Source organism: Cognatishimia activa, from assembly GCF_017798205.1.
Lineage (GTDB): Bacteria > Pseudomonadota > Alphaproteobacteria > Rhodobacterales > Rhodobacteraceae > Cognatishimia > Cognatishimia activa_A.
In genome coordinates, this window is sequence record NZ_CP060010.1 from 2712571 (window position 1) to 2767780 (window position 55210).

Genomic DNA, 55210 nt, shown 5'->3' on the forward strand with positions numbered 1-55210 from the left:
GCGATATCAGGCCTGCATATGGGGCTTTTGGTTGGCGTCGTTTTCGCGGGGTTGCGATCCGCGATGGCCTTATGGCCCTATGTCGCCCTGCATGTTCAGGTCAAAAAATACGCAGCCGGCGGAGCTTTACTGGCCGCGGTAGCCTATTTGGCGTTGTCGGGCGCGAGTATTGCAACAGAACGGGCCTTCGTGATGGTGGCGGTCGCTTTGGTCGCTGTCATGCTCGACCGTCGTGCGATTTCAATGCGGTCAGTGGCCATTGCTGCATTGATCGTGCTGGTTTTACGCCCCGAAAGCCTCTTGTCGCCAGGATTTCATATGTCCTTTACCGCGACGACGGCCTTGGTCTGGGTCTTTGGGTTGCTTAGGTCTCAAGCTGGTTGGCCTGTGCCGGGGTGGCTCAAACCTGTCCTTGCGCTGTGTATAACGTCTTTCGTCGCCGGAGCCGCGACCACGCCTTTTGCAGGGGCCCATTTCAATGGCTATGCCGCCCATGGATTGCCCGCGAACCTGCTTGCGGTGCCGATTATGGGGGCTGTAGTGATGCCAGCGGCTGTGGTGGCTTTCTGTTTGGCGCCCTTGGGGCTTGAGGGGCTCGCCCTCACGGTCATGGGGTGGGGCTTGCAATGGATCCTTTGGGTGGCCGCGTTTTTCGCAAACTTAGACGGCGCGCGAAGGGCTGTCGTCGCGCCGCCCTCGGCCGTTTTGCCGGTGATCAGCTTGGGGGCCTTATTTGTAATGCTCTGGGCTGGGCGGCTGCGGGTGATTGGAATACTCCCATTGGCCGTTGGTGGGTGGCTGTGGATCATGGTCGAGCGACCAGATGTCTTAATCGATGAAAGTAGTGCTTTGGTCGGGGTGATGACAGAGTTTGGGCGCGCGGTGAGCAAGCCACGCGGGCAGGGTTTTGCCGCGCGGGTGTGGCTGGAAAACGATGGGGATGGGGCGGATCAGCTGGAGGCGTTTGAGCGACGCAAAGATGGGCAAAAAGACGCTGCGTTCGCGTATCTGGATGGCCATGCAATCTGGGTGAAGTCCGGGAAAGTAAAATTAGATCATAAGTTTACGTGTCGCTCTACGGATATCCTCGTTGCTTCCAAAGAGGTCGCAATCGATGTGCCCTGCCGCATCATCACCCCAAAAACAATGGCCAAAACCGGAGCTTTGGCCATCTATGTCCGAGGGGACAGTTTGGAATTCGGGTCAGTCGTAGAGACCCGCGGCAAACGCCTGTGGTCACCGCCCGCGCATGCTCAGTAGCTGCGAATGAGGCCGACCAGCTTGCCCTGAACGCGGACCTTATGATCGGGCAGAACGCGCGTTTCATAAGCCGGGTTCGCGGCCTCTAGCGCGATATTGCTACCTTGGCGTTTGTAGGTTTTCAGCGTGGCCTCTTCTTCTTCGATCAGAGCCACCACGATGTCGCCATCCTGGGCCACGGCCGAATCCTTGATGATCACCACATCGCCGTCATTGATGCCCGCATCGATCATCGAGTCGCCTTTGACCTCAAGGGCGAAATGCTTGCCGTTGGACGAGAGCATCGAGCCCGGCACCGCCACGTGATCATGCACATGGCTGATCGCTTCAATCGGCACACCAGCCGCGATTTTGCCCATGATCGGCAGTTCCATCGCCGCAAGACCTTGAGGCATTTCAGGCATCTTTGGTTCCGGCTTGCCGCCGTCAATCACCTGAGGCGTGAAGCCGGCGGGGGCCATATCATCGGGAAATTTCACAATCTCAATCGCACGGGCGCGGTGGGCGAGGCGACGGATGAAGCCGCGTTCTTCCAGGGCCGTAATCAGACGGTGGATGCCCGATTTAGACCGCAGATCCAGCGCGTCTTTCATTTCGTCAAAGCTCGGCGGCACGCCATCGCGTTGCAGCCGTTTGTGGATGAACTCCAGCAAGTCTCGTTGTTTCTTGGTCAGCATCTGCTCGCCTCCGAAAACCCTAAAGATTTGCGTTTGTTCTATCTGTGTTCACGTTTTGTGTCAACTGTTTTGGATTTGTTCCGGTTTTAGACGGTCAAATCGGGATATAATGCAGAGTGTCTCCGGCCTTGCGCGCTGGGTCTTTGACAGGACGGATCGCCAGGGCGTTGGCGTCTGAAAGCACCGTCAAAAGCGCGCTGTCCTGGCGGTCAAAGACGGTCAATGCGCCATTTTCAATACGTGCCCGCATGTAGTGCTCGCGGATCCCATTGGCCGAGATATCATGCGCAAGAGGGGCCGTCAGCGTGGGCTGAGCGGCCGCGCCAAGCCCAAGCATCGCGCGGATCACAGGGGCGACAAAGACCGTGCCACAGACCATAGCGGACACGGGGTTCCCAGGCAGACCGATCATCATAGACCCCGAGGCCAAGCGCCCCGCCATCAGGGGCTTTCCGGGCCGCATGGCGATTTTGTAGAAGCTGCGCTCCATACCCAGATCGCCCGCGACTTTGCCCACGAGGTCATGGTCTCCGACAGAGGCCCCGCCGATTGTGATGACCAGATCTACGTCGTCACAATGGGAAAAGGCCGCGCGCAGGCTCGCCTCGGTGTCACGCGCAATCGGCAAAAGCCGCGCTTCGCAGCCCATGTCACGCAGCATGGCCTGAAGGCCGAAGGAATTGGAGGCGATGATTTGATCTGGGCCGGGGGTGTCTCCGGGCATGACCAGCTCGTCTCCGGTGGACATGATCGCGACGCGCGGGCGGCGGGTCACAGAGACCTCGGCGATATTCATCGCGGCCATCAAAGCGATGTCTGTGGGGTGCAAAAGGCGTGGCGCGTCAATGGTTTGACCGTCCTTAAAGTCGCTACCTTTGGCGCGCACATAGGGCGCTTGATCGAGGTCTTCCCCAAGAGTGATGATGTCCCTGTCGCGCGTCACATCCTCTTGGATGACAATGCGATCCGCGCCTTCGGGCACAGGCGCACCGGTAAAGATCCGCACGGCTTGGCCGGTTTCAACCTTGCCATAAAAACCATGGCCCGCCGCAGATTCCCCGATCACATGGAATGTCGCGCCCTCAGATACCTCGGCGTTCTTTACCGCATATCCGTCCATAGCCGAGGATGAAAACGGTGGCTGATCCCGTCGCGCAGCCACAGGCGCCGCCAGCACGCGGCCATTGGCCTGCGCCAAAGGCACAGTCTCGGCCTCAAGCGGCTTGGCCAGCGCGAAGAGATGCGCGAGCGCCTCGGGGACCGTGATCATTCGGCTTGATAGCGGCCGGATTTGCCGCCGTCCTTGAGGATCACGCGAATGCCGCCGATCTCCATTGCCTTGTCGACCGCTTTGACCATGTCATAGACGGTGAGCGCTGCGACGTTGACGGCGGTCAGCGCCTCCATCTCGACACCGGTCTGGCCGGTGGTCTTGACGGTTGCCTCGATGCGCACGCCGGGCAGGGCCTCATCCAGTTTCAGATCAACGGACACTTTGGTGATGGGCAGGGGATGACACAGCGGGATCAACGTGGCGCATTGCTTGGCGCCCATGATACCGGCGAGCTGCGCGACGGCCAACACATCGCCCTTCTTGGCGCGACCTTCTGAAATGATATCAAAGCTTTGACGGGCCATTTTGACATGTCCCTCAGCCGTCGCGATGCGCGAGGTGACGTCTTTTTCGCTGACGTCGACCATATGGGCCTCGCCCTTGGCGTCAAAATGGCTGAGCTTTGGATCAGACATGGGTCAGGCTCCGGCGGGGGCTGGGTTGGCGAGCAGTTTTTGGGTTGCGGCCGTCACATCGTCCTGACGCATGAGGCTCTCACCGATCAGGAAGGTGCGGGCGTTGACCTTGGACATCTCCGCGAGGTCTTCGGGGGTGAACAAACCGCTTTCGCAGACCACCAGCCGATCCTTCGGAACACGTGGGGCTAGGGTGCGCGTGGTATCAAGCGTGGTCTCAAATGTCTTGAGGTTGCGGTTGTTGATACCCAACAGCGGGGATTTCAGCGCCATCGCGCGGTCGAGTTCCTCGCCATCGTGGACTTCGATCAGAACATCCATCTTCCATTCAAAGGCGGCGGCCTCAAGCTCTGCGGCCTGTGCATCGCTGACCGAGGCCATGATGATCAGGATACAATCGGCCCCCAAGGCGCGCGCCTCGGCAACCTGATAGGTGTCATACATGAAATCCTTGCGCAACGCGGGCAGGTCGGTGGCGTCGCGCGCCATGGTCAAGAACTCTTTCGCACCCTGAAAGGACGGCGTGTCGGTCAGGACAGACAGGCAGGTCGCGCCGCCCGCCTCATAGGCTTCGGCGATGTCCTCAGGATCAAAATCCGCGCGGATCAAGCCTTTGGACGGGCTGGCCTTTTTGACCTCGGCAATCAGGCCGTAGCCTTGGCGGGATGCTTTAAACAGAGCGCGCTCAAATCCGCGCACGGGGCTTGCGGCACGCGCAGATTCCTCGACATCGGCCAGAGATTTCGCCTTTTTGTCGGCGGCGACCTCTTCGAGCTTATAGGCCTTGATTTTATCCAGAACAGTGTCGGTCATGCGTGCGTCCAGTTGATCTCTTGTTCACCTTGGTTCCTAAGCCAGTCGTTGATCCGTGAAAAGGGCTTTGAGCCAAAGAACCCACGGCGGGCGGACAAAGGAGAGGGGTGGGCGGTCTCTATCATCAGATGATCGCCCGGGTGAATGTGTTTTGCGAGGGCCTGCGCCTGTTTGCCCCAAAGGACAAAGGCGGTTGGTTTTGGGGAAACTTCGGAGAGGACTTCATGGGCCAGTTGCTGCCAGCCGAGGTCTTTGTGGCCGTTAGCCTCGCCTGCGGGGACGGAGAGTACTGTGTTCAGCAAAAGCACGCCTTGCGCGGCCCAGGGGCGCAGGTCTCCGGTTTGCGGGGCCTGGCCGAGGTCGTCGACCATCTCTTTGTAGATATTGTTGAGGCTACGGGGCAGGGGGTGGACGTCGGGTTCAACCGAGAACGACAGCCCATGCGCGTGGCCGGGCGTCGGGTATGGGTCTTGACCAAGGATCACCACGCGCACTGCATCCGGTGCGCAAGCCTCAAGAGCCGCGAAACGCTGACGTGCGGGCGGCAGGATATCGCGAGGATCCGCCGCGATCTTCGCGTCAATAGATTGAAAACGCTCAGAAAAGAACGGCAGATGCGCCCACGTCTTGGGGATCGAAGAGGAACCGGAGGGCCCGACTGAGACGCCCATCAGGCGGCCTCGGATGTGATCCGCGCTAGGGCTTCAACCTTGGACTTCGCAGCACCGCTGTCGATGCTTTCTCGCGCCTTGGCGACGCCTTCTTTCAGATCACTGACCGCATCAGCCACCAGCAAAGCAGAGGCCGCATTCAGAAGAACCGCATCCCGATACGCGCTCGCCTCACCCGCCAAAAGCGCGCGGAAGGCGGTGGCGTTTTCTTCGGGCGTGCCGCCGACGATGGAGTCAAAGGGATGCACCGGCAGGCCCGCTTCTTCGGGGTGGAGTTCGAAGTCCTTCACCGAGCCGTCCGCCTCAAGGGCTGAAACCCAGCTTGTGCCTGTGATGGTCAGCTCATCCGTGCCGTCTGAGCCATGCACAAGCCAGGCTTTCTCACTGCCCAAACGACCCAGAGTTTCTGCCATTGGGCGGATCAGATCCTTGATGAAAGCTCCTGTCAATTGGCGTTTCGCGCCCGCGGGATTGGTCAGAGGGCCGAGGATATTAAAGATTGTTCGCGTGCCCAACTCTGTCCGCGTTGGCATCACATGCGCAATCGCCGGATGATGCATCGGGGCCATCATAAAACCGATACCGGCCTCATTCAGCGCCTTCTCAACAACCTCAGGGCCGACCATCACATTGATGCCCATCTGGCCCTGCAAATCAGAAGTCCCTGATTTCGAGGTCAAATTCCGGTTGCCATGTTTCGCAACAGGAACGCCAGCACCCGCAACAACAAAGGCTGTTGCGGTTGATATATTTAGCGTGTGTTTGCCGTCTCCGCCCGTGCCAACGATGTCCATCGCGCCAGCAGGAGCTTTCACAGCCTTGCATTTCGCACGCATAACCGCAGCCGCGGCGGCGTATTCGTCCACCGTTTCTCCACGCGTGCGCAGCGCCATCAGAAGGCCGCCAATCTGGCTGGGTGTGGCTTCACCGTTGAACAGAACTTCAAACGCAGTTTCCGCCTGCTCTTGGGTCAAAGGCCCATTTGCGGCGGCGTTGATCAGAGGTTTTAGCGCGTCGCTCATGCCGGCACCTTCATCATGTCGAGGAAATTCTTCAACAGCGCGTGGCCGTGTTCCGAGGCAATGGATTCCGGGTGGAATTGCACGCCTTGAATTGGCAGCTCGCGATGCTGCAGACCCATGATCGTGCCGTCCTCAAGTTCCGCTGTGATTTCAAGGCTGTCGGGCAGGGTTTCCCGTTCAACGACCAGCGAATGGTACCGCGTCGCGTCAAAGGGCGTGGGCAGCCCTGCAAACACACCTTTGCCCGTGTGATGCATCTTACCCATCTTGCCATGCACGATCTCGTGACAGCGCACGACATTTCCGCCAAAGGCCTGACCGATGGACTGATGGCCCAGACACACGCCCATCAATGGCGTACCGGTTTCTGCCGCAGCCTCAACCAAAGACAGGCAGATGCCGGCTTCGTTCGGCGTGCAAGGCCCAGGGGACAAGAGAATCCCCGCAGGATTCATCGCCATCGCTTCTTGCGTATTGATCGCATCGTTCCGCCATACTTGTACGTCGGCGCCAAGTTCGCCCAAATAGTGTACAAGATTGTAGGTAAAACTGTCGTAGTTATCGATCAAAAGCAGCATGATACGGCCCGGTTACAAAGTTTCTTAAGATCGGGGTAGGAAGATCCCGCCCGGTCGCGGTATACATGGTCAGGCTTGACCTCTAGGGTCAAGGGGCGGGGCAGCTGCTTATCCAAAAAAAGGGCCCAGGGGCCAAAAAACAGAGGCACAAAGGACGTAAGCGCATGATACGCGGGATTTTGGTCGGATTTCTGGGTGGCGGGGCCCTTGGTCTTGTCTTTGCGGGCGTGGTTTCGCTCGTGTCGCCTTTGCCTGCGCGGATTGAACTGGAAAGCGAGGCCACGCAGGCTGTGTCCGAGCCCCTTGCCAGCGTGCAACCGGGTCTTGCCACGCCCTCAGAGGCGGATGCGCCTCTTGCAACCGATACAGTTGCGGCAGCACCTGCTCAGTCGGATGGCGAAGGTGTGCCGGAAGCAGACCGTGCCTCAGCGCCCCGACCAACGCCTTCGGATGTTGTTGTCGTGGATGGCGATCCGATCGTAGACGAGGCCTCTGCGGTTGCTGTGACTGCCCTGGAACCCGTCTTCCCGACACCGCAAGCCAATGCCATTCAAACGCCCGAAGCCGAGAGCGATACACCAGAAATCACGTTGAGGCCGGTGCAGCGCCCTCAGGTCGCAACCACGGAGACGGCGACCCTGGCCGCCCCCTCAGTTTCTGAATCGCCGAGTGCGCCGACCACGATCAACGTTCCCATCGAGACCACGCGTGCAGATCCCACGCCCACAGATCTTGGCGTTCCTGCGTCACGAGGCTCTGAACAAGAGGACGTTCAGACGTCCCTTTTGCAACCTGCCACAGATCTCGACGAAGCCTTTCCGCAGCTGACGTCGACCCGTTTGCCCACTGTTGGGTCATCGCAGGTTGCGGCGGACGCGGCGGGGGTAGGCGACTCAAGCCCGCTCGTGCAATTCGCTGCAAAGTTTGAACGTATCAACTCGCGGCCAATCCTGTCGGTCGTTCTGATTGACGAAGGCAAAAGCGATCTGGATCTGAGCATCCTGCGCGAGTTTCCGTTTCCTCTGAGCATTGCTGTGAACCCGGCGGCCTCTAATGCGGTGGAACGCGCGCGCATGTTCCGCTCTATGGGGCTTGAGGTGCTTGCGGTTTTGGATCTGCCAGAGGGTGCAAAGCCCGAAGATGTCGAGGTCAATCTTGCCACGGGTCTGGTGAATCTGCCGGAGAGTGTTGCCATTCTTGAGGGCGCAGCGACTGGTCTGCAGGAAAGCCGTGAAGTTTCAGATCAGGTGATTTCCTTTGTCAGAGCTTCCGGCCATGGCTTGGTGATGCGGCCCAAGGGGCTTAATACGGCTCAGAAGATGGCTGCGCGCGATGGGGTGCCGTCAGTGACGGTCTTTCGCGATATCGACAGCAAGGGGCAGACCGAGGTCGTGATGCGCCGCTTCCTCGATCAGGCGGCGTTTAAGGCGCGCCAAGAAGATGGTGTCTTGATGTTGGGCCACTTGCGCCAGGATACGCTGGCGGCGCTGGCGGTTTGGACCTTGGCGGATCGGGCTTCGACGGTTGCTTTGGCACCGGCGTCGACCCTGTTGCGCGCGCAGACCGAAGGATAAGGCGGAAACTTTGAAAGTTTCCGTCGTCGATTTCTTTAAAAGAAATCGAGTCTATGCGTTGCCTGAACCGTCAAACCGTCCAGCATCCGCGGCTGCCCGCCGGATCGCGTTGGATTTGTGAACGGTTTCCATAAACTCGGCTTCTGGATCGCTGTCATAGACCACGCCGCCACCGGCCTGAATATAGAGCTTTTGGTCTTTCACAATCGCAGTCCGCAGCGCGATACACATGTCCATATCGCCGCCTGCACTGAAATAGCCAACGCCACCGCCATAGATGCCACGTTTTTCCGGTTCTAGCTCGTCGATGATCTCCATCGCGCGCACCTTCGGGGCGCCTGACACGGTGCCCGCTGGCATGCCCGCGAAGAACGCGCTTAGCGCATCTTGGTCTTCATGCAGCTCACCAACCACGTTCGAGACAATATGCATAACGTGAGAATAGCGCTCGATGATGAATTCTTCGGTCGGCTTTACCGTGCCGATCTTGGCCACGCGCCCGACGTCGTTGCGGCCCAGATCAAGCAGCATCAGGTGTTCGGCCAGCTCTTTCTTATCCGCCAAAAGGTCCGCCTCATTGGCGCGATCTTCTTCGGGCGTCGCACCGCGAGGGCGGGTGCCAGCAATCGGGCGAATGGTCACCTCATTGCCAAAGACCCGCACAAGGATCTCGGGGCTCGCTCCGACGACCTGATAGGGGCCGAAGTTGAAATAGAACATGAAGGGGCTGGGGTTCGTGCGGCGCAGACTGCGATACAGGGAAAACGGCGCCTGCGGGAAATCATGCGTCCAGCGTTGTGCGGGCACGACCTGAAAGATATCGCCCGCTTTGATATAGTCCTTGGCCTTCTCGACCGCGGCCATATAGCCCTCTTTGGTGAAGTTGCTGACCGGCTCGCCGACAGTCGCCTCAGAGCCCAGATCACGGCTGGCCTGAGGCATGGCGCGTTCCAGATCGCGCATGGCGTCCATCACGCGTTCTGCAGCCTGCGCATAGGCCGCTTTCGCGGTGACGCCTTCAGAGACCCACGCCGGAGACACCACGGTGACCTCGCCCTTCACGCCATCCAGAACAGCCACCACAGAGGGGCGCATCATGCAGGCGTCGGGCAAGCCAAGTGGGTCAGGATTGATATTGGGCAGATGCTCGACCAGACGGATCATGTCATAGCCCAGATAGCCAAAAAGGCCAGCAGAGGCCTGTGGCAGATCATCCGGTAGGTCGATTTTGCTCTCGGCAATCAGATCGCGCAGATTGGCCAGCGGGTCGCCCGCCTGATCCTCAAAGGCCTCGCCGTCAAAGCGCGCCTGACGGTTCAGGCGGCTTGTGGTGCCGTGACATTTCCAGATCAGATCCGGCTTCATGCCAATGATGGAATAGCGCCCGCGGACCTCTCCGCCGGTGACAGATTCCAGCATGAACGCATCTTTCTGCGCGCCGGTCAGTTTCAACATCAGCGACACAGGCGTGTCCAGATCTGCCGCCAGACGCGCATAGACGATCTGGTTTTGACCCGCCTCATAGCCTTTGGCGAAGTCGTCGAAAGTCGTGATCAGTGCCAAGAGGTGGCCCTTACCTTATTGCAATTGGCTGTGAACAGCGTTCACCGCGTTTTGGTCGATTTGAACATCCGCATTCAGACGGATTTGCGTGCTGTAGGCGTTCAGGATTTCCTGCGCGAACGTCTGATTAACTTGCGCCGTCAGAATGCCGCGCAGGCTGTCTGCCTCGCCCTCTGCCAGATCGGCAGGGTTGATGGCGTCGAGTTCCACTACAGCGACGCTCTGGCCACCCGCGACGGTCGCAACGCCGCCGAGGTCCATGCCAAAGACGGTTTCAACCAGCGTTGCGGGTACGTCTGGAATGAAATCGCCACGGGCGATATCGGTTTCCTGCAGCACAGTCACGCCAAGAGAGATGATGTCGGCACCCGCGGCCATCTGAGACACATAATCGGTTGCCAAGGACTGCAGCGCATCGCCAACGGCCTGCGCGCGCCATGCGGCTTCAACATCGGCTTGCGCGTCTACAAATGGGGTCGGAGAGGCCTCGGTTTCACCATCCAGACGGATCGCAAAGATGCCGCCGTCTGCAAGGTTTTCAATCGCCGGAAAGTCGCTTTCGGTGACTTGGGTCGCCTGTGCGCGGAATTCCTCGTAACCTGCGATACCGTCCGAAAGGCCTGCGTGCCAGTTGATCGTGGAAACCTGCATTTCGGTTTCCGTCGCCAGTTCTTCGATAGTCGCGCCACCAGCGAGAAGGTCGTCGATGTCGTTGATTTGCGCGTCGATCACACGGCGGGCGCGGTCGCCTGCCAGCTCTGCGCGCAGCTCGGCTTGTGCGTCCTCAAAAGAGGTAGATCGCGCGTTCAGGATACCGTTGATGCGGTAGATGGCTGGGCCAAGATCCGTGTCCACAGGACCAACGGTTTGACCAGACGCCGCGCCGAAAACAACATCGCCTGCAGCGCCAAGGCTTTCTTGGGTGACATCGCCCAGATCCACATCCGCGAGGCTTAGCCCACGGGCCTCAACGGTGGCCTCAAAGCTCTCGGTGCCTGCCGCGATGGCGTCGATGGCCGCTTGGGCTTCCTCGGTGGATCCCATGACCAGACGCTCGACCAAGCGGCGTTCAGGCTGGTTATACTCAGCAGACCGTTCGTCATAGAGCGCGCGCACGGCGGTTTCATCGACTTCGACCGTGTCGAGGATCATGTCAGGCGTCAGCCAGGCATAGGTGATGTCGCGGGTGGCGGGACGCAGGAATTGATCTGTGTTGGCGTCGTAATAGGCCTGCAGGGCGGCCTCATCCGGTGCGGCAACGGGCTCTGGCAGATTGGCTTCGGTCAGAACGGCCATGGTGAAATCGCGGGTTTCACCGAGATAGCTGAGGATGGTGTCGGCATAGGTTGCCGGCATCTGCACGCCTGCCGTCACTGCGGTTTGCAGAAGGGTCGTTGCTGCCCCTTCGCGCAGGCTCTGTTCGAATTCACCTTCGTTAAGACCGGCACTGTCGAGCGTGAAGGCATAAGCTTCACGGTCAAAGTTTCCGTCCAGACCCTGAAAGGCCGGGATGCTGAGCAATTCGTCCCGCACATTTTCGTCGCCAATCGACAGGCCCAAACGTTCTGCTTCTGCATCCAGAGCACGTTGCGTCACAAGGCGGCCCAGCACCTGCTGGTTCAGACCAAAAAGCTGCGCCTGCTGAAAGGTGATCTGCTGGCCGGTTTGCTGGGACAGGTTGGTGAGCTCCTGCTGGACAGCGCGCGAATAGGTGGTCACGGCGATCGGCTTGCCGTCCACGGTACCGACGTTGTTGATCGTGCCGCCGAGGTTGGTGATGCCAAAGCCGCCAAGGCTGAGGATCAAAAGCCCCATCAGAACCCAGACAAGCTTGTTTGAGATCGAAGATTTCTGAGACATGCGGCCCCCTTATTGGCGCGGTTTTTCTATGCTTCGCAGATGTCTACGACGCCCTTCGGGCAGGGGCAAGGGGGCAGGGCGGTTTCGGTGCTAAAGCCTGTGCTATCCGGCCGAAAGCGTGCTCATGCGGTCAAACAAGACTTTGATATCGGGACGCGCCACATTGGCGAAGGCGATGCGCATTTGCTGCCCGCCCGAAGGATCGCTGTCTGGCATGAACATCGTGCCGGGCAGGGCGAGGACGTGGATATCTTTGACCATCTTCTGCGCAAGCTGGTCTGATCGCATGTCAAACGGGTGTTTCACATAGGCGAAATAGGCGCCGACACCCATGAGTTCCCATCCTGCGTTTGCGATCTTGGGGAAATAATCTTCGATGGCGGCGCGGCGGTCGAGAATTTCAAGCCGTTCGCCCGCGACCCAATCGCCAAGATTTTGCATGCCCCAAAGGGCTGCGTGCTGGCCCAATTGGTTGGGGCAGATCGCGACCGTGTCGAGGAATTTCTCGGCCTCTGCCAAGAGCGCCTCTGAACTCAGCATCGCGCCAACACGGTGGCCTGTCAGGCGGTAGGCTTTGGAAAAGGAATAGAGCTGGATCAGCGTTTGATCCCAGTCGGGATCTTGGAACAGCTCATGCGGCGCTCCGGTGCGGGAATCAAAGTCTCGGTAGGTCTCATCCACGATCAGTTTCAGCCCATGGGCCTTCGCGAGTTCAAAGAAGGCGCGCACCAGTTCGGGTGGGTATTCCACACCGCCGGGATTGTTGGGTGTGACCAAAGCAATGGCGCGGGTTTTGTCCGTGATCAGCGCTTTCGCGTGCTCTGGGTCTGGTAAAAGCGCGCCGTCGGTCGCGAGGGGAACGCTATTGATGCCCAACATATCCAACCACATTTTATGGTTGAAATACCATGGGGTTGGCAGGATCACCTCATCTGCTTCAGAGCAGATCGCCGTGATCGCGGCGGCAAAGGCCTGGTTGCAGCCGGAGGTGATGGCGGCTTGCGTGTCGCGGATCGTTCCTTGGTAAGCAGCGCTCCATTGCGTGGCGACTTCGTGGCGCAGCTCAGGCAGGCCCAGAACAGGGCCATAGAGATGTGCGTCTGGCACGTTTATTGCTGTTTCCGCGAGGAACTCTCGAAGCGGCAATGGCGGCGGATCGACCGGGGCCGCTTGGCTGACGTTGAGGAGCGGGCGCTCTTCGCTAAAGGTAACGCCTTCCAGCCAGCGGCGCGCCTCCATAACGGGCGGGGCGAAGGTGGCTTTGGTGCGTGTAATGAGCCCGCTCATCGCTGATCAATCCGCGCCGCGGTAGGGCTGGACGTATTGCAGCGCCATATCCCAGGGGAAGAAGATCCATGTGTCTTGCGAGACGCCTGTGATGAAGGTGTCGACCTGCGGCTCGCCCTGTGGTTTGGCGTAAACGGTCGCGAAATGCGCCTTGGGGTAAGTTTCGCGCACCAGTTCCAGTGTTTTGCCGGAGTCCACCAGGTCGTCGATGATCAGAATGCCTTCGCCATCGCCCATGAGATCAGCATCAGGCGCTTTCAGCACCTCAGCCTCGCGGCGCTGATCAGCTTTGCCGCCGCCCGAATGGTAGGATTTCACAGAGATCGTATCGACCACGCGCACGTCGAGTTCGCGTGCCACGATCATCGCAGGGGCCATGCCGCCACGGGTGATCGCCACAATCGCGCGCCAGGCGCCGTCATCCGGGCCTTTGCCATCCAAACGCCAGGCCAAAGCGCGAGAATCGCGGTGGATCTGGTCCCAGCTGATGTGAAAGCCTTTTTCGTGTGGCAGACGATCGTTCATGTGAAGCCTCTTAGATATCCCCTTGGGCCATGTGGCCGTTTGATCTGTGTTAGCGGCTTGGCTCGGAAATTACAATTTGCCCGTTTGGTTAATTTTAGCGGCTATCTGTCCAGCAAGAGCCTGACGCCCAAAGCGCCCATCACACCGGCTGCAACCCGGTCCATGACCGTCTTGGCGCGCAAGTAGCTGTCGCGTGCGGCGGGGGTTGAGAGGAGGAGGGCGAAGCCTGCATAGCAAATGATCTCGACGATCAGGTGGTTTAGGACCACGAAGGCTTTGTCAGCCAGCGTGATGTCTTGGGGAAAGATCACCAGCAGGACCGCTGAGGCAAAAAGCACGGATTTGGGATTTGCGAGGTTCACTGACAGCCCAGATAGGAAGGATTTACCTTGCCTGGCCGCCACGCCCTCTGGGTTCAAGGGCTTGCGGGCATTGCGCCAGGTTTGCACCGCGATCCAGATCAAATAGAGCGCACCTGCGATTTTTAGGGTCAGGTAGGCCCATGGAAAGAGGGTGAAGATCCCATCGAGACCCAAAAGCGCCAGTGCTGTCCATGTGGCCGCCATGACGGCTAGGCCAAGCCCGACAGTGAATCCCTGACGAAACCCGCCAGAGAGGCTCGCCCGGATCGACATGAGCATGGCAGGGCCGGGGCTGAGGATGGCGGCCAAAAGCGTGGCGTTAAAGGCGATGATATGGGTGAATTCCATAGGTGCTCCGAAACAACGCGATTTCTTTGAAAGAAATCGATATCGGAAACTTTAAAAGTTTCCGTTTAAAAGAAAAGGCCCGAGAGGGGTCTCTCGGGCCTGAAAATTTCGGACGTGGTGGCGCTTACTTACGGCCAGTCACCGCGTCGATGTCTGGCGCGTCGACAGCCTTCATACCAACCACGTGATAGCCTGCATCCACATGCAGGTTCTCGCCGGTGACGCCAGAGCCCAGATCGCTCAGCAGATAGAGCGCGGAATTGCCCACATCTTCAATCGTCACATTGCGACGCAGCGGCGAGTTCAGCTCGTTCCATTTCAGAATATAGCGGAAGTCGCCAATGCCAGACGCGGCCAGTGTTTTGATCGGACCCGCAGAGATCGCATTGACGCGAATTCCGTCTTTGCCCAGGTCCTCGGCCAGATATTTCACCGAGGCCTCAAGCGCTGCTTTCGCAACACCCATGACGTTATAATGCGGCATCACCTGCTCTGCACCGTAGTAAGTCAGGGTCAGGGCAGAGCCACCATCCGTCATCAGCTTCTCTGCGCGCTGCATCACGGAGGTAAAGCTGTAGCAGCTGATATCCATGGTCATCAGGAAGTTGTCGCGGCTTGTGTCGACATAACGCCCGCGCAACTCGTTCTTGTCGGAAAAGCCGATGGCGTGGACCAGAAAGTCAATCTTACCCCATTTCGCTTCGATCTCGGAGAAAGCCGCATCCACAGAAGCGGGGTCGGACACATCACAATCAATCAGCGTGTCGACATTCAGTTGCTCGGCCAAAGGCGCCACGCGTTTCTTGAACGCTTCGCCCATATAAGAGAACGCCATCTCGGCGCCTGCATCTGCCAGAGCTTTGGCAATACCCCAGGCAATGGATTTGTCATTGGCCAGGCCCATGATCAAACCGCGCTTGCCTGCCATCAGATTATTTGACATTCGGACTACTCCGTCCCTAATTCGCTTTTATATGATCCTTTAGGCGATCAGCCAGCCTGCTTCAAGGGCAGGGAGTTGCACATGCGCCGTAAAACCCGACGCTAGGTCAAGGAGCCACCGAAATGAGTGACCGCACAGGTATTTTTGCCGGAGACAACCCGTTTGATCTGGCGCGCCAATGGCTGTCTGAGGCCGAAGCAAGCGAGGTGAATGATCCCAATGCCATCGCCCTGTCGACGGTTGATGCAAGCGGTATGCCCAACGCGCGTATGGTTTTGCTGAAAGACATCGAAGACGCGGCCTTTGTGTTTTATACCAACTACGGGTCAGCAAAGGCGCAAGAGCTGGACAGCGCCGAGAAGGCCGCCTTCGTGATGCATTGGAAATCCCTGCGTCGGCAAATCCGCGTACGTGGATATGTCACCAAGGAATCCGGGCCACAGGCGGATGACTATTTCGCGTCCCGTTCTCTCAAAAGTCGGATCGGAGCCTGGGCCAGCAAACAATCTCAGCCGCTGGGTTCGCGGGCCGAGCTGCTCGCGGAATCCGCGAAATTGTCCTTGAAATTAGGGACAAACCCCAAGCGCCCCGAATTCTGGGGCGGTTATCGCATCACACCGATTGAAATTGAATTCTGGGCGGATGGCGCGTTTCGATTGCATGATCGCTTCCGTTGGACTCGGGAAGATCCAGACTCTCCTTGGAGCGTTGCCCGGTTGAACCCGTAATTTATGCGCTTGTGGAAATTCTTTCCACGATTGCTTAAATCATACTTGATAGGTCTGACATTTAGCGTCATTGTATCACCGGCTCATGGGGGTGAGCTTGGAAAAACTATAGGGCTGATGTCATGCAAGATTCTGCCGCCCGTCGCGTTACGGGGCAGGTAAAATGGTTCGATCCGGTAAAAGGATTCGGATTCGTCGTCGCGGATGAGGGCGGGCCGGATATTCTCTTGCACGCAAACGTTCTCCGAAATTTCGGGCAAAGTTCGATTGCTGAATCCGCCACTGTAGAGTTGGTTTTGCAAGAAACCGCGCGCGGTGTGCAGGCGACAGAGATCGTATCGATCACACCCCCAGCAGCTGCGCCTGCCAATACTTTGGCAGATTTCGAAGAGCTGTCTGATGAAGACATTGAAAAACACCCTTTGACACCCGCGCGAGTCAAATGGTTCGACAAAAGCAAGGGCTTTGGATTTGCCAATATCTTTGGCAATTCCGACGACGTCTTTGTGCATGTCGAAGTGCTGCGCCGCTCCGGTCTAAGCGAATTGCAACCGGGCGAAGCGCTTGCCATCCGTGTGATGGATGGTCAGCGCGGCAAAATGGCCATGCAGATCTGCGCATGGGAAGCGGTTCTGAAATAGGCCATGCCTGTTCGCCGGATCTCTCTTTTTGGCGGCTTTGTTCTCTCAATGGGGCTTTTTAGCGCGGTTTCGGCCGCAACCGATTGTCGTGTCGACACGGTCCAATTGCGCGGAGACTGGGGCGAGGTTCGCTTTAACGTCGAAGTGGCGGACGACGCGATCGAGCGCCAGCGGGGATTGATGCATCGCCTCGAGATGCCCATGAGTGCGGGCATGCTCTTTGTGTATCACCAGACGCGGGTTGTGTCTTTCTGGATGAAGAACACGCTGATCCCTCTTGATATGATCTTTCTGGACGAGACAGGCCGCGTGGTCAAAATCCACGAACGGGCGATTCCGCGCGATCTGAGCTCGATCTCAAGCGATGTGCCTTCGCGCTATGTTTTGGAAATCAATGGAGGCCTGGCGCGCGCAATCGGAATTACGGTTGGCTCAGAGCTGCGCCATCCTTCGGTTCTGCAGCATCTTGCGGTTTGGCCCTGTCGCGATAGCGAATGAAAATCAAAGCCGCACAAAAAAATCGTACTGAAATGCAGTTTTTCGCTTTTCATTCCCGAGAGCTACATTTAAAGACCACTCCACGGTCCGGGGCGTAGCGCAGTCTGGTAGCGCACCTGTTTTGGGTACAGGGGGTCGTGAGTTCGAATCTCGCCGCCCCGACCATTTCTCTCTCAGAGACAACGTTAAAAGCGCGGTTAATTTAACCGCGATTTTGACCTGTTTCGGGGGGCTGCTTTTTGGGCAAGCGCTCCTCAACGTATGAGATTTCCGTTCGCGCAAGGGTTGAATCTCGCGGTCTCGAAGAAATATCGCACATCTTGTGTTAATCACACGTTAACCCCTAGATATTGTGTTTTTTGTGCGTTGCTTTGGGGATATCTGCAATTTTTGTTATTTTTTAAGGGCTTCGGCGATGCGCTTGAATTGTGAGTTATCCACAGCCTGTCTTTACCCCGCAACAGAATCTAGCACACCGCCCAGAATCGGAATTTGGTCAACACAATTTTTGGCGTTTTTAATCAAATAAAAGCGTTGACCCCATAGGGCTCCATACGCCAGATTGTGTGGGCGGATAAGGCGGACACTAGATATTGTGCACTCGGGGCCGCGGTAGACATAACATGATCAAGACTGGGCAGAAGCCCGGCATCGCTCGGCTAAGGCTTTGAGCGGACAGGGACGTTGTGACTTCGAGAAGACCCCGACACATATAGGTTTGCATCCGCTTTTGAGATTGGGCAGCAGGATCGGGACTAAGGGGCGACGATGCAAATTCAAAGACGGTTCACCACAGCAGGACAAGACGCATATGCGGATCTGGAGTTTTTAACCACCACATCCGAGATCCGAAATCCGGACGGATCCATCGTCTTCAAACTGGATGATGTCGAAGTGCCAACCAGCTGGAGCCAAGTGGCCTCCGACGTGATTGCGCAGAAATACTTCCGCAAAGCGGGTGTGCCGTCGAAGCTTAAAAAGGTCAAAGAAAAGGACGTTCCAGAATTTCTGTGGCGCTCTGTTCCGGCAGAGGGTGCCGAAATGGGCGGCGAGACGTCCTCTAAGCAGGTATTCGACCGTCTGGCAGGCGCCTGGGCCTATTGGGGTTGGAAGGGTGGCTATTTCACCACCGAAGAAGACGCACGCGCCTATTTTGATGAGATGCGCCACATGCTGGCGACACAGCGCGCTGCGCCGAACTCTCCGCAGTGGTTTAACACCGGTCTGCATTGGGCCTATGGCATCGACGGTCCTGCACAGGGTCACCACTATGTGGACTACAAGACGGGCAAGCTGACCAAGTCCAAGTCCTCCTACGAGCATCCACAGCCGCATGCGTGTTTTATCCAGTCTGTGTCTGACGATCTGGTAAATGACGGCGGCATCATGGACCTCTGGGTCCGCGAAGCGCGTCTGTTCAAATATGGCTCCGGCACCGGCACCAACTTCTCTGGCCTGCGTGGCGAGGGTGAGGCACTGTCCGGGGGTGGTAAGTCCTCGGGCCTGATGGGCTTCCTGAAGATCGGTGACCGTGCAGCGGGCGCGATCAAATCGGGTGGTACGACCCGTCGCGCGGCCAAGATGGTGATCTGTGATGCGGACCACCCGGATGTTGAGGAATTCATCAACTGGAAAGTCAAAGAGGAACAGAAAGTCGCGTCCATCGTGGCCGGTTCCAAAATGCACGAAGCCAAGCTGAATGACATTTTCGCCGCGATCCGTGGCTGGGACGGCAGCACCGAGGATGCGGTTGATCCAAAGAAAAACGATCAACTGAAATCCGCGATCCGTGGCGCGAAAAAAGTTGCGATCCCAGAGACTTATGTCAAGCGCGTGCTGGATTATGCCAAGCAGGGCTATGAGAGCATTGAGTTCCCGACCTATAACACCGACTGGGACTCTGAGGCCTATGCATCTGTCTCGGGCCAGAACTCCAACAACTCGATCCGCGTCACCGACAGCTTCCTGAAAGCTGTGCGCGAAGACAAAGACTGGGAACTGATCCGCCGCACCGACGGCACGGTCGCGAAAACGATCAAAGCACGCGATCTTTGGGAGCAAGTCGGCCACGCCGCATGGGCCTGTGCTGACCCGGGCATCCAGTTCCACGACACGGTAAACGCGTGGCACACCTGCCCAGAAGACGGAGAGATCCGAGGCTCAAACCCTTGTTCTGAATATATGTTCCTGGATGACACGGCCTGTAACCTGGCGTCCATGAACCTGCTGACCTTCCTTAAGGACGGCAAATTCCAGTCTGATGACTATGTGCATGCGACCCGCCTTTGGACCGTGACGCTGGAAATCTCAGTGATGATGGCGCAGTTCCCATCCAAAGAGATCGCGCAACGGTCTTATGACTTCCGCACCTTGGGTCTGGGCTATGCAAACATCGGCGGCCTCTTGATGAACATGGGCTATGGCTATGACAGCGAGGAAGGCCGGGCCCTTGGCGCTGCGCTGACCGCGGTGATGACCGGCGTGTCCTATGCGACCTCGGCGGAAATGGCGAAAGAACTGGGGCCATTCCCGGGCCACGCCAAAAACGCAGACCACATGCTGCGCGTTATCCGCAACCACCGCAATGCGGCCTATGGCGCGACCGACGGGTATGAGGCGCTGGAAGTGAAACCGGTTGCTCTGGATCTGGCGAACATCCCTGATGACACGCTGGGCCAACTGGCGATGGACAGCTGGGATCAGGCGCTGGCGCTGGGTGAGAAACACGGCTACCGCAACGCGCAGGTCTCTGTGATCGCGCCCACCGGCACCATTGGTCTGGTGATGGATTGCGACACCACCGGCATCGAACCTGACTTCGCGCTGGTGAAGTTCAAGAAACTTGCCGGCGGTGGCTATTTCAAGATCATCAACCGCTCTGTGCCGAACGCGCTGGCGAAGCTGGGCTATAAGTCCTCCGAGATCGAAGAGATCATCGCCTATGCGGTCGGTCACGGATCCCTTGGCAATGCGCCAGCGATCAACCCAACCACTCTGGCGGGCCATGGGTTTGGCGCAGAGGAGCTGGCGAAAATCGAAGGCTCGCTCGCGACCGCCTTTGATATTCGCTTTGTTTTCAACCACTTCACCCTTGGTGAGGAGTTCGTCACCAAGACGCTCGGGGTGCCTGCTGAAAAGCTGATGGACCCAGAATTCAACCTGCTGCGCCACCTTGGTTTCAGCAAAGCCGAGATCGACGCGGTCAACGACCACGTGTGCGGCACCATGACTTTGGAAGGCGCGCCGTTCCTCAAGGAAGAGCATCTGCACATCTTTGACTGCGCGAACCCATGCGGCAAGAAGGGCAAACGCTATTTGTCTGTGGACAGCCACATCACCATGATGGCGGCGGCGCAAAGCTTCATTTCCGGCGCGATCTCTAAGACGATCAACATGCCGAATGACGCCACCATCGAGGATTGCCAGAAGGCTTATGAGCTGTCTTGGTCCTTGGGTGTCAAAGCCAACGCGCTTTATCGTGACGGCTCTAAACTCTCGCAACCTCTGGCAGCCGCGCTGATTGAGGATGACGAAGAGGCCGAAGAGATCCTCGAATCCGGCACGCCACAGCAAAAAGCCGCAGTGATCGCTGAGAAGATCGTTGAAAAGGTCGTCATCAAAGAAGTCATGGCCAAGAGCCGCGAGAAGATGCCAGAACGCCGTAAGGGCTATACCCAAAAGGCGGTTGTTGGTGGACACAAGGTCTATCTGCGGACCGGCGAATACTCCGACGGCTCTTTGGGCGAGATCTTTATCGACATGCACAAAGAGGGCGCGGGCTTCCGAGCGATGATGAACAACTTCGCCATCGCGGTCTCTGTCGGCCTGCAATACGGTGTGCCTCTGGAAGAGTTCGTCGATGCCTTCACCTTCACCAAGTTTGAGCCGGCTGGCATGGTGCAGGGCAATGACTCCATCAAGAACGCGACCTCCATTCTGGACTATATCTTCCGCGAATTGGCCGTATCTTATCTGGACCGTACCGATCTGGCGCATGTGAAACCGCAAGGCCCAGCCTTTGACGATCTGGGTCGCGGCGAAGAGGAAGGTGTCAGCAATATCAAAGAGATGAGCGGCGAAGCTGCGAACCGCTCTTTGGAAGTGCTGAAGCAGATTTCCTCAACCGGTTACCTACGCAAGCGTATGCCACAAGAGCTTTTGGTTCTGAATGGCGGTACGGAAGCGCTGGATGCCAGCGCCGCGCTGGAAACCCTCGTGCCAGAGGTTGGCGAAGCAACCACCACCGTTGCAGCGGCCACCCCAACGATGAGCGCGCGGGACAAGGCCAAGATGCAAGGCTATGAGGGCGATCCCTGTGGCGACTGCGGCAACTACACGCTCGTGCGCAACGGCACCTGCATGAAATGCAATACCTGCGGCGCGACCTCAGGCTGTAGCTAAGACTACCTCGGGGGACGGGCTTTCGGGCCCATCCGACACCCTCGGCGGGGGGTATATCCCGCCACGATTTCTGGAGTGGATGCGTTCATTCCGAAGCGACGCTCAGGCCGCAGGCAGAAAATCAGAGCGGTACAAAGAGTGAGTCTGAGTGGCGAAACTTTTAAGGGGGGCTAAGGCCCCCCATTTTCTTTTCTATTGCGGGGGCAGGTGGATCTTGAACGCGCTGCGCAGCTCTGCATCCAACTCCGGCGAAAACGCCGCCTTAGAGGGCTTCGCAAGGATCTCTTCCTTCCGCTCAATCGCCTTTTTGTTCAGATCTGGCTTGCCGATTTCTGCCCATTCTTTGGGTGAGGTGCGATCGCCAAGCGACGGATAAACATAGTCTTTTTCCATCCGGCTGAGCGTTTCATCCGTGCCCAGATAATGACCAGGGCCGCCCAAACAGACCTCTGCCATTTGATCGAGCCCGAGCGTCGCGTCATCCACCTCGATCCCGCGCAAGACGCGCTGCGCATGGCCGATCATGTCATCGCCAAGGATCAGGCTTTCATGGCAGAAACCCAGCAAGGATGCATGCATGCCGACCGATTCATAGACCATGTTCAGCCCCGCAATGCCCGCAAGGACGTTAGAGCACATCTGCTCCCAGCCTGCCTGCATGTCCGGCAGTTTCGCATCAGTCATACCCGCCGCAGCGCCACCGGGCAGGCCGTAGAAATTATGCATCTGCGCACAACCGGCGGTCAAAAGCGCCTGTTCACCAGATCCACCTGTCATCGCGCCCGTGCGCAGGTCCAGACCAAAGGGCCAGGTGCCGAAAATCGCTGGATAGCCGGGTTTGATGGCGTTCACATAGACGAGACCGGCAAGACATTCCGCGACGGCCTGAACGATGGCACCGGCGACGGTGGAGGGCGCTGTCGCACCCGCCATGCCCGCGGACAAAAGCAGCACGGGCATGCCGCCTTCGATGCATTTCTCCATGACCTGACAGGCCTCAGTGGCGAATTTCATCGGCGGCACGACAAAGCAATTGGAGTTGCTCATAAAGGGTTTGGCGCGCCATGCCTCTTCGCCGCCCGCGATCATGTGCAACATCTTGAGCGCGTCATCGACAAAATCGGGTTCGGTAAAGGACGTGCCGATGTGTTTGGTCGTGCCAGAACAAGACGCGTAGATCGTGTTCAGATCCATCTCGCGGTTGTCAGGGATATCACGACAGACCATAGGGCGTTGAAGGAAATGGATATTTTCCAGTGTGTCGACGATTTTCGCCGCATCATGCAGGTCTTGGACGGTGGAGTCGCGATAGTTGCGGCCCTCGACATCCACCATATTCACCGCAGCGCCTGCGGTGCCGAAATGCACGCGATTGCCCGAGAGTTTCAGGTCGTTCTCGCCATCACGGCTGTAAAGCGTGATCTCGCGGCAGGCGGTTTCAAGCGCCTTTTCAACCACGTGACGCGGAAAGCGGATGCGGCCATCGTCGCCCGCAATACAGCCGACTGAGGTCAAATAGGCGACGCCGCTTTCGGGCGCATCGCACAGGCCGATTTCCTCCAAAGCGCGCAGGGCGGCTTCGTGGATGCGCTCGACGTCCTGATCAGAGAGCGGTTTGTAAAAGCCGCCCTCCATACCCGGACGTACGGGGCGCAAAGATTTGTCTAAAGGCGCGGCCCGGCTGGCGCGGCGCGCAGCACGGCCTCCAGAGCGGCGAGGTGAGATATCGTTCATGAGGTGTCCCTGTAATTGAATGGCTTAAGTCTGGCTCATTCAAAGGGTAGGGCGACCTCGCGCAGCACGACCGCGGCGCCCACCAATGGTGCGCACGACGATATTGATTTTCCACTGACGGTTTTTCATGTGCTCCTCCTCAGGCATGAAAAACGCCAAAATCGGACCCGATCTTGGCCGAAAGCGACATGGGGTCATCTTGGGCGTCGTTTTACGACAAATCAAGGAAAACTGTTTAAACGCGGGCCTTTGCAAAAGCCAAAAGCCGCACGATGGCGTCTTCGAGCCGGTCATCATCGACCGTCAAAGCAATGCGCAGATGCCCCGCAGCCGCTTGGCCAAAGCTTTCCCCCGGCATAACGGCGATCAGCTCTTCGTCGAGCAATCCGCTGGCGAAGTCCTTGCCAGACATACCGGTCGCGCGAATATCCAGCATCACATACATCGCGCCCTGAGCAGGCACCAATTGCGCAACATTCTGGTTTTCAACAAGGTTTTGCACGATCCCGCGGCGGCGCAGGAAGGGTTCGGCCACGGCTTTTTCGACGCTATCGCCTTGGTTCAACGCAAATTGCGCGGCGTCCTGAACATAGCCAGTCACCCCATAGGTCGTATTGGTCACCAATTCCGTCAGTTCAGAAATCACCGCCTCAGGTGCCACAATCCAGCCGATGCGGCTGCCGGTCATGGCGTGGGATTTGGACAGAGAGTTCACCACAATCGTGCGCTCTTCCATGCCGGGCAGGCTGCGCGGGCTGATATGGTCGCCGTCCCAGACTTGTGTTTCGTAGACTTCGTCCGAAATCAGCCAGAGGTCAAAATCCTGACAGGCTTTGGCGATGGCCGCGAGGGTCTCGGGGCTGTAGACCGCGCCGGTTGGGTTGTTGGGTGAGTTAATCAACAACGACGTCGCGCCCTGAGCCTTGGCCGCGATATCCTCGTAGGTGGGCTGAAACCCATTCTCTGCGCGCGCTGGAACGGCCACAGGCTCGGCCCCGACAGCGCGCAAAGTGCGGGGGTAGGTGGCGTAGTAAGGGTCAATATGCAGCGCGCGGTCTCCGGGGTTTACGGCTGCAAAATGCGATGCAAACAAGCCCGATTGACCGCCGGGTACGATCAAAACGTTCTTTGACGTAGTGGGAACGCCGGTACGCGCCTCGACACGCTTCGCCACAGTTTCGCGCAACGCAGGTGTGCCGGGGATCGCGGCATAGCCGGTATGCCCGCCCAAAGCCGCCTCATGCATCGCCTCAAGGATCTCGCGCGACGTCCCGATGTCATGCTCGCCAATCGTCAGCATGGTCACTGGCTCTCCGGCCGCAATCATATCGCGTGCCTTCTCAAAGATCTCCCAGCCGTTGGAGCCACCACCGTTCAGAGTCGTAATGCGATTGGAAAGTTTCATCTGAGCCCAGCCTTCTTCGGAATCAAACCTCTCGCCATGGGATCGAAATTTAACGAAAGGTCAACACATGGCGTGCTCAGTCCGGAGAATCCCCCATCAGATAACGCGGACCTGTGCCTTTGCGGCGGATGCCGTCGGCAGGGTTGTAAAGCGCGCAGGCCTTCATAGAGAGGCAGCCACACCCAATGCAGCCATCCAGCTTGTCACGCAGGGCTTCCATCTGGGCGATGCGTTGATCCAGATCGCGGCGAAACCGTTTCGAAATCCGCGCCCAATCGGCCTTTGAGGGCGTGCGCCCCTCGGGCAGGCCGCGCAAGACCTCTCGGATCTGCGCAATCGTGAATCCAAGGTTCTGGGCAATCATCACAAAGGACAAACGTCGAATATCCGAGCGATCAAACCTGCGCTGGCCCGCATCCGTGCGAAAGGGATGCACCAGCCCTTCCTCCTCGTAGTAGCGAATAGCCGAAGTCGCGAGCCCCGTGCGCTCGCCAATCTGACCAATTGTAAGTCCACGGTTTTTCATCTTGCTGTAAATACTCAAAAAATTTCCTATTGCCTTAAAGTTTACTTGAGGAATTAGAGTGATTTCAACGATGATTCAGACAGAAAGGACATTTGATGAAACTCGAACACGTCAACATCACGGTCAGCGACGCGAAGGCCTCGGCTGCAACCCTGATGGATATCTTTGACTGGCATATTCGTTGGGAAGGTGCCTCGATGGACGAAGGATACACAGTTCATGTTGGTGATCGCGAAAGTTATCTGGCTTTGTACAGCCCGGCAAAAGCGCTTGGACAGGCAAGCGAAAAATACACGGTCGAAGGCTCTATCAACCACGTTGGGGTGGTGGTGAATGATTTGAAGGCAGTGGAGGCCAAAGTTCTTGCCGCTGGGTTCAAACCCCATTCCCACTATGACTATGAACCGGGCGAGCGGTTCTATTTCAACGGACCCGACGGTGTTGAATATGAGGTCGTAAGCTACGCCTGACACGGAAACGCGGGCGCGCATAACCGGTCTCTTGCGCGCCCAAGTTGGTCACGCCCCGAATTACCCCTCAAGGCTTGACCCATTACGCGCGGCTGCTATGGTCGCGCGTATGAAGACCCAAAGCATCATCATTATTTGCTGCATTACCTGCTAACAGTGTTGGCGGGCCGTTCTTCTATTTCAAACCATTGATAAAGTTGATAAGCCCGCCACGCGAAAGACGTGTGTGAGGACACTATGACCGAGATCAAGCTCTATAACTCTAAGACCCGCAAGAAAGAGGTCTTTGAGCCGATTATTCAGGATCGGGTGAGCATCTATGTCTGTGGGCCCACCGTCTATGACCGCGCTCATCTGGGCAATGCGCGTCCCGTGGTGGTGTTTGATATTCTGAACCGCCTGATGAACCACGTCTATGGCGACGAAAACGTCACCTATGTGCGCAATTTCACGGACGTGGACGATAAGATCAACGCGACGGCCTTGTCCCGCAAAGAGGCGGGCGCTGAAGGCACGTTGGAAGAGCTGATCGCCGAGCGCACAGAGGAAACCATTGGCTGGTATCTGGGCGATATGGCAGCCCTTGGGGCGCTCGAGCCCGATCACATGCCGCGCGCGACGCAATATATCGCGCAGATGATCGAGATGATCGAGAAACTGATCGCGGATGGCTATGCCTATGCCAAGGACGGGCATGCTCTGTTTCGGGTGCGGGAGTTTGAAAATTACGGCAAGCTCTCGGGCCGCTCGGTGGATGATATGATCGCAGGCGCGCGCGTGGAAGTCGCGCCGTATAAAGAAGACCCGATGGATTTCGTTTTGTGGAAGCCGTCTAGCGATGATCTGCCGGGCTGGGACAGCCCGTGGGGGCGGGGACGTCCGGGCTGGCATATCGAATGTTCGGCGATGTCCTATGAAATTCTGGGCGACAGTTTTGATATTCACGGCGGCGGCAATGACCTGCAGTTCCCGCATCATGAAAACGAGGTCGCCCAAAGCTGCTGCGCCCATCCCGAAGGCGAATTCGCGCGGGTCTGGATGCACAATGAAATGCTGCAGGTCGAAGGCAAAAAGATGTCCAAGTCCTTGGGCAACTTCTTTACCGTGCGCGATCTGCTGGAACAGGGCGTGCCGGGGGAGGTTATCCGGTTTGTCTTCCTGAGCACGCATTATCGCAAGCCGATGGATTGGACGGCGAAGAAGGCCGAAGAAGCTGCGAATACCCTGCGCAAGTGGCGTGGGCTGACCGCAGGCATCGAGCCTGCCGCCAGCCCGTCCCCAGCGGTTTTGGCCGCTGTTGCGGATGATTTGAACACGGCGGGTGCTTTGGCTGAGATGCACAAGCTGGCGAATGCTGGGGACGCGGCGGGATTGCTGGCCTCGGGGCTGATGCTGGGTCTGTTGGGGGACAATCTGGGCGATTGGGCACAGGGGCCCGACGTGGATCTATCGGCTTTTGAAACGCAGCTGTTTGAGGCACGGGTGCAGGCGATGGAGAGTAAAGATTTCTCGGAAGTGGACCGCTTGAAATCTGCATTCGTGGACGCGGGTCTTGAGGTGCGCATGAGTAAAACAGGTGTTGAACTTGTCCCAGGTGCGGGTTTTGACGCAAAGAAACTGGAGGCCCTGCTATGAACAGTAAAAAACAGCAGGTTCGCGCCCGGCCCGAGGGCAGGGGGCATTTCGCCCCCGCCCTGGGGGGCGGGTCGGGGGCGAACCGGGCCGCAAGCGACCCGGGGTGTAGTGGCTCGGAGGTTGTGTTATGACCAAAGAACGTCTCTACCTCTACGACACCACGCTTAGGGATGGTCAGCAAACCCAGGGCGTGCAGTTCTCGACCGACGAGAAAAAGCAGATCGCTTTGGCGCTTGATGAGCTGGGTGTGGACTTTATCGAAGGCGGCTGGCCGGGCGCAAACCCGACCGACAGCGCTTTTTTTGACGAACGGCCCGAGACGCGGGCGACCTTCACAGCCTTTGGCATGACCAAACGGGCGGGGATCTCGGCCGAAAACGACGACGTCTTGGCCGCCGTGTTGAATGCAGGCACGCCGTCGGTCTGTTTGGTCGGCAAAAGCCATGATTTTCACGTCGAAAAGGCCCTTGGGATCACATTGGCGGAAAACACAGAAAACATCGCGAAATCCATGGCGCATATCGTGGCGCAGGGGCGCGAAGCAATGTTTGACGCAGAGCATTTCTTTGACGGCTATAAATCCAACCCGGACTACGCAATCGAGGCCGTGAAAGCCGCCTATGAGGCCGGCGCGCGTTGGGTTGTGCTCTGCGACACAAATGGCGGCGCAATGCCTGCCGAAGTGCATGCGGCGACCAAGGCGGTGATCGAAGCGGGCATCCCGGGAACCCATCTGGGCATCCATACGCATAATGACTGCGAACAGGCGATCGCGAATTCTCTTGCAGCCATCGACGCGGGCGCGCGGCAGGTGCAAGGCACGCTGAATGGCCTTGGTGAACGCTGTGGCAACGCCAATCTGACCACGCTCATCCCTGTGCTGATGCTGAAAGAGCCCTATGCCTCGCTTTATGACACGCAGGTCACCAAGGAAGGCCTGAAAGGACTGACGCGGGTCAGCCGGATGCTGGATGACATCCTGAACCGCATCCCAGAAAAACAAGCGGCTTTTGTGGGGGCCTCGGCCTTTGCCCATAAGGCAGGTCTGCACGCCTCAGCCATTCTCAAAGACCCCACGACCTATGAACATGTCGACCCGCAATCGGTCGGCAACGAGCGCATCATCCCGATGTCCAATCAGGCCGGTCAGTCCAATCTGATCAAGCGATTGGCGGACGCTGGGATCTCGGTTGAAAAAGGCGATCCGGCTTTGGCGCGGATCCTCAATCGCATCAAAGAAAAAGAAGCGCAGGGCTATAGTTTTGACACTGCGCAGGCGAGCTTTGAGCTGCTGGCGCGCGAAAAACTTGGCAGCCTGCCGACATTCTTTGAGGTCAAACGCTACAAGGTCACGGTCGAGCGCCGCAAAAACAAATATAATCAGATGGTCAGCCTGTCTGAGGCGGTTGTGGTCGTGAAAATCGGCGGCGAAAAGAAGCTCTCTGTCAGTGAATCCATGGACGAGGGCGGCTCGGATCGGGGGCCGGTCAACGCGCTGTCCAAGGCTTTGGGCAAGGATCTTGGCCCTTATCAGGCCGTGATTGATGATCTGAAACTCGTGGACTTTAAGGTGCGCATCACACAAGGCGGCACAGAGGCCGTCACGCGCGTCATCATTGACAGCGAAGACAGCAACGGTCGGCGTTGGTCTACGGTTGGCGTGTCCCCAAACATAGTGGATGCCTCCTTTGAAGCGCTCTTGGATGCGATCAACTGGAAGCTTGTCCACGACGGCGCGACGGCGGTGTGAGTGATCTGACGGCGGATATTAACGCCTGCGCCGGTCTGGTGCAGCGGGGCGATGCGGATCGCTTTATGGCGATCATGGCCGCGCCTGTGACCGCGCGGGCCAAGTTGTTTCCGCTCTTTGCCTTCAACATCGAAGTCAGCCGCGCGCCTTGGGTGACGCAGGAAAGCATGATTGCCGAGATGCGCCTGCAATGGTGGCGCGATGCGTTGGAAGAAATCCGAGAGGGCGGGCAGGCGCGGCGGCATGAGGTGGTGACCCCCTTGGCGGCGGTTTTGACGCCTGAGATGGCCGACAGTCTGGACGCTTTGGTCGAGGCGCGACGGTGGGATATCTATAAAGATCCGTTTGAGGACGAGGCAGCGTTTCGCGCATATCTGGATAAGACCACGGGCAATCTGCTTTTGGCGGGATGTCAGATGCTTGGCGACGCTGATGAGTCTGCCGTGCGTGACATCGCCTTTGCCCATGCTCTGGTGCGCTGGTTTCAAGCCATTCCTGAATTGGAGAACCAAGGACGGCGTCCCTTGGTGGATGGGCGTGTAGAAGCAGTACAGGCACTGGCGCAAGAGGCTTTGGCGCGTCGACGGGCTGCAGATGCGTCGAAAAACAGCAAAACAGCGCGGGCGGCGCTCTATTGCACGTGGCAGGACGCGGCACTGCTTAAGCAAGTGACCCAAGATCCGATGCTCGTGGCCGATGGTGCGCTTGGGCTTAGTGAATTTCGTAGGAAATCCAGCCTCTTGGTGGTGTCGACCTTCAACCGCCTATGACGCTCGGCGATCCAGATCCGCGAGGGTCTTGCCCGGTTCATCTACAAAAAGCCCCGGCAGAATGCGCACGGTCTCGATCTGATCGACCCGAAAGGTACCAAAGTCGCTGAGGTCTTCGACCCATGCGGTGAGGCTCCAGACGCGGCCCCAATAATCCAGTTTCAAAGGCCTAAGATCATGCGCTGCGCCAGACACCGTGGCGATGGCAATCCGTTGTTTGGCCCGGATCGCGCCGCGCAAATTGGTGAGGTGCTGGAAGGCATAGGCTGATTCCGCAAAGGGGTAGGCCGCGAAATTCATCGCCTTGGGCGCGGCGCGATGGTCCTCTGGCAGAACCGCATCAATCTTTTCGGCCAAAGAGATAGCTGCCGTGCGCAAAGCCTCATCCGATGACTGACCCGCAGCGGCCAATGTGACCAAGAGCACATCCAGTTCTTCTTCCGTCAGGTTCAACGGGGGCAGGGTGATCGCCGCCCGCGCGGAGTAGCCCCGACCGCGTTCGCCCTCGACCGGAATGCCGCTGGCTGCGAGCATGTCCATATCGCGATACATCGTGCGCAAAGACACCCCAAACCGCTCTGCCAAATCCTCGGCGCGGTGCAGCTCTCCGTCCTTGAGAATCTCTATCAGCGAATAGAGCCGTTCGGTCCGTTTCATTGGCGATTCCTGCTACGTCTTTCGAACACATACTGACAAAAACCTGTCAATTGACAACCTATTGACAAAACCCATCGCAATTTTCCGCCAAAACCCATGAAAATTGGTGTTTTCGGGCTTTTAACCTTCGAGAACACTGCCTAACTATTGGCCCAGAAAGTTGAAACGAGGCACCAAGGCCTCTTCACAGGAGAAATACAATGTCCCTAGGTCCATGGCAGGTTCTGCTCATCGCCGTCGTCGTTCTGGTTCTTTTTGGCCGCGGCAAAATCTCGTCCTTGATGGGCGAAGTCGGCAAAGGCATCACCTCCTTCCGTCGCGGTGTCAAAGAGGGCACAGAAGAGCTGAACGCGGAACTCGAAGACGCCAAAGACGTGACCCCAGAGTCTGAAAAGACCAAAGACGACGCCTAACTTTGGCGCGAAAAGGAGCGCCGGATGTTTGACTTCGGAATGGGCGAACTGCTGATTATCGGCCTTGTTGCGCTGATTGTGGTTGGCCCAAAGGATCTTCCAGTTCTGTTTCGCCGGGTGGGGAATTTCGTCGGCAAGGCTCGCGCTATGGGGCGCGAGTTTAGCTCGGCGATGAACCAGGCAGCCGATAACAGCGGTATGGGAGACATCACCAATACGCTGAAAGCGGCCGCAAACCCTGTGAAGGGCGCGGCGGATGCTTTGGCGGAACATGCCAAGGCGGCGGCGAATTTCGACCCCGAAAGCGAGACCGGCAAACTGGCCGCCAAACGCGCCGAGGATGCGAAAAAGATCCACGACGCGACGGCCAAACGTCAGGCGGAAAACCGGGCGAAAGCCGCAGCCGAAGCCGCCGAGAAAGCACAGGCCGAGGCCAAAGCAGCCCAAGAGGCGCTTGAAGCGGTTCAGGCCAAGCAGGCCCAAGAGGCCGCAAAGACCGATAAGGACGCATAGATGACTGCGACAGACGACATGGAGGACAGCTCCGCCCCGTTGATCGAGCATCTGGCCGAACTTCGGACGCGTCTGATCCGCTCGGTGATTGCCTTTGTGGTGGGCTTCATCATTTGCTTTATCTTTGGCAAATACCTGCTGGATTTCCTGCTGATCCCGATTGAGCAGACCATGCGGAACTTGGGCGACCCGAACCCGGTGATGCAGTATACCGCGCCGCAGGAATACTTCTTTACGCTTGTTCGCGTGGCGATGGTTGCGGGGCTGGGATTGTCTTTCCCAGTTATTGCACATCAGCTCTGGCGTTTTGTGGCACCTGGCCTTTATCGCAATGAAAAATCAGCGTTTTTGCCGTTTTTGATTGCCTCACCTGTGTTGTTCATTTCCGGCGCAGCCTTTGCCCATTTCATCGTAACGCCCTTGGCGATGCAGTTCTTCTTGGGCTTTGCTGACGCGTCTTCTCTGGTCTCTGCCTTATTCGTCGAAGGCGCGCCGATCGATGCGCCCATCAAAGACGACGGCATCGCGATTGTCTTCCAGGGTAAAGTCAATGAGACGCTGGATATCACGTTGAAACTGATCGTGGCCTTTGGCCTCTGCTTCCAGTTGCCGGTATTGCTGACCCTTATGGGGCAGGCAGGACTGGTGTCGGCAGAAGGCCTTGGCAACGTGCGGAAATACGCGGTTGTCGGCATTCTGGCGCTGGCCGCCGTGGTGACGCCGCCGGATGTGATCTCTCAGGTGATCCTCTTTGTGGTGGTCTATGGCCTTTATGAAGTGTCGATCATCCTCGTCAGCCGCGTTGAAAAACGCCGCGAAGCCAAGCTGCGCGAAGAAGGCTATTATGACGATGAAGAAGAAGCCGACATCGAGCTCGACGCAGAAAATGACAAATGATCCTTTAGAACGGATTGCAGCGGCGCTGGAGAGGATCTCTCCGGCGCCGCTTGCGTCTCCGGATTTTGACGCGGCGGACGCCTTTGTCTGGCATGTGGATCCAGAACGGCTGGAGCCTGTGGCCGATGTGTCTCGGGTAGATCTTTCGCTGTTGGTTGGTATCAACCGCTCGCGTGATACCTTGCTGGAAAATACCCTGCGCTTTGCCAAAGGCTTCCCGGCCAACAACGCGCTTTTGTGGGGCGCGCGGGGGATGGGGAAATCCTCGCTGGTGAAGGCGGTGCATGCCGAGGTGAATGCGCAAGGCCATGCGCTGAAAATCGTGGAACTGCAACGCGAAGACCTGCCCAGCGTGGCGCGTCTGTTGCAACATCTGCGCGGTTCAAAGGCACGGTTCCTGCTGTTTTGCGATGACCTGTCGTTTTCCCACGATGACCAGCACTACAAGAGCCTTAAGGCGGTTCTGGACGGTGGTATAGAAGGGCGGCCTGATAATGTGGTGTTCTATGCGACGTCGAACCGGCGTCACCTCATGCCACGCGATATGATCGAGAACGAACGTGGCTCTGCGATCAACCCATCCGAGGCGGTTGAGGAAAAGGTCTCACTGTCAGATCGCTTTGGCCTGTGGTTGGGCTTCCATCCGTGTGATCAAGACGAATTCCTCGCGATGATCAAAGGCTATGTGGACGCCTATGGAGTCGTGATCGATGACGATACCTTAAGGGCTGAAGCTATTGAGTGGCAGGCCACACGTGGTGGACGTTCAGGCCGTGTCGCTTGGCAGTATTTCACGGATCTGGCGGGCCGAAAGGGTGTTCAGATCTAGGACGCTTGGGGATTGCGATGTTCGAAGGATTTCGTGAAATCAAAGCCGACGTTGGCAACGCCATCATTCATGCCCGAGTAGGAGGCGATGGTGCCCCGGTGCTGTTGCTGCACGGTTATCCGCAAACCCATGTGATGTGGCATCCCATCGCTGAGAGTTTGGCCGAGACCTACCAAGTCGTTGCCGCTGATCTGCGCGGATATGGGGACTCCGTTGCTAAAGACGGAGATTTTTCATTCCGGGCGATGGCTCTGGACATGGTCAAACTGATGGCCAGCCTTGGACATTCCAGCTTCCACGTCGTCTCCCACGATCGCGGCGCGCGTACCGCACATCGGATGGCTTTGGATCATCCCGAGGTCGTCAAATCAATCGTACTTTTGGATATCATCCCGACGCTCGATGTTTGGCGAACGATGGATGACTGGCTTGCAAAGCGCTATTATCATTGGACATTTCTCGCGCAACCCGGAGGCATGCCCGAGCGCCTTATCAACAGTGATCCGGTCATGTTTATGCGGTCTGCGCTGATCGGACTATCGGGGTCTGATGTGTTCACCGCAGAGGCAATGGCGGAATACGAGCGGGCCGCGGGCAATCCCAGCGTGATCGCGGCTTGGTGTGGCGACTACGCGTCTGGGGCAAGTGTTGATCTAGAGCATGATCGCGCGAGCCTCGGTGAGACCCGAGACATGCCCTGCCTTATCCTCTGGGGCAGCAAAGGCGCAGTCGACCATCATTTGAACCCGGTTGAGGCTTGGACATCATGGTTTCCGCACGCAACCGGGCAGGTAATAGACGCGGGCCACTTCCTTGTCGAAGAGCGCCCCAATGAAGTTTTAAAGGCCGTTCAAGACCATCTGAGAACTTTGGCGTGATCGGGCCCATGGCTAGGCCCGATTTCAACTGAGCTATTCCAGGAACGGCATCGGGTCGACGATGTCGAACCCTTTTCGCACTTCGAAATGCACGAAGTTCTTCTCGCTCGGAACCTTCGCAATGCTTTGATTGCGCGACACTTTTGCGCCTTTAGACACCGAAACATCAGCGACGTTGTAGTAGACCGTCATCACATTATCTGCATGGCGGATAACCACGATAGTCACGTCATCTGCATCGGTCGTGATCGCAGCAACGCTGCCGCTGGCGGCGGCTTTCACCGGGCTGCCGGCGTCCGCCGAAATGTCGATCCCATTGTTCTTGCCCTTTTTAAAGGTTCGAATGATGCGCCCATCGACCGGATAGCTCATCTGGGCTGAACTGGTCGTGGTTTGCTGAAGCTTAGGCGCTGCCGGTTTGCTGACTTGCTGGGACGAGGTGTCCTTTGGTAGCGGCTTGGACGCGCTTGGAGGTGTCGGCGTGCTTGATCCCTGACCGGGTTGCGACACCGTCTCATCGCGCGGCTGAGGGCGTGTGCTGGTTGCTGGCGCGCCGGGCTGGGCCGGTGGGATCAAAAGGATCTGACGCTCTCGGATGGTGAAGTCATTGCTAAGGCCGTTCCATTCGGACAGCGCACGCACCGAGACATTGTAGAGCCGCGCTATCGAAAACGCGGTCTCGCCGCGTTTTACCGTGTGGCGGATCGGTTCATAGCCGATTTGCACGTCAGAGGGGCGTGTCGGGGTCGGCGCGGCCTCAAGTTCTTCGGTCTGGATACCGGCGTTGTTGATCGCATTGCCCGCAAGCGAAGAGATATCGACGTTCGAGGGCGGGAGCACCTGTCCGGTGCCTCCGGTCTGCGAAGAAGGCTCGGCCACACGATCCGGCAGCAAAAGAACCTCACCCGGGCGCAGGCGGTCGTGTGTGGCCAGCGAGTTGTGATCGGCCAGTTCTTCGGCCGGAATGCCCACACGGTTGGCCACATCGCGCACTGTGTCGCCGCGGCGGGCCACAGCCACCTGATAGTTCGGATAGGAGATGATGCCGCGGTTGTCTGTATCCGGGCGATCTGCCGTGACACCAAGCGCCGCCGACGTGGTATCAAGACCAGATCCCAAGCTGCCGCGCAGGTCGAAATCCAGACCGTCCTCACAGCCCGCCAAAAGCGCCGTCACAGAGACAGCCATCAAAATCGAAGAAACTCGCCGTCTTGCCACAGCCATCTCGAAATCCTCATGAAAGTTCCGATTGCCATCTGGGCACCGGATTATGTTTTGCCACCTTGTACCACGTCTACTGTGGTTAGAGCAGGGCTACAGGGGGAAAAATCAGGGGATTTCGGCGATTTTATGCTTAATTGTCACGCGCTACGCCTTCCAAGAGCGGCACAAAGCGCACGGGGCGCAGCTCTTGGTAGTCAAATCCCGTCTCAGAACGTGTGACTTTGATCATGCTTTGCACGGTATCCGACTGCCCGACAGGCAGCACCATAATGCCGCCGACCTTCAGTTGTCCTAGAAGCGGGCCTGGGGTGTCCTCTGCGGCGGCGGTGACGATGATACGATCAAACGGGGCCTGATCGGGCAGGCCAAAGCTGCCGTCTGCCGTGAAAGCAGTGATATTGCCCAGATCCATAGATTCAAAGATCGACTTGGCCTCGGCCACAAGGCGGCGGTGACGATCCACCGTATAGACGCGTCGCGCAAGCTGGCTGAGGATCGCAGCCTGATAGCCAGAGCCCGTGCCGACTTCGAGAACCTTATCGCGCGGGCTCACGTCGAGCGCTTGTGTCATCAGGCCCACGACTGAAGGCTGGCTGATGGTTTGACCGCAGGCAATCGGCAGCGGCATGTCCTCATAGGCGCGGTCTGTGAAGATTCCCTTCACGAAAGGACCCCGGTCGATGGTTTCCATCGCGGTTAGAACACGCGCATCCGTGACGCCCTTGCTGCGCAGGGCGAACATAAACCGCATCTTTTGTTCAGCGAGGTCGTCCTGACTCATTCGATCCCCCGGAAGGTGTCGAGCATATCATGCGCGGTGTAATCCGCGCGCATCGGGGTGACGGAAATGTAACCTTCTAGGTTCACAGCCACATCCGTTTCCGGATGCGAGGGCGCGCGTTGATCGCCACCGGTGACCCAGAGGTATTTGCGTCGGTTGGGGCGTTCTTGCAGCTCGACGCCGAAGTTTGTGCCCGCGCGACGACCCTGTGGCACGACTTTGGTGCCCTTGACCGAAACGGCGGGAACTGGCGGGAAGTTTACGTTGAAGAAAAGCTTGTAAGGGTTTGAAGACTCAGCATTTGTTGCAAGGATCTTGCGGATGATGTCCGCCCCATGCTGGGCCGAAGCCTCAAAGGGATTGTCCAGAAACGCATTGTCTGGTCCGTAGAACTGAGACAAACCAATCGCGGGGATACCCTGCAAAGCACCTTCTAGTGCCGCGCCCAATGTGCCTGAATAGGCCGCGTTCTCACCCGAGTTATTGCCCTTGTTCACGCCAGACAAGATCAGATCCGGCGCGCCGTCTTTCATGACCTCATAGATCCCCGCAAGGACGCAATCGGCGGGGCTGCCTTCAACGGCAAAGCGGCGTTCGCCAAATTGCGTGATCATGGTGGGATGGGCGTAGCTGATGCAATGGGCGACGCCGGATTGCTCAAAGGCTGGCGCGACGGTCCAGACCTCTCCGTCGGGGCCTGCGAGCTCTTTGGCGATGTCTTCCATCACCGACAGACCCTCGGCCTGAATCCCGTCGTCATTGGTGATGAGAATGCGCATGCTCCGCCCCATGTCTTAGATGTTAACCCTGTCTAGAACGCAGGGCGCATGCGGGCAACCACCCTTGGCGGTGACGCGGCGATTTAGAGCAAACCTGCCGCAGTCAAAAGTCGCGTTGCCTCATCCCTCGGCGCAGTCAGAGCGCCGCGATCTTCGCCGGGGTAGAACCGCGCCCGAGTGCTGGTTGGCATGGGGTTCGGCGTCAGGATCGAGACTTTGGTATCCGTGCTTGTGCATTCCGCCTGCCAGCTTTTGACAAGGGCGATCTGAGCGGCCTTGGTTGCGCCGTAGGCGCCAAAGAACTTTTCGCCGGCGCTTACGTCATCAAAAAACACGGCCTGTGAGCCCGCGCCCAAAAGCGGCGAGATATAGGGGATCAACGTGCCCATTGCGGTCACATTGGTCGCAACGGATTTCGCCCAGTCTTTCTGGTCCATATGGCTGGCAGGCGCCAGCGGGGCCGCGTGCACCGCCGTATGGATCCACAGATCCAGCTTGCCCCAACGGTCATGGATCGAGCGACACAACTGCGCCATAGCGTCAGCTTCGTTCACATCCATAGGCGCGAGCGTCGCCGCGCCGCCTTTGGCTTTGATCGCGTCGTCCAGATCTTCAAGACCGCCCACGGTGCGCCCGACCGCAACCACGTGATATGCTGGCGAAAGAGCCTCGGCGCAAGCGAAACCAAGGCCGCGGGATGCGCCGGTGATGAGAGCAATTTTATCGTTCATCGGATCTGTGTCTTTTCTAATGATATAAAGGCCTTAAGAGGCCATTGTTGCCGCGTTCCAAGACGCGCCCTGCGCGGGCATATCCTTGATCTTGGCACTCACCCGGCCGCTTTGTTCCAGCTGGTTCAGATAGTCCTCGCCAACGCCGGTGACATAGTTGCCGTCAAAGCAAGAGCAATCGAAGGTTTCAATGTCCTTGTTGCCCTCATGGGCCGCCCAGATCAGGTCTTCGAGCTTTTGATAGATCAAACCATCTGCACCGATCTCTGCACAGATTTCCTCAGTGGTTTTGTCATGGGCGATCAGCTCGTGGCGGGTTGGCATGTCGATGCCATAGACATTCGGGAATTTCACCGGAGGTGAGGCAGAAGCCACATAGACTTTCTTCGCGCCTGCTTCGCGACACATTTCCACGATTTTGTGCAAGGTGTTCCCACGCACGATGGAGTCATCGATCAGAAGAACATTGTGGCCCTCAAATTCCAGAGGTACTGCATTGAGTTTGCGGCGCACGGATTTCTTACGCTCTGCCTGACCGGGCATGATGAACGTCCGGCCCACATAGCGGTTTTTCACCAGACCTTCGCGGTATGGGATGCCCATAGATTTCGCGACCTCAAGCGCCACCGGACGGGCGCTGTCAGGCACTGGAATGATGCGGTCGATGTCAAAACCGGCTTCTTTGATCTGTTCCGCCAGCGTTTGACCCATCCGCATCTGGGTTTTGTACACGGAAATGCCGTCCAACAAGGAATCTGGCCGCGCGAGATAAACATATTCAAAGATGCAGGGCGTCAGATTGCCCTCGGCACACTGAGACGTATGCATCTTGCCATCCAGATCGACCAGAATGGCTTCACCTGCCGCCACGTCGCGGATTTTCTCAAAGCCGTTGATGCCAAAGGCCACGTCCTCAGACGCAAAGCAGAATTCTTCGACGCCATTGGCGTTCACACGCTTGCCGACCGACAGGGGCCGAATGCCGCGCGGATCGCGGAAGGCCATGAGGCCCACGCCTGCAATCATGGTGATGACGGAATAAGCGCCCTGAACGCGCTCCATCGTCATGCGCACGCCTGCAAAGATGTTGCGGACAGGATCGGAATTGCCGTTCACCTTGATGCAGTCAAAGATCTTATCCGCCAGAACGTTCAGCAGGATCTCGGAATCCGAGGTTGTCCGCAGATGGCGGCTGTATTTCGCGGTGACTTTCTCACCTTGTTCGGCCGTATTGGTGATATTGCCATTGTGAACCAAATAGATCCCGTAAGGCGCGTTCACAAAGAAAGGCTGGGCCTCAGAGGCACTCAGAGAGCCCGCCGTCGGATAGCGAACATGGCCAATACCAACGCGGCCCGTCAGGACCTCGGCATCGCCTGCGCCAAAGACGTCTTTCACCAGACCATTGGCTTTGCGTTCGCGAAAGAATTCTCCGTTATAGGTCACCATGCCCGAGGCATCTTGACCGCGATGCTGCAACATCAGCAGACCGTCATAGATCTCGGCGAAGACGTCATCGCTTTGGTTGGAAATGCCAAGAATGCCGCACATGAGCAGTCTCCGTTCAGAGTCGGGACGCGAGGTGATGAACCAAGCGCGCGTGTTTGGGGAGCGGATGGACGGAGTCTGTCAGGGGCCGAATGCACGCGTCTTTAGAAGGGCGGGGCAGGTGGCAGGACAAGCTGGGCTCCGAATCCAAGGGGTTCTTGCGCATCCTATAGTTGCTTCGGTCGAGTATGTCACGAAAGTAACAATGGACAATTTGTCTATGGGTGTAAAAACTTTGGCCACAGATCAGAAAGCGAGAGGCGTGACATGACGCAAGCCAAGATCCGTCAGCTTACGGCAGAAGAGCTGCCAGAGATGCGCGCGCTGAATGCGCTCTTTGCGCGCTGCTTTGATGATCCTGCGAGTTATGCGGAAAAGAAGCCCGATGATGCCTATCTGCGCGCGCTTTTGGCAAAGCCCCATGTTCTGGTGATGACCGCGCATATGAATGGGGTGCTTTGTGGTGGCTTGGTGGCCTATGAGCTTGAGAAATTCGAGCAGTCGCGCAGCGAGATCTATATTTACGATCTGGCAGTGGATGCAGGGTTTCGCCGCCAGGGCGTCGCCTCGGCTTTGATCGCAAAGATCAGTGACGTTGCTGTGGCGCGCGGAGCATGGGTGAGCTTTGTGCAGGCAGACTATGAGGACGCCCCAGCACTCGCGCTCTATGAAAAACTCGGCATACGCGAAGAGGTTCTGCACTTTGATATCCCGCCGATGGGCAAGCCGGCGGGACAGGGGTCTTAGACCGAAGGTTTAGTTACAGGAGCCAACCAGCTGCTCGTATTGGGTGGTGATCCAGCCCAGAGCCTGCTGAGGGTCACGGTCTTCGATCTGCTGTGTCATGCGGCTAAAGACTTGCGCCGAGCGGCTTTGGTCCACCATGTCGATGCTTTGGTTGACCATGACGGTCTCGTAGACAAAGAAGGCGATCGCGACCAAAAGGATGCCGCGCAGGACGCCGAAAATGAACCCAAGCGCCTGATCTATGCCGCCAAGGGCTGATTGCTGCACCATCGAGGCAAAAAGCGGCGTGAAGAGTGACACAACCACAAGCGCCACCGCGAAAACGGCGGCGAAGGCAGCGATCACGGCCAGTTCGCAACTGTCAGCAAGGTAATCGCCCAGAACCGGGATCTCTTTGACCAGAGGCTCCACCTGCGGAGCAAAGACAAAGGCGAGCACTGCGGCGAGAACCCAGCCCAAAATCGCCATGCCCTCGCGCACGAACCCGCGCGAATAGGCCAAAAGGGCCGAGAGGATGATGACGCCTGCGACAACGCCGTCGATAATTGTAAAGCCGTCCATTCTGCTTCCTGGTCTACCTGCTTCTTGAGGCGGTTACCCGGCCCCGAATATATCCCCAACGAATTGCGCCAGATCACTGAATTGATTTTGGGCCATGCCCTCAACCTTTGCAGCTTTCCCACCAACTGGCGCTATTGCAGATGTGAAACCAAGTTTTGACGCTTCTTTCAACCTATTTTCGGTCTGGGATACCGGACGCAGGGCTCCGGACAGTGAAATTTCGCCGAAAACGGCGGTTTTTGCCGGAATCGCACTGTCTTCGCGCGCAGAAATCAGGGCCGCGGCCACGGCGAGGTCGGCAGCAGGCTCGCTGATTTTCATCCCACCGGCGACGTTAAGGTAAACATCAAGGCCCGTGAAAGGGATGCCGCAGCGCGCTTCGAGCACGGCGAGGATCATCGCAAGGCGGCTGCTGTCCCAGCCGACAACGGCGCGTCTGGGCTGGGCATGAGGGCTGGGGGCAACGAGCGCTTGCAGCTCGACCAGCACGGGGCGGGTGCCTTCGATGCCCGCGAAAACGACAGATCCCGGCGCGGGTTCGCCGCGTTCGGCCAGAAAGAGCGCTGAGGGGTTAGTGACCTGGCTAAGGCCACGGCCGGTCATTTCAAAGACGCCGATTTCGTCGGCAGCCCCGAAACGGTTTTTGACGGCACGCAGCACGCGGAACTGATGGCCGCGCTCGCCTTCGAAGTAAAGCACGGTGTCGACCATGTGCTCGACGACGCGGGGGCCTGCGATTTGGCCCTCTTTGGTCACATGGCCCACGATCACAATCGCCATGTTTTTGCGTTTGGCAAATGACGTGAGTTCATGGGCTGCGGCGCGGACCTGACTGACGGACCCGGGGGCGGACCCGACGGTGTCGCTCCACATGGTTTGGATTGAGTCGATGATGGCGAGCTGGGGCTTTTCCTGATCAAGCGTCGTGAGGATATCGCGCAGGTTGGTCTCGGCGGCGAGTTGAACAGGCGCGTCTGTCAGTTGCAAACGTTGCGCGCGCATGCGGACTTGGGCTGAGGCCTCTTCGCCGGAAACATATATGGTTTTCAAACCTTTGCGGGCGAATTCTGCAGCGGCTTGAAGGAGAAGCGTGGATTTGCCGATCCCGGGGTCTCCGCCCACAAGGATGGCTGAGGCGGGCACAAGACCGCCACCCAACACACGGTCTAGCTCGTTGACGCCGGAAAGCGTGCGAGGTGGGGGCGTCTCTTCATGTCGCAGGTCAGTCAGCGTAATCGACTTGCCTTTGGAACTGCCAAGCGTCGCGCTTGACGGGCCGGATGAGATCGGCGTGTCCTCGACGATGGTGTTCCATTCGCCGCAGCCATCGCATTTGCCGGACCATTTGGTGAAAACTGACCCGCAGGCGGTGCAGGAGAAGGTGGTTTTGCTCTTTGCCATGTTCTCGTTTTACCCCAATTTTGAGTTTGGTCAATTGGGGAAACGTCGGGATGTCTCCGGCGGGGATATTTTGGGCGAGAGAAAGGTTAGGCGGTCAGCACGGCAGTGGCTGCGGCATAGAGCAGGACGAGTGCGTCGTACCAGCGCAGTCCGGCAAGGCGCACGACGCGGGCTGCAAAGAAAAGCGTGAGGATCACGCAGGCGGCGTTTGTGAGCAGGAGGAGCGGGCTGGCGGTGTCTCCGCCACGGGTGACGAAGATATGCGCGCTGACGGCGCAGCAGGCGAAGATCAGCGAAAGGGTCGAGAGACGCCCGGCTTGCTCGCTTTGCCTTCCGCGCGGGTAAGCGGCGAGGGCGACGATCAGGGGGAAGAATGTGATGAGCAGGTCTGTGGACATGGGCGCTTTGTTCAGGGTTTTGCGCGCGCTGTCAAATGGCTGATGGCGAGGGACGCGAGGACGCAGGCGGTGAAGAGGTAGAGGCCCCAGGCGGTTTCCACGGTGGCGAGGCCGACGCCTTTGACGACGGTAATATAGAGCGCGATCAGGAAGATATCGGCCATAGCGAGTTTGCCGAGGAAAGTGAGGGCGGGCAGGGTCTTACGATCCAGAAGGTCGAAATGGATCAGGGCGAGGCCGAGGGTTTTGGCGATGGGAGCGAAGAGTGCGAAGAGGAGTACGATGAGCGCCAGCACGACGTCGGCTTGAAAAAGGCTCGCGAGGCCCGAGATGATGGAAATTTCCGAGAGGCCGAAGATCGGGAGGAGGCCTGCGCGCATCAGTGGGGCGAACCAGCTGATGGGGAAGAGGATGAGGAGGGAGAGGTTGAGGAGCCGGAGCATGCGTTATCGCACCGCTTCAATCGGCCCCTCCGCGGACCCTGTGATGAACTGTTCCAAATAGGGATCACCGCTGGCATCCATATCCGCAACTGGTCCGGTCCATTGGATGACCCCATCGTGCAGCATCGCGACCTTGTCGGCAATCGCGCGCACGGATGTCATGTCATGCGTAATCGTCATGGCCGTCGCGCCCATTTCGACAACGATTTCCCGGATCAGATCGTTGATGACGCCGGACATGATTGGATCTAGCCCCGTGGTCGGCTCGTCAAAGAAGATGATCTCGGGCTCCGCCGCAATCGCGCGCGCCAGACCGACTCGTTTTTGCATGCCGCCTGAGAGCTCTGACGGAAAGAGATCGGCCACATCAGGGGTCAGGCCTACGCGGCGGAGTTTTTCAATCGCGATCTCGCGCGCCTCTGCTTTGGGGCGCTTGAGCGCGCCTCGCAGAAGACGGAAGGCGACGTTTTGCCAGACGGTCAGGCTGTCAAAGAGGGCACCGCCCTGAAACAGCATGCCAAAGCGCGCCAGAAAGGCGTCGCGGTCAGCACCAATGCCTGCGTGGGTGACGTCTTCGCCGTCGACGATCACCTTGCCCTGATCCGGGGTCACAAGGCCTAGGATGCTTTTGATGGTGATGGACTTCCCGGTGCCCGAGCCTCCGATGATCACCATGCTTTCGCCTTTGGGGACATGCAGATCAACGCCCCGCAGGACGTGTTTGGGACCAAAGGATTTATGGACGTTATCAAGCGTGATCATTGGCTGAAAAACACCGATGTGAGAATGAAGTTGGCGGCGAGGATCAAAACGGCAGCGGCTTGGACCGAGGACTTGGTGGCCTCGCCCACGCCCTGCGCGCCGCGGCCCGAGTTCATACCGAAGTAGCAGCCCATCGTGGCCGCGATGCCTCCGAAGGCGCAGCCCTTGATGAGCGAGCTGATTATGTCTGATATTTCAAGGAAGTTGACGGTGTTCTTAATGTAGCTTGCAGGGTTGAAACCAAGCTGGCCGGTGCCGACGACGAAACCGCCATAGATGCCGATGATGTCTCCGATGCCCACAAGGATCGGCACGACGATGAAAGCGGCCAGAACCCGTGGTGCCGTCAGGTATTTCATCGGATGGGTCGAGAGCGTCACCAAAGCGTCGATCTGTTCTGTGACCTTCATGGTGGCAATTTCAGCGGCAATCGAGCTGGTCACGCGAGCGGCGATCATGAGGCCCACAAGAACAGGGCCAAGTTCGCGCACCATGCCGATGGCGACGATCTGCGGCACCACTGCTTCGGCCGAGAAGCGCGCGCCGCCGGCGTAGATCTGGAGCGCCAAAGCGCCTCCTGTAAAGAAGGCGGTGAGGCCGACGACAGGCAAGGACAGCCAGCCGATCTGCAAGAGCGCGGTCAGGAACTCGCGGAAATAGAAGGGTGGGCGGAAAATATGGCTGATGCCTTGGGCGGCAAAGATGGCGACCTGTCCGATGGTGGCCAAAACCGCCATCGTCAATTGCCCCAGATAGCGCAGTGGCGCGAGGAGGATCATGAAGAATACCGCCGTTGATAGCGTGCACCTAAGGACGTCAAGATCTCATACCCGATAGTGCCAGCCGCATCGGCGAGGTGGTCGACCGTTTGGTCCTCGGTGAGAATGTCCAACTCGCGCGGGTCTTCGCCCAGATGGGTGATGTCGACGCCGATCATGTCCATCGAAATGCGTCCCACGATGGGGCAGGCGGTAGAGCCGTGAAAGAGGTTCATCTTGGGCCCCATGGCGCGGATCAGACCGTCAGCATAGCCCGCCGCAACCGTTGCAATGCGGCTGTCGCGTTCGGCGATCCAGGTGTTGCCATAGCCAACGCTCTCGTTTTGCGCCACATCGCGCACCTGAATGACGGGGATCGAGACATGGGCGACCGGTTCCGCCTTTTCAAATGGCAAGCCGCCGTAAAGCCCCACGCCCGGGCGCGTCATGTCGAAGTGATAGTCTTTGCCCAAGAGGATGCCGCCTGTGGCCGAAAGGCTCTTAGGTGTGCTCATGCCCTCGGTCATGGCCAGAAAGCTCTCCAACTGATGGGCGTTCATTGGGTGATCCGGTTCATCCGCGCAGGCCAGATGAGACATGACCAATGTCGGGTTCTGAGGTTCCGCCAACTCGCGCAGCGCGGCCCATTCTCCGGGCTCCATGCCAAGGCGGTTCATACCGGTATCAAGCTGAATGCCGAACGGATGGTCAGGCAGGGCTTCGACATGGCGCAGCATCTGGTCGATGGAGTTCAGCATCGGCGTCAGATGCAGATCGCTGATCATGTCGGTGTCGCCCGCCATATGGCCCGAAAAGATATTGATCACAGGCCCGGGGCCAAGCGCTTGGCGTAAGGACGCGGCTTCCTCTGTCGCGGCCACAAAGAAGGTGCGCGCGCCCGCATTTGCGAGGCTGCGCGCCACGCGATCCGCGCCCAGGCCATATCCGTCTGCCTTCACAACGGCGGCAGTTTCGCAGCCTGTCATGGCGTCCAAAGCGCGCCAGTTGTTGGTCAGCGCCGTGAGGTCGATGGTAAGCGTTGCTGTGGCCATATCGTGGGTCTACTCGGGCTTTGTGTCATTCTTGTTGAGGACCATAGGGCCCCTCAGGACTTCCTGCCAGAGTCCATGGTCTCCGACAACAAATTTTAGACGGAAAGCTGATCAATCGCGAGGTCAATCGCGTGTTTGGCCTGTTCCGTGCGGATCGCGGTTTCCAAAGAGGTTGGCAGTTCATAGGCCGCGTCGTCCTCTAGGTCTTTTTCGTCAAATAGCTGTTCTATATCAGGGCAGTAGGTGGCGCGGATGTTTTCGTTAAATTTGGCATGATGGGCCATGATCTCGCGCCGCAGTGCTAGCGACAGGCAGTCACCCGACCGGATCGCGCCCTGAGGTTTAATGGCAATGATTTTACGGATGATATCGCGGGTATTGATATCAGTACCCGCGCGGCGCATGTCGCCCAGCTGTTCAGAAACCTCTCGGCTGAGCGTGGCATTGCTGGACGGCAGGTCATAGCCCTCGGCCAATTCGCGTGACAGGCCGAGAATATGGGCGAAATCCTGTTGCACGTCGCCATTTGGGAAATTTCGCCGCTCAAAGGGGCGGACGATAATGTTTTCCTGCCCAAACACCTGAGAGAACTGGCGTAGAACGCGGCCATAGTAGAGGTCGATCTGTTCGCGGGCGAAATCCTCGGGATCGCCTTGATAGCGGCCGTTTTTAACGCGCTGTTTGTACATCGCCTCGGCATATTTGTCCTGCCGACGGATGTAGGCGATGACCTTGGTCTGGCGTTTGATCCGGCGCGGGAAATGGGTGTCAAACCATGGCGCGAGCCCACGGCGAAAGAACATTTCGGACGAGATCACATGGGTGACATCCGGCGCAGCTTTGATTTCAGCCACCATAGCCTTGGCAACCTTCTTGCCGCCGTTCTGATTGATCGCCTGCAAGACCGAATTATGCGCGATATTGGTGCGGCCTGCCGAGACATAGTTCACGCCCTCGGCCGCCAGTGCGTCGGCTTTGTTCTTCAGAAAGCCCTGAATAGAGGTGGTCCCGGTCTTTTGCGACCCAATATGCAGGATCAGCCGGGGTTTCTCCATTAGAACTGCTGGTCCTGTTGCCACTGTTTGACGAGGTTGCCAAAGCGGGTGAATTTGGACTCAAAGCTCAGATCCACCGTGCCAATCGGGCCGTGACGCTGCTTGCCGATGATGACTTCTGCGCGACCGTGCAGGCGTTCCATTTCCTCTTGCCACATGGACATTTTCTCGAGGTCATGTTCGCCGGGGCGCTCGCGTTCTTTGTAGTATTCTTCGCGGAACACGAACATCACCACGTCGGCGTCCTGTTCGATCGAACCGGATTCCCGCAGGTCTGAAAGCTGCGGTCGTTTGTCGTCGCGGCTTTCCACGGTACGAGACAACTGGGAGAGGGCGATCACCGGGATATTCAGTTCCTTGGCAATCGCTTTCATCCCCATCGAGATCTCACCGATCTCTTGCACCCGGTTTTCTGCCGTGCCGCGGCAGAGCTGCAGATAGTCGATGATCAAGAGATCCAGACCATGGGTCCGTTTCAGTCGGCGCGCGCGGGCGGCAAGCTGGGCAATCGGCAGCGCGGGTGTGTCGTCGATGAACAGGGGGCAGGCTTCCAGCGCCTTTGCGGCATCAACAAAGCGACGGAATTCCTGTTCGGTCATGTCGCCTTTACGGATTTGCTCGGAAGGAACTTCGGCGGCTTCAGACAGGATCCGTGCGGCCAGCTGTTCGGAACTCATTTCCAGCGAGTAAAACCCAACGACGCCACCTTCGATTGTTCCTTCGGTGCCATCTGGGCGGATGCCTTTCTTATAGGCCTTCGCAACGTTAAAGGCGATGTTGGTCGCCAGTGAGGTTTTCCCCATCGACGGACGACCCGCGAGGATCAGAAGGTCCGAGGGATGCAGCCCCCCGAGTTTCTTGTCCAGATCGATCAACCCAGTGCTGACGCCGGCAAGGCCGCCATCGCGCTGATAAGCGGCGTTGGCGGTGTTGACGGCCTCGGTGACCGCTTTGAGGAAAGAGACAAAGCCGCTGTCGGTTTTGCCTTGCTCGGACAGTTTATAGAGCGCTTGCTCCGCCTGAACGATCTGCTCTTTGGGCTCTTCAGTCACGTCCATCTTGGTCGCGCGGGTGGAGATCGACTGACCGAGCCCAATCAGCTCGCGCCGGATCGCCATGTCGTAGATCATCTGCGCATAATCTTTGGCTGCATAGGCCGAGATCGCAGCGCCTGCGAGGCGGGCGAGGTAGGCAGGGCCGCCGAGTTCCTTGAGCCCTTCGTCATCCTCAAGAAAGGCCTTCAGCGTTACCGGAGAGGCGAGGTTGTTCTTGGCAATCCGTGCGGCGGCGACCTCATAGATGCGGGAATGGACCGGATCATAGAAGTGGCTCGCGTCAATCACCGAGGCCACACGGTCGAAAATATCGTTGTTCGTCAGGATCGCACCGAGAAGCTGTTGTTCAGCCTCGATCGAATGCGGCATAGGATCGCCGTCTTGAGCCTCAGGGACACCCGGATTTATCGTCGTTAGCTCGTTCATGCTGCTCCCCCGGTCATTCGCGGGTCTTGTTTTTATCCGCGTGCCCCTGAGCAGAGGTGATAGCGGTTTTGGGTGGCTCGTCCTATCAGGAAATCTCTGTTGATAAGAGGCCCTGAAGGATGTGGGTAAATTTCAGCGATTGCGCCGCCGGTCAGGGTTGCGCCTAGATATAGTGGCACACCCTGCGGGATCTGCCAAATATATCTTTGTTTGGGCCTGTCGAATCGGCGATTCCCTGTGAGTCGTCCACAGGCCATCCACAGGCGTTGCTGAAATTAGTCGCGCTTGTTGGCCTCTTGCCAGGCGCGTGGGTCGTTGAGGAATTTCTCGACCTCGGCCAGCGTTTCTTCTGGGAAGGTGCCCTGCGCGCGGGCCTCAGCCAGCACGTCCCACCAAGTGCACAGATAGTGCAGTTCCACGCCATGATCGCCGAGGGTTTTCACGGTCTCGGGGAAGATGTCGTAGTAGAAAATCACCGCTGTGTGGCCGCAGGACGCGCCAGTTTCGCGGATTGCGTCCACGAAAGACAGTTTGGAGCCGCCGTCGGTGGTGAGGTCTTCGACCAGAAGGACTTTATCATCCTCGGTCATGACGCCTTCGATGCGGGCGTTGCGGCCATAGCCTTTGGGTTTCTTGCGCACATAGGTCATGGGCAGGGCGAGGCGCTCTGCCACAAAGGCCGAAAATGGGATGCCAGCGGTTTCGCCACCTGCGATATTGGTGAAGGCCTCAAAACCTGCGTTGCGCATGACGGTGACGGACATGAAATCCATCAATGTGCTGCGGATGCGCGGGTAAGAGATGAGCTTGCGGCAGTCGATATAGCTTGGGGACGGCAGGCCGGATGCGAGGATATAGGGCTCGTCGGTGTTGAAATTCACGGCCTTGATCTCAAGCAGCATGCGCGCGGTGAGGCGGGCGATTTCCTTTTGATCGGGGAAGCTGGTTGGGATCATGGTGTTCTGTCCTTTAGCGAAGCGTTAGTGGCAGGCGCCGGGAGCCTCCGGCGGGGATATTTAGGGCAAGAGAAAGTCAGGCGACGTCCCAGTAAACTGGGAAGCCCGGGTCAAAGACGGTGACGGGGCCGTCGCCGCCGTGGATCTTGTCGGGGAATTGAGTGGCGCTGTCTGACTTGGTCAGGGTGAGTGTGTCGCTGTTGACGGGCAGGCCGTAGAAGGCGGGGCCGTTCAGCGAGGCAAAGCCTTCGAGCTTGTCGAGTGCGCCGTCTTCTTCAAACACATGGGCGAGGAGCGCCATGGTGTTGGTCGCTGTGAAACAACCCGCGCAGCCGCAGCCGGTTTCTTTGGCGGCATCCACGTGGGGGGCTGAATCTGTGCCAAGGAAGAAGCGTTTGTCGCCGGAGGTGGCGGCGGCGCGCAGGGCGATGCGGTGCTCTTCGCGTTTGGCGACGGGCAGGCAGTAGTAATGCGGCTTGATCCCGCCCACGAGGATGTGGTTACGGTTGATGATCAGATGGTGCGTGGTGATCGTCGCGCCGAGGTTCTTGTCGTTGGATTTGACATAGTCGGCTGCCGTGGAGGTGGTGATATGTTCCATCACAACCTTGAGGTCGGGGTTTTCGCGACGAATTGGATCTAGCACTTCGTCGATGAAGACGGCTTCGCGGTCAAAGATATCGACGTGGTTGTGCGTGACTTCGCCATGGGTACAAAGCGGTAGGCCGATCTCGGCCATTTTTGCGAGCACAGGTTTGACTTTGTCAAAGTTCGTGACGCCTGAGGCCGAGTTGGTGGTCGCGCCTGCGGGATAGAGTTTAACCGCTTTGACAAGGCCGGATGCATGGGCGGCGGCGACGTCCTCGGGATCTGTGTTTTCGGTCAGATAGAGCGTCATCAGAGGCTCAAAGGACATATCCTCGGGCAGGGCGGCCAGAATGCGGTCGCGGTAGGCGGCGGCCTGGTCTCCGCGCACCACGGGCGGCACGAGGTTGGGCATGATGATCGCGCGGGCGAAATGGCGGGCGGTTTCAGGAAGAACAGCTTCCAGCATTGCGCCGTCGCGCAGGTGCAGGTGCCAGTCGTCTGGGCGGGCAATCGTCAGGCTTTGGGTCATGCCTTGGCAATTACACAAAAGGCGCCCGAGCGGAAAGAGGGTTTGGCGAGAAAAGCGCGCCTAAATTGGCGGCGCGCTTTCTTGGGTCAGAAAATGCCCTGACAGACGATCATGATTGCGCCGGAAATCACCACATAGCCCCCATCGATCAGGATCGCAGCGTTCGATTTTTGTGAGAACGCATCCTGCGCCATAACCATGCCCGCAGCGGCGAGGATGGCGACGATGGCAGTCGTGAGCGCTTCGATCTGGGCGGTCGTGCCGATCACCAGAGCCAAGAGGAAAAGGCCGATGACTTGTAGCCCCATGGCCATCCACGGCATTTGCTCGGGCGGCTCGGGCGAGATGCGTGAGCCGATGGCCCAGGTCTTGCCGAACATGAAAGGGCTAAAGGTCGCCCAGCCTGCGAAAAAGGCGGCGATGGTTCCGACGAGGATGGCCGTCCAGTTGAGAGCTTCGGTTTCCATGATGCTCTCCTATGCCGCCATATCGTCCAGAGCAGCGAGGATCGCGCCCCAGCCCGCTTGGTGATTGTCGCGCTTTTCTTCGTCATAGAAGGTCTGGTGTGTCAGGGTCACGCGTGTGCCTTCGGCGACAGGCTCAAAGTCCAGCGTGACTTCGCTTTCGGCAGGGGACCAGGCGCTTTCCCATGAAAAGATGATCTGAGAATGCGGGTCGATCTTTTTGTAAACGCCGCCATGAGGCATGTCGTCGGTGGCGTCTCGCATGATCAGGTCAAAGCGCCCCCCTTCGCGGGCATCAACCTTGGCAGAGGGCAGGGACATATCTGGCCCTGGCAACATGAATTTCTTGAGCATTTCCGGATCAAGCCAGGCGTTAAAAAGTTTCTCGGCAGGGGCTTTGATCACCCGATCAATGGACAGGCTTAGGTCCGTGCGTATCTCAGTCGTCGTCATTGGCAGTCTCCTCGTTAAATATATCCTCAAGCGCCTCTAACCTGAGGGCCCAGATGGATCGCAACTCGGCAAACCAAAGGTCGATCTGGCGCAGGGGCGCCATGTTCAGCTCGATAATATGTTCTCGCCATTCGGTGCGGCGCGTCACAAGGCCCGCGCGTTCCAGCACTTTGATGTGCTTGGAGACCGCGTTGAGGCTCATGTCGAAGTGCTTGGCCAAGGCGGTCACGCGTCCGGCCCCATTCTGAGCGAGCAGCGTCAGGATGGCGCGACGGGTGGGGTCGCTTGCGGCTTTCAGAACCTCTGAGAGCTGGGGATCGTCCTTTCGTTCAACCATATGGGTGAATAACATTGCGAAAGGCGTCAGTCAACCGTTAGGTGGAATGATGTTTGATACGTATATGGAGAGGGGGAAATATGAGGGATTACAGGATGATCGGAGAGATTTGGGCGAGCTTTATGCGGTTGCCGATGTGGGTGAAGCTCTGGATGGTGCTTTGGCTGGTGCCGGTGAATTTGGTGTCTTTGGGGTTCTGGGGGCAGGTGGAGCCGGTGTCTGGCATCACTGTCGCGCTTTTGGCCAATCTGGGCATGGCGTTTAATCTGCCTATCATGATGCGCGACAGGGGCATGGGCAAAGCGATGGCCTTGCCGCATTTGGTGTTCTGGACGCCTTTGGTGATTTTGATTGGTGTTGGGCTTGCGTCAGACGGAGGCGCTTCGGGCTATCGCAGCTATCTCGCGGTTCTTTTGATGACGAACCTTGTTTCTCTGGGTTTTGACTACAAAGACGCATGGGCCTGGTGGCGCGGAGATCGCGGCATCGCATAAAAAAACCCGGCGCGAGGGCCGGGTTCTTCGTATTCTATTTAAAGCCGTTTACTTCGGCAGAGGGCCAACCATCATGGTCATCTGACGGCCTTCCATCTTGGGCATGTTTTCGACTTTGCCCAATTCCTTGATGTCCTCGGCCACGCGTTCCAGCAGTTCACGACCAAGGTTCTGGTGGGCCATCTCGCGGCCACGGAAACGAAGCGTCACTTTGACTTTGTCGCCTTTTTCCAGGAACTTCACCACGTTGCGCATTTTGACGTCATAGTCATGCGTGTCGGTGTTCGGGCGGAATTTAACTTCTTTGACCTGAATGACGGTCTGCTTTTTCCGCGCCTCGGATTCACGCTTTTGCTGTTCGTATTTGAACTTACCATAGTCCATGATCTTGCAGACCGGCGGATTGGCGTTGGGCGAGATTTCAACGAGGTCGAGCTCGGCGTCAGCGGCCATTTGCATGGCTTTGGCAGGGTGGACCACCCCAACATTGTCACCATCTGCGCCAATCAGGCGGATTTCAGGGGCTCGGATTGCGTCGTTGACTCTTGGGCCAGTGTCGCGCTGTGGAGGCGCATTGTGTGGTCTGCGGGCTATGGTTTTGATCCTTCAATGGTTAACCGATTTGAGGCCGTAAGCTATATGCGCAGGCAGGGTGTTTCAAGCGCCTAAATCGCAGTTGATGCGGTAAATTTCCAGAGTTTCCCCCTATTTCTTTGGCCCCAATGCGCGTCTTTTGAGAGCAATCCAAGCGCTGCTTGCGCGCGGTGCGAAATAGGAAAGGATGTCTTATGAAATATATTGTTGGAATTGGGGTCGCGGCTTTGGTCGTTGTTGCGGGCTATCTTGCTCTTTCTACGCAGGAAGAGGCAGAGGAAACCATTACCATGCCAGTGACCACAACGGTTGAAGAAGCAGAGCCGGTGGTGACCGAAGAGGTTCAAGAGGTCGTAGAGACCGTGACCGAGCAAGCACAAAGCGCTGTTGAAACCGTTCAAGAGCAAGTGGAAACCGTGGTTGAGCAAGCCACGCAAGCCGCCAATGAAGCGGCAGAATCTGCGGAAGGCGCGGTAGAAAATGCTGTCGGCAATGTGGTGAATAGCCTTTCCGGCAACTGACCCGAGGTGCCTCAAACGAAAAAGGCCGCCCAGATTGAGGCGGCCTTTTTTGTAACGATCATAATCGCTTAGTCGAGGAAGGCTTTTTCCACAACGTAATGCGCTGGCTTAGAATTCGCGCCTTCTTCAAGGCCATAGGTGTTCTCAAACAGATCCTTGAGTTCCAAGTTGAACGCGAGGTTGCCGCAGATCATGGCGCGGTCGGTTTCTGGGTTCAGAGGTTCTACACCCAGATCCGCGAAGGCTTCACCCGATTTCATCAGGTCGGTGATGCGGCCCATTTTGGCGCTCTCTTCGCGGGTGGTGGTTGGGTAGTATTTGATTTTCTTCCAGAAACCCTCGCCAATCACTTCGTTCAGAAGCTCGTCGTCTTTGAGGCTTTCGATCAGTTCGCGGCCATAGGTCAGCTCGCCTGCTTCGCGGCAGGTATGCGTGATGATGACTTCGTCGAATTTCTCGTATGTTTCAGGCTCGCGCAGCAGGGATGCGAAAGGCGCGAAGCCTGTGCCGGTGGCAAAGAACCAGATGCGTTTGCCCGGGATCAGCGCGTCATGCACGAGGGTGCCCACAGGCTTTGGACGCAGGATGATGTCATCGCCCGGCTGAATATGCTGCAGCTTGCTGGTCAGAGGACCGTCCTGAACCTTGATCGAATAGAACTCCATCTCTTCGCCCCAGCTTGGGGAGGCGATGGAATAGGCGCGCAACAGTGGTTTCTGCTTGCCGGTCTCAGGATGCGGGTCGCCCATGAGGCCGATCATCACGAACTCACCAGAGCGAAAGCGCAGGCTGGCCGGGCGCTCGACCTTGAAGGAAAACAGACGGTCGGTCCAATGTTTCACCTCAAGCACTTTCTGTGCGTCGGGCAGAACAGGTTTCTTTGGGGCCTCGGTGGCGGTGTCTTGGGTCACTGCGGTTTGCTCGTTCATCATAAAATAAGGGCGGTCTCGTCGCCCTTCCTCTATCAGGTCTGTGCGGTATGTGCAGCGGGAAAAGCGTCATAGCTGCTATGCAGAACGCTCGTCCCGCTACGTTATCAGTCAGCGGCTTTGGCGCGCAGACGGTTTTGGTAGTCGTGCTCTTGCCAATTGGCGCGGAAGAGCCACTGGTCTTCGGGCTGGCGTTGGGCGAGCTCGTTGGAAATTTCGACTTCGTCAAAGCCTGAACGACGGGCCATGGCATATTGATCTGCGATCACATGGCCACGGGCGCGTAGGCGGCCCTGAAAGCCCTTCAGGCGCAGCTGGCGTGCGATGGTAAAGCCACGGCCATCTGCGGCGGCGGGGAAATCCACGCGGATCACATCGGCGTTCAGATGTGCGTCCAGATCGGACAGTTCAGCGTCCGAAGGCACGTCCAAAGCTGCCACGGAATTGGCTGCCTCGCCCAAAGCCACGAAGGCCACGTTCAGGTCATCGGCCGCAAAGCCTTTGTCAGTAATTACAACACTCATGCGTCTACTCCTGTGCGCACCATGGAGCCGTCTTGGCCAACATGGATGCCGCATTCGGTTTTAGCTTGCCCGCGCCAACGGCCCGAACGGGGATCTTCGCCTTCTTTGACTGGGCTTGTGCAGGGCGCACAGCCAATAGACGGATATCCCCGCGCAATCATCGGGTGTTTGGGCAGGCGGTTTTCTTCCATATAGGCGCGCACGTCCTCAGGCGCCCAGTGAGCCAGCGGATTGACTTTGATCCGACCGGTAAATTCTTCGACCTCAAAGAACTCCAGCGCGGCGCGGGTGCCGGCCTGAAAGCGTTTGCGGCCTGTGATCCAGCCATCATAGTCGCGCAACGCCTTCTGCAGCGGGCGCGTTTTGCGCAGCGCGCAACAGGCGTCCGTGTCGCGCTGATGCAGCGTGCGATAGGGGTCCTCGGCTGCCAGCGTCTTGTCACTTGCGGTGATGATCTTAAGGTTCGTCAGATGCAGACGCTCGGCCAGTTCCTGTTGATAAACAAGCGTTTCGGTGAAGAGAAACTGCGTGTCCACAAAGAGCACAGGCACATTGCGATCCACCATGGCCACAAGGTGCAAAAGCGCGACGCTTTCTGCCCCAAACGAGCTGACCATCGCTACATCGCCAGCCACCTTGTCGCGCAACGCCGCCTCAAGCACCGCGGTTGCGGAATGGTGCTTGTAGCGCGCATTCAGCGCGTCGACCTTTTCCTGCAAAGGATCAGGCCCAGCCGCCGCGCCGAAACGCAGCGGGGTGATGTCGGAAGTCTGGTCCATTCTTACGCCGCAGCTTGCGCCTCTGGATAGATATACGGTTTGAACACCGCCAGACCGAGGCGACGATAGGTTTGAAGGAAGGTCTCTTCCGGACCTTCGCGCAGCTCAAGATAGGCCATCACGATGCGCTCGACCGCAGGTACGATCTCGTCATAGGCAAAGCCCGGGCCCACGCGGCCACCGACTTCAGCGGTGTTTGTGGCATCTCCACCCAGCGTGATCTGGTAGTTCTCCACGCCCGCGCGGTCCAGACCAAGGATGCCGATGTGGCCCACGTGGTGGTGACCACAGGCGTTGATGCAGCCCGAGATCTTGATTTGCAGGTGACCGATGTCATGCTCGAG

Annotated in this window: 59 protein-coding genes and 1 tRNA gene (2 of these 60 running past the window's edge); 19 read left to right on the forward strand and 41 right to left on the reverse strand. The window is 57.9% G+C overall.

The genetic code is table 11. The annotated features are described in order from the left end of the window. A protein-coding gene (locus tag HZ995_RS13330) for a ComEC/Rec2 family competence protein (protein WP_245168671.1) crosses the window boundary here: on the forward strand, nt 1–1260 show its 3' portion. 783 nt of this gene lie to the left of the window's left edge; only the last 1260 of its 2043 coding nucleotides appear in the window; its start codon lies off the left edge, out of view; it ends in the stop codon at nt 1258–1260. Here the strand turns inward: HZ995_RS13330 and lexA are convergent. The 7 genes from lexA to HZ995_RS13365 form a co-directional block, all read right to left on the reverse strand. Further along, nucleotides 1254–1937, reverse strand: a complete 684-nt coding sequence (lexA, locus tag HZ995_RS13335; RefSeq protein ID WP_209356158.1) for a transcriptional repressor LexA — start codon at nt 1935–1937, stop codon at nt 1254–1256. The genes HZ995_RS13330 and lexA overlap by 7 nt on opposite strands. A gap of 94 nt (nt 1938–2031) precedes the next feature. Then, nucleotides 2032–3207 (reverse strand): molybdopterin molybdotransferase MoeA, encoded by a 1176-nt coding sequence (locus HZ995_RS13340; protein WP_209356159.1) that lies wholly within the window; start codon nt 3205–3207, stop codon nt 2032–2034. After that, entirely contained in the window at nt 3204–3686 is a 483-nt protein-coding gene (gene moaC / locus HZ995_RS13345; RefSeq protein ID WP_209356160.1) for a cyclic pyranopterin monophosphate synthase MoaC, read from the reverse strand. Before moaC ends, HZ995_RS13340 begins: the two co-directional genes overlap by 4 nt. Before the next feature lie 3 nt (nt 3687–3689). Next, nucleotides 3690–4499 carry an indole-3-glycerol phosphate synthase TrpC gene (gene trpC, locus HZ995_RS13350; RefSeq protein ID WP_209356161.1) on the reverse strand — a complete coding sequence of 270 codons (810 nt, stop codon included), beginning with the start codon at nt 4497–4499 and terminating at the stop codon, nt 3690–3692. Then, entirely contained in the window at nt 4496–5170 is a 675-nt protein-coding gene (locus tag HZ995_RS13355) for a uracil-DNA glycosylase (protein ID WP_209356162.1), read from the reverse strand. The genes trpC and HZ995_RS13355 overlap by 4 nt, the downstream gene beginning before the upstream one ends. Beyond that, the gene (gene trpD / locus HZ995_RS13360; protein WP_209356163.1) at nt 5170–6192 is read right to left on the reverse strand and encodes an anthranilate phosphoribosyltransferase; all 1023 of its coding nucleotides are present in this window, start codon (nt 6190–6192) and stop codon (nt 5170–5172) included. Before trpD ends, HZ995_RS13355 begins: the two co-directional genes overlap by 1 nt. Then, nucleotides 6189–6770 carry an anthranilate synthase component II gene (locus HZ995_RS13365; RefSeq protein WP_209356164.1) on the reverse strand — a complete coding sequence of 194 codons (582 nt, stop codon included), beginning with the start codon at nt 6768–6770 and terminating at the stop codon, nt 6189–6191. Before HZ995_RS13365 ends, trpD begins: the two co-directional genes overlap by 4 nt. Nucleotides 6771–6934: 164 nt before the next feature. Here HZ995_RS13365 and HZ995_RS13370 point away from each other — a divergent pair, with 164 nt between their 5' ends. Beyond that, on the forward strand, nt 6935–8344 hold the full coding sequence (locus HZ995_RS13370; protein WP_209356165.1) for a polysaccharide deacteylase family 2 protein: 1410 nt from the start codon (nt 6935–6937) through the stop codon (nt 8342–8344). A 51-nt stretch (nt 8345–8395) separates the two neighbouring features. Here HZ995_RS13370 and trpE read toward each other — a convergent pair whose 3' ends face one another. The 6 genes from trpE to fabI form a co-directional block, all read right to left on the reverse strand. Beyond that, the gene (trpE, locus tag HZ995_RS13375) at nt 8396–9907 is read right to left on the reverse strand and encodes an anthranilate synthase component I (protein ID WP_209356166.1); all 1512 of its coding nucleotides are present in this window, start codon (nt 9905–9907) and stop codon (nt 8396–8398) included. 15 nt (nt 9908–9922) lie between these two features. Then, a complete protein-coding gene (locus tag HZ995_RS13380) occupies nt 9923–11767 on the reverse strand; it encodes a peptidylprolyl isomerase (RefSeq protein WP_245168672.1) in 1845 nt (614 codons plus the stop codon). Nucleotides 11768–11869: 102 nt separating this feature from the next. Beyond that, nucleotides 11870–13054 (reverse strand): aminotransferase, encoded by a 1185-nt coding sequence (locus HZ995_RS13385; protein WP_209356167.1) that lies wholly within the window; start codon nt 13052–13054, stop codon nt 11870–11872. A gap of 6 nt (nt 13055–13060) precedes the next feature. Next, complete coding sequence (gene gpt / locus HZ995_RS13390) at nt 13061–13579, reverse strand: xanthine phosphoribosyltransferase (protein WP_209356168.1); 519 nt, start codon at nt 13577–13579, stop codon at nt 13061–13063. Nucleotides 13580–13680: 101 nt separating this feature from the next. Continuing rightward, entirely contained in the window at nt 13681–14289 is a 609-nt protein-coding gene (locus tag HZ995_RS13395) for a LysE family translocator (protein WP_209356169.1), read from the reverse strand. 124 nt (nt 14290–14413) lie between these two features. Beyond that, nucleotides 14414–15232 (reverse strand): enoyl-ACP reductase FabI, encoded by an 819-nt coding sequence (gene fabI, locus HZ995_RS13400; protein ID WP_209356170.1) that lies wholly within the window; start codon nt 15230–15232, stop codon nt 14414–14416. 122 nt (nt 15233–15354) lie between these two features. Between fabI and pdxH the strand changes: the two genes are divergently transcribed. The 5 genes from pdxH to HZ995_RS13425 all read left to right on the forward strand — a co-directional run bounded on the left by pdxH (nt 15355) and on the right by HZ995_RS13425 (nt 21500). After that, a complete protein-coding gene (gene pdxH / locus HZ995_RS13405; RefSeq protein ID WP_209356171.1) occupies nt 15355–15960 on the forward strand; it encodes a pyridoxamine 5'-phosphate oxidase in 606 nt (201 codons plus the stop codon). Between the two features lie 122 nt (nt 15961–16082). Further along, nucleotides 16083–16601, forward strand: coding sequence for a cold-shock protein (locus HZ995_RS13410; RefSeq protein ID WP_209356172.1), 519 nt, complete (start codon nt 16083–16085; stop codon nt 16599–16601). Nucleotides 16602–16604: 3 nt separating this feature from the next. Further along, entirely contained in the window at nt 16605–17099 is a 495-nt protein-coding gene (locus HZ995_RS13415) for a DUF192 domain-containing protein (RefSeq protein WP_209356173.1), read from the forward strand. An 88-nt stretch (nt 17100–17187) separates the two neighbouring features. Further along, a tRNA-Pro gene (locus HZ995_RS13420) sits at nt 17188–17264 on the forward strand. Between the two features lie 603 nt (nt 17265–17867). Continuing rightward, nucleotides 17868–21500, forward strand: a complete 3633-nt coding sequence (locus tag HZ995_RS13425) for a vitamin B12-dependent ribonucleotide reductase (RefSeq protein WP_209356174.1) — start codon at nt 17868–17870, stop codon at nt 21498–21500. Between the two features lie 192 nt (nt 21501–21692). On the opposite strand, the gene HZ995_RS13430 is transcribed toward HZ995_RS13425, so the two are convergent. The 3 genes from HZ995_RS13430 to soxR form a co-directional block, all read right to left on the reverse strand. Next, nucleotides 21693–23234: a trimethylamine methyltransferase family protein gene (locus tag HZ995_RS13430; RefSeq protein ID WP_209356175.1), complete on the reverse strand. Its 1542-nt coding sequence runs from the start codon at nt 23232–23234 to the stop codon at nt 21693–21695. 235 nt (nt 23235–23469) lie between these two features. Further along, entirely contained in the window at nt 23470–24639 is a 1170-nt protein-coding gene (locus HZ995_RS13435; protein ID WP_209356176.1) for a pyridoxal phosphate-dependent aminotransferase, read from the reverse strand. Between the two features lie 76 nt (nt 24640–24715). Next, nucleotides 24716–25165: a redox-sensitive transcriptional activator SoxR gene (gene soxR, locus HZ995_RS13440; protein ID WP_209358271.1), complete on the reverse strand. Its 450-nt coding sequence runs from the start codon at nt 25163–25165 to the stop codon at nt 24716–24718. A 95-nt stretch (nt 25166–25260) separates the two neighbouring features. Between soxR and HZ995_RS13445 the strand changes: the two genes are divergently transcribed. The 4 genes from HZ995_RS13445 (at nt 25261) to HZ995_RS13460 (ending at nt 29790) form a co-directional block, all read left to right on the forward strand. Continuing rightward, entirely contained in the window at nt 25261–25635 is a 375-nt protein-coding gene (locus tag HZ995_RS13445) for a VOC family protein (RefSeq protein WP_209356177.1), read from the forward strand. Nucleotides 25636–25872: 237 nt separating this feature from the next. Beyond that, the gene (gene cysS, locus HZ995_RS13450) at nt 25873–27270 is read left to right on the forward strand and encodes a cysteine--tRNA ligase (RefSeq protein WP_209356178.1); all 1398 of its coding nucleotides are present in this window, start codon (nt 25873–25875) and stop codon (nt 27268–27270) included. 127 nt (nt 27271–27397) lie between these two features. Next, on the forward strand, nt 27398–29020 hold the full coding sequence (gene cimA, locus HZ995_RS13455; RefSeq protein ID WP_209356179.1) for a citramalate synthase: 1623 nt from the start codon (nt 27398–27400) through the stop codon (nt 29018–29020). Then, complete coding sequence (locus HZ995_RS13460; protein WP_348521215.1) at nt 29017–29790, forward strand: squalene/phytoene synthase family protein; 774 nt, start codon at nt 29017–29019, stop codon at nt 29788–29790. Before cimA ends, HZ995_RS13460 begins: the two co-directional genes overlap by 4 nt. Here HZ995_RS13460 and HZ995_RS13465 read toward each other — a convergent pair. Then, nucleotides 29785–30447, reverse strand: coding sequence for a helix-turn-helix transcriptional regulator (locus HZ995_RS13465; protein ID WP_209356180.1), 663 nt, complete (start codon nt 30445–30447; stop codon nt 29785–29787). The genes HZ995_RS13460 and HZ995_RS13465 overlap by 6 nt on opposite strands. Before the next feature lie 200 nt (nt 30448–30647). Between HZ995_RS13465 and tatA the strand changes: the two genes are divergently transcribed. Genes tatA through HZ995_RS13490 form a run of 5 tightly spaced genes read left to right on the forward strand, consistent with a single transcriptional unit; the run spans nt 30648 to nt 33977 of the window. Beyond that, on the forward strand, nt 30648–30860 hold the full coding sequence (tatA, locus tag HZ995_RS13470; RefSeq protein ID WP_209356181.1) for a twin-arginine translocase TatA/TatE family subunit: 213 nt from the start codon (nt 30648–30650) through the stop codon (nt 30858–30860). 24 nt (nt 30861–30884) lie between these two features. After that, nucleotides 30885–31373 (forward strand): Sec-independent protein translocase subunit TatA/TatB, encoded by a 489-nt coding sequence (locus HZ995_RS13475; protein ID WP_209356182.1) that lies wholly within the window; start codon nt 30885–30887, stop codon nt 31371–31373. Further along, nucleotides 31374–32270, forward strand: a complete 897-nt coding sequence (gene tatC, locus HZ995_RS13480) for a twin-arginine translocase subunit TatC (RefSeq protein ID WP_209356183.1) — start codon at nt 31374–31376, stop codon at nt 32268–32270. Next, nucleotides 32260–33099 carry an ATP-binding protein gene (locus HZ995_RS13485; protein WP_209356184.1) on the forward strand — a complete coding sequence of 280 codons (840 nt, stop codon included), beginning with the start codon at nt 32260–32262 and terminating at the stop codon, nt 33097–33099. Before tatC ends, HZ995_RS13485 begins: the two co-directional genes overlap by 11 nt. A 17-nt stretch (nt 33100–33116) precedes the next feature. Then, on the forward strand, nt 33117–33977 hold the full coding sequence (locus HZ995_RS13490; protein WP_245168673.1) for an alpha/beta fold hydrolase: 861 nt from the start codon (nt 33117–33119) through the stop codon (nt 33975–33977). A 33-nt stretch (nt 33978–34010) separates the two neighbouring features. Here the strand turns inward: HZ995_RS13490 and HZ995_RS13495 are convergent, their stop codons facing one another. From HZ995_RS13495 to purF, 5 genes are all read right to left on the reverse strand, one after another. Continuing rightward, nucleotides 34011–35201 (reverse strand): LysM peptidoglycan-binding domain-containing M23 family metallopeptidase, encoded by a 1191-nt coding sequence (locus HZ995_RS13495; protein ID WP_209356185.1) that lies wholly within the window; start codon nt 35199–35201, stop codon nt 34011–34013. Between the two features lie 130 nt (nt 35202–35331). Next, entirely contained in the window at nt 35332–35982 is a 651-nt protein-coding gene (locus HZ995_RS13500; protein WP_209356186.1) for a protein-L-isoaspartate(D-aspartate) O-methyltransferase, read from the reverse strand. Next, on the reverse strand, nt 35979–36761 hold the full coding sequence (gene surE / locus HZ995_RS13505; RefSeq protein WP_209356187.1) for a 5'/3'-nucleotidase SurE: 783 nt from the start codon (nt 36759–36761) through the stop codon (nt 35979–35981). The genes HZ995_RS13500 and surE overlap by 4 nt, the downstream gene beginning before the upstream one ends. Before the next feature lie 83 nt (nt 36762–36844). Beyond that, nucleotides 36845–37492: an SDR family NAD(P)-dependent oxidoreductase gene (locus HZ995_RS13510; protein WP_209356188.1), complete on the reverse strand. Its 648-nt coding sequence runs from the start codon at nt 37490–37492 to the stop codon at nt 36845–36847. 33 nt (nt 37493–37525) lie between these two features. Continuing rightward, nucleotides 37526–39043 carry an amidophosphoribosyltransferase gene (gene purF, locus HZ995_RS13515; protein WP_209356189.1) on the reverse strand — a complete coding sequence of 506 codons (1518 nt, stop codon included), beginning with the start codon at nt 39041–39043 and terminating at the stop codon, nt 37526–37528. Between the two features lie 264 nt (nt 39044–39307). On the opposite strand from purF, the gene HZ995_RS13520 reads away from it, so the two are divergent. Next, nucleotides 39308–39787, forward strand: coding sequence for an AAC(3)-I family aminoglycoside N-acetyltransferase (locus tag HZ995_RS13520; protein WP_209356190.1), 480 nt, complete (start codon nt 39308–39310; stop codon nt 39785–39787). 9 nt (nt 39788–39796) lie between these two features. Here the strand turns inward: HZ995_RS13520 and HZ995_RS13525 are convergent, their stop codons facing one another. The 14 genes from HZ995_RS13525 to HZ995_RS13590 form a co-directional block, all read right to left on the reverse strand. Further along, nucleotides 39797–40348: a CvpA family protein gene (locus HZ995_RS13525; protein ID WP_209356191.1), complete on the reverse strand. Its 552-nt coding sequence runs from the start codon at nt 40346–40348 to the stop codon at nt 39797–39799. Nucleotides 40349–40381: 33 nt separating this feature from the next. Then, the gene (gene radA / locus HZ995_RS13530) at nt 40382–41749 is read right to left on the reverse strand and encodes a DNA repair protein RadA (protein ID WP_209356192.1); all 1368 of its coding nucleotides are present in this window, start codon (nt 41747–41749) and stop codon (nt 40382–40384) included. Nucleotides 41750–41835: 86 nt separating this feature from the next. Next, the gene (locus HZ995_RS13535) at nt 41836–42147 is read right to left on the reverse strand and encodes a hypothetical protein (protein ID WP_209356193.1); all 312 of its coding nucleotides are present in this window, start codon (nt 42145–42147) and stop codon (nt 41836–41838) included. 11 nt (nt 42148–42158) lie between these two features. Next, nucleotides 42159–42590: a paraquat-inducible protein A gene (locus HZ995_RS13540; protein ID WP_209356194.1), complete on the reverse strand. Its 432-nt coding sequence runs from the start codon at nt 42588–42590 to the stop codon at nt 42159–42161. 3 nt (nt 42591–42593) lie between these two features. Next, the gene (locus HZ995_RS13545; protein ID WP_209356195.1) at nt 42594–43352 is read right to left on the reverse strand and encodes an ABC transporter ATP-binding protein; all 759 of its coding nucleotides are present in this window, start codon (nt 43350–43352) and stop codon (nt 42594–42596) included. Next, nucleotides 43349–44131 (reverse strand): MlaE family ABC transporter permease, encoded by a 783-nt coding sequence (locus HZ995_RS13550; RefSeq protein ID WP_209356196.1) that lies wholly within the window; start codon nt 44129–44131, stop codon nt 43349–43351. Before HZ995_RS13550 ends, HZ995_RS13545 begins: the two co-directional genes overlap by 4 nt. Continuing rightward, nucleotides 44128–45162: an alanine racemase gene (gene alr / locus HZ995_RS13555; protein ID WP_209356197.1), complete on the reverse strand. Its 1035-nt coding sequence runs from the start codon at nt 45160–45162 to the stop codon at nt 44128–44130. The genes HZ995_RS13550 and alr overlap by 4 nt, the downstream gene beginning before the upstream one ends. Nucleotides 45163–45257: 95 nt before the next feature. Further along, a complete protein-coding gene (locus tag HZ995_RS13560; protein ID WP_209356198.1) occupies nt 45258–46217 on the reverse strand; it encodes a hypothetical protein in 960 nt (319 codons plus the stop codon). Further along, the gene (locus tag HZ995_RS13565) at nt 46217–47698 is read right to left on the reverse strand and encodes a replicative DNA helicase (protein WP_209356199.1); all 1482 of its coding nucleotides are present in this window, start codon (nt 47696–47698) and stop codon (nt 46217–46219) included. The genes HZ995_RS13560 and HZ995_RS13565 overlap by 1 nt, the downstream gene beginning before the upstream one ends. A gap of 275 nt (nt 47699–47973) precedes the next feature. Next, nucleotides 47974–48654 (reverse strand): orotate phosphoribosyltransferase, encoded by a 681-nt coding sequence (locus HZ995_RS13570; protein ID WP_209356200.1) that lies wholly within the window; start codon nt 48652–48654, stop codon nt 47974–47976. A gap of 76 nt (nt 48655–48730) precedes the next feature. Beyond that, complete coding sequence (gene pyrC / locus HZ995_RS13575; RefSeq protein ID WP_209356201.1) at nt 48731–49771, reverse strand: dihydroorotase; 1041 nt, start codon at nt 49769–49771, stop codon at nt 48731–48733. 86 nt (nt 49772–49857) lie between these two features. Then, entirely contained in the window at nt 49858–50238 is a 381-nt protein-coding gene (locus HZ995_RS13580; RefSeq protein WP_209356202.1) for a DUF1761 domain-containing protein, read from the reverse strand. Nucleotides 50239–50247: 9 nt separating this feature from the next. After that, nucleotides 50248–50688: an SRPBCC family protein gene (locus tag HZ995_RS13585; RefSeq protein ID WP_209356203.1), complete on the reverse strand. Its 441-nt coding sequence runs from the start codon at nt 50686–50688 to the stop codon at nt 50248–50250. Continuing rightward, nucleotides 50675–51025 (reverse strand): ArsR/SmtB family transcription factor, encoded by a 351-nt coding sequence (locus tag HZ995_RS13590; protein WP_209356204.1) that lies wholly within the window; start codon nt 51023–51025, stop codon nt 50675–50677. The genes HZ995_RS13585 and HZ995_RS13590 overlap by 14 nt, the downstream gene beginning before the upstream one ends. A gap of 95 nt (nt 51026–51120) precedes the next feature. On the opposite strand from HZ995_RS13590, the gene HZ995_RS13595 reads away from it, so the two are divergent. Then, nucleotides 51121–51519, forward strand: coding sequence for a hypothetical protein (locus tag HZ995_RS13595; RefSeq protein ID WP_209356205.1), 399 nt, complete (start codon nt 51121–51123; stop codon nt 51517–51519). A 48-nt stretch (nt 51520–51567) separates the two neighbouring features. On the opposite strand, the gene infC is transcribed toward HZ995_RS13595, so the two are convergent. Beyond that, nucleotides 51568–52122: a translation initiation factor IF-3 gene (infC, locus tag HZ995_RS13600; protein ID WP_339402678.1), complete on the reverse strand. Its 555-nt coding sequence runs from the start codon at nt 52120–52122 to the stop codon at nt 51568–51570. 185 nt (nt 52123–52307) lie between these two features. Here infC and HZ995_RS13605 point away from each other — a divergent pair, with 185 nt between their 5' ends. Beyond that, nucleotides 52308–52634: a hypothetical protein gene (locus tag HZ995_RS13605; protein WP_209356206.1), complete on the forward strand. Its 327-nt coding sequence runs from the start codon at nt 52308–52310 to the stop codon at nt 52632–52634. A 68-nt stretch (nt 52635–52702) separates the two neighbouring features. Here the strand turns inward: HZ995_RS13605 and HZ995_RS13610 are convergent, their stop codons facing one another. From HZ995_RS13610 to HZ995_RS13625, 4 genes are all read right to left on the reverse strand, one after another. After that, a complete protein-coding gene (locus HZ995_RS13610) occupies nt 52703–53563 on the reverse strand; it encodes a ferredoxin--NADP reductase (protein ID WP_209358275.1) in 861 nt (286 codons plus the stop codon). A 107-nt stretch (nt 53564–53670) separates the two neighbouring features. Then, nucleotides 53671–54087 (reverse strand): DUF934 domain-containing protein, encoded by a 417-nt coding sequence (locus tag HZ995_RS13615; RefSeq protein WP_209356207.1) that lies wholly within the window; start codon nt 54085–54087, stop codon nt 53671–53673. Continuing rightward, nucleotides 54084–54866: a phosphoadenylyl-sulfate reductase gene (locus tag HZ995_RS13620; protein WP_209356208.1), complete on the reverse strand. Its 783-nt coding sequence runs from the start codon at nt 54864–54866 to the stop codon at nt 54084–54086. Before HZ995_RS13620 ends, HZ995_RS13615 begins: the two co-directional genes overlap by 4 nt. 2 nt (nt 54867–54868) lie before the next feature. Then, nucleotides 54869–55210: the final stretch of a nitrite/sulfite reductase gene (locus tag HZ995_RS13625; protein ID WP_209356209.1), read on the reverse strand. 1326 nt of this gene lie beyond the right edge of the window; 342 of the gene's 1668 nt are visible here — the last part of the coding sequence; its start codon lies beyond the right edge, outside the window; it ends in the stop codon at nt 54869–54871.

Bases quoted from the DNA above. Each gene is read 5' to 3' on its own strand.
- lexA (WP_209356158.1), bottom strand. From the start codon at position 1,937: ATGCTGACCAAGAAACAACGAGACTTGCTGGAGTTCATCCACAAACGG.
- HZ995_RS13340 (WP_209356159.1), bottom strand. From the start codon at position 3,207: ATGATCACGGTCCCCGAGGCGCTCGCGCATCTCTTCGCGCTGGCCAAG.
- moaC (WP_209356160.1), bottom strand. From the start codon at position 3,686: ATGTCTGATCCAAAGCTCAGCCATTTTGACGCCAAGGGCGAGGCCCAT.
- trpC (WP_209356161.1), bottom strand. From the start codon at position 4,499: ATGACCGACACTGTTCTGGATAAAATCAAGGCCTATAAGCTCGAAGAG.
- HZ995_RS13355 (WP_209356162.1), bottom strand. From the start codon at position 5,170: ATGGGCGTCTCAGTCGGGCCCTCCGGTTCCTCTTCGATCCCCAAGACG.
- trpD (WP_209356163.1), bottom strand. From the start codon at position 6,192: ATGAGCGACGCGCTAAAACCTCTGATCAACGCCGCCGCAAATGGGCCT.
- HZ995_RS13365 (WP_209356164.1), bottom strand. From the start codon at position 6,770: ATGCTGCTTTTGATCGATAACTACGACAGTTTTACCTACAATCTTGTA.
- HZ995_RS13370 (WP_209356165.1), top strand. From the start codon at position 6,935: ATGATACGCGGGATTTTGGTCGGATTTCTGGGTGGCGGGGCCCTTGGT.
- HZ995_RS13380 (WP_245168672.1), bottom strand. From the start codon at position 11,767: ATGTCTCAGAAATCTTCGATCTCAAACAAGCTTGTCTGGGTTCTGATG.
- HZ995_RS13385 (WP_209356167.1), bottom strand. From the start codon at position 13,054: ATGAGCGGGCTCATTACACGCACCAAAGCCACCTTCGCCCCGCCCGTT.
- gpt (WP_209356168.1), bottom strand. From the start codon at position 13,579: ATGAACGATCGTCTGCCACACGAAAAAGGCTTTCACATCAGCTGGGAC.
- HZ995_RS13395 (WP_209356169.1), bottom strand. From the start codon at position 14,289: ATGGAATTCACCCATATCATCGCCTTTAACGCCACGCTTTTGGCCGCC.
- fabI (WP_209356170.1), bottom strand. From the start codon at position 15,232: ATGTCAAATAATCTGATGGCAGGCAAGCGCGGTTTGATCATGGGCCTG.
- pdxH (WP_209356171.1), top strand. From the start codon at position 15,355: ATGAGTGACCGCACAGGTATTTTTGCCGGAGACAACCCGTTTGATCTG.
- HZ995_RS13410 (WP_209356172.1), top strand. From the start codon at position 16,083: ATGCAAGATTCTGCCGCCCGTCGCGTTACGGGGCAGGTAAAATGGTTC.
- HZ995_RS13415 (WP_209356173.1), top strand. From the start codon at position 16,605: ATGCCTGTTCGCCGGATCTCTCTTTTTGGCGGCTTTGTTCTCTCAATG.
- HZ995_RS13425 (WP_209356174.1), top strand. From the start codon at position 17,868: ATGCAAATTCAAAGACGGTTCACCACAGCAGGACAAGACGCATATGCG.
- HZ995_RS13430 (WP_209356175.1), bottom strand. From the start codon at position 23,234: ATGAACGATATCTCACCTCGCCGCTCTGGAGGCCGTGCTGCGCGCCGC.
- HZ995_RS13435 (WP_209356176.1), bottom strand. From the start codon at position 24,639: ATGAAACTTTCCAATCGCATTACGACTCTGAACGGTGGTGGCTCCAAC.
- soxR (WP_209358271.1), bottom strand. From the start codon at position 25,165: ATGAAAAACCGTGGACTTACAATTGGTCAGATTGGCGAGCGCACGGGG.
- HZ995_RS13445 (WP_209356177.1), top strand. From the start codon at position 25,261: ATGAAACTCGAACACGTCAACATCACGGTCAGCGACGCGAAGGCCTCG.
- cysS (WP_209356178.1), top strand. From the start codon at position 25,873: ATGACCGAGATCAAGCTCTATAACTCTAAGACCCGCAAGAAAGAGGTC.
- cimA (WP_209356179.1), top strand. From the start codon at position 27,398: ATGACCAAAGAACGTCTCTACCTCTACGACACCACGCTTAGGGATGGT.
- HZ995_RS13465 (WP_209356180.1), bottom strand. From the start codon at position 30,447: ATGAAACGGACCGAACGGCTCTATTCGCTGATAGAGATTCTCAAGGAC.
- tatA (WP_209356181.1), top strand. From the start codon at position 30,648: ATGTCCCTAGGTCCATGGCAGGTTCTGCTCATCGCCGTCGTCGTTCTG.
- HZ995_RS13475 (WP_209356182.1), top strand. From the start codon at position 30,885: ATGTTTGACTTCGGAATGGGCGAACTGCTGATTATCGGCCTTGTTGCG.
- tatC (WP_209356183.1), top strand. From the start codon at position 31,374: ATGACTGCGACAGACGACATGGAGGACAGCTCCGCCCCGTTGATCGAG.
- HZ995_RS13485 (WP_209356184.1), top strand. From the start codon at position 32,260: ATGACAAATGATCCTTTAGAACGGATTGCAGCGGCGCTGGAGAGGATC.
- HZ995_RS13490 (WP_245168673.1), top strand. From the start codon at position 33,117: ATGTTCGAAGGATTTCGTGAAATCAAAGCCGACGTTGGCAACGCCATC.
- HZ995_RS13495 (WP_209356185.1), bottom strand. From the start codon at position 35,201: ATGGCTGTGGCAAGACGGCGAGTTTCTTCGATTTTGATGGCTGTCTCT.
- HZ995_RS13500 (WP_209356186.1), bottom strand. From the start codon at position 35,982: ATGAGTCAGGACGACCTCGCTGAACAAAAGATGCGGTTTATGTTCGCC.
- surE (WP_209356187.1), bottom strand. From the start codon at position 36,761: ATGCGCATTCTCATCACCAATGACGACGGGATTCAGGCCGAGGGTCTG.
- HZ995_RS13510 (WP_209356188.1), bottom strand. From the start codon at position 37,492: ATGAACGATAAAATTGCTCTCATCACCGGCGCATCCCGCGGCCTTGGT.
- purF (WP_209356189.1), bottom strand. From the start codon at position 39,043: ATGTGCGGCATTCTTGGCATTTCCAACCAAAGCGATGACGTCTTCGCC.
- HZ995_RS13520 (WP_209356190.1), top strand. From the start codon at position 39,308: ATGACGCAAGCCAAGATCCGTCAGCTTACGGCAGAAGAGCTGCCAGAG.
- HZ995_RS13525 (WP_209356191.1), bottom strand. From the start codon at position 40,348: ATGGACGGCTTTACAATTATCGACGGCGTTGTCGCAGGCGTCATCATC.
- radA (WP_209356192.1), bottom strand. From the start codon at position 41,749: ATGGCAAAGAGCAAAACCACCTTCTCCTGCACCGCCTGCGGGTCAGTT.
- HZ995_RS13535 (WP_209356193.1), bottom strand. From the start codon at position 42,147: ATGTCCACAGACCTGCTCATCACATTCTTCCCCCTGATCGTCGCCCTC.
- HZ995_RS13540 (WP_209356194.1), bottom strand. From the start codon at position 42,590: ATGCTCCGGCTCCTCAACCTCTCCCTCCTCATCCTCTTCCCCATCAGC.
- HZ995_RS13545 (WP_209356195.1), bottom strand. From the start codon at position 43,352: ATGATCACGCTTGATAACGTCCATAAATCCTTTGGTCCCAAACACGTC.
- HZ995_RS13550 (WP_209356196.1), bottom strand. From the start codon at position 44,131: ATGATCCTCCTCGCGCCACTGCGCTATCTGGGGCAATTGACGATGGCG.
- alr (WP_209356197.1), bottom strand. From the start codon at position 45,162: ATGGCCACAGCAACGCTTACCATCGACCTCACGGCGCTGACCAACAAC.
- HZ995_RS13560 (WP_209356198.1), bottom strand. From the start codon at position 46,217: ATGGAGAAACCCCGGCTGATCCTGCATATTGGGTCGCAAAAGACCGGG.
- HZ995_RS13565 (WP_209356199.1), bottom strand. From the start codon at position 47,698: ATGAACGAGCTAACGACGATAAATCCGGGTGTCCCTGAGGCTCAAGAC.
- HZ995_RS13570 (WP_209356200.1), bottom strand. From the start codon at position 48,654: ATGATCCCAACCAGCTTCCCCGATCAAAAGGAAATCGCCCGCCTCACC.
- pyrC (WP_209356201.1), bottom strand. From the start codon at position 49,771: ATGACCCAAAGCCTGACGATTGCCCGCCCAGACGACTGGCACCTGCAC.
- HZ995_RS13580 (WP_209356202.1), bottom strand. From the start codon at position 50,238: ATGGAAACCGAAGCTCTCAACTGGACGGCCATCCTCGTCGGAACCATC.
- HZ995_RS13585 (WP_209356203.1), bottom strand. From the start codon at position 50,688: ATGACGACGACTGAGATACGCACGGACCTAAGCCTGTCCATTGATCGG.
- HZ995_RS13590 (WP_209356204.1), bottom strand. From the start codon at position 51,025: ATGGTTGAACGAAAGGACGATCCCCAGCTCTCAGAGGTTCTGAAAGCC.
- HZ995_RS13595 (WP_209356205.1), top strand. From the start codon at position 51,121: ATGATCGGAGAGATTTGGGCGAGCTTTATGCGGTTGCCGATGTGGGTG.
- HZ995_RS13605 (WP_209356206.1), top strand. From the start codon at position 52,308: ATGAAATATATTGTTGGAATTGGGGTCGCGGCTTTGGTCGTTGTTGCG.
- HZ995_RS13610 (WP_209358275.1), bottom strand. From the start codon at position 53,563: ATGAACGAGCAAACCGCAGTGACCCAAGACACCGCCACCGAGGCCCCA.
- HZ995_RS13615 (WP_209356207.1), bottom strand. From the start codon at position 54,087: ATGAGTGTTGTAATTACTGACAAAGGCTTTGCGGCCGATGACCTGAAC.
- HZ995_RS13620 (WP_209356208.1), bottom strand. From the start codon at position 54,866: ATGGACCAGACTTCCGACATCACCCCGCTGCGTTTCGGCGCGGCGGCT.